Origin of the sequence: Streptomyces sp. BoleA5, from assembly GCF_000373665.1 — a bacterium.
GTDB lineage: Bacteria > Actinomycetota > Actinomycetes > Streptomycetales > Streptomycetaceae > Actinacidiphila.
In genome coordinates this window covers 1-57671 of record NZ_KB892122.1, presented here as the reverse complement: position 1 = coordinate 57671, position 57671 = coordinate 1, and the positions used below count along the sequence as shown (strand labels likewise).

At 72.6% G+C, this 57671-nt stretch carries 48 protein-coding genes, 1 tRNA gene and 2 pseudogenes (1 of these 51 running past the window's edge); 21 read left to right on the top strand and 30 right to left on the bottom strand.

What is annotated here, in order from left to right:
• A protein-coding gene (locus tag B085_RS0129475; protein ID WP_051102200.1) for an NAD(P)/FAD-dependent oxidoreductase crosses the window boundary here: on the bottom strand, window positions 1-914 show its 5' portion. Its footprint begins 466 nt before the window's first position; only the first 914 of its 1380 coding nucleotides appear in the window; its start codon is at window positions 912-914; its stop codon lies beyond the left edge, outside the window.
• A 294-nt stretch (window positions 915-1208) separates the two neighbouring features.
• Here B085_RS0129475 and B085_RS0129470 point away from each other — a divergent pair, with 294 nt between their 5' ends.
• Both B085_RS0129470 and B085_RS0129465 read left to right on the top strand, forming a co-directional pair.
• On the top strand, window positions 1209-1907 hold the full coding sequence (locus B085_RS0129470) for a TetR/AcrR family transcriptional regulator (protein ID WP_026251572.1): 699 nt from the start codon (window positions 1209-1211) through the stop codon (window positions 1905-1907).
• Between the two features lie 110 nt (window positions 1908-2017).
• Entirely contained in the window at window positions 2018-3835 is a 1818-nt protein-coding gene (locus tag B085_RS0129465) for a sigma-70 family RNA polymerase sigma factor (protein ID WP_106435061.1), read from the top strand.
• A gap of 24 nt (window positions 3836-3859) precedes the next feature.
• On the opposite strand, the gene B085_RS44180 is transcribed toward B085_RS0129465, so the two are convergent.
• The 6 genes from B085_RS44180 to B085_RS0129435 form a co-directional block, all read right to left on the bottom strand.
• A complete protein-coding gene (locus B085_RS44180; RefSeq protein WP_018562199.1) occupies window positions 3860-4558 on the bottom strand; it encodes a DsbA family oxidoreductase in 699 nt (232 codons plus the stop codon).
• A 118-nt stretch (window positions 4559-4676) separates the two neighbouring features.
• Window positions 4677-7925 (bottom strand): BTAD domain-containing putative transcriptional regulator, encoded by a 3249-nt coding sequence (locus tag B085_RS0129455; RefSeq protein WP_018562198.1) that lies wholly within the window; start codon window positions 7923-7925, stop codon window positions 4677-4679.
• A gap of 142 nt (window positions 7926-8067) precedes the next feature.
• Window positions 8068-8238, bottom strand: a complete 171-nt coding sequence (locus B085_RS48880) for a hypothetical protein (protein ID WP_018562197.1) — start codon at window positions 8236-8238, stop codon at window positions 8068-8070.
• A 187-nt stretch (window positions 8239-8425) separates the two neighbouring features.
• A complete protein-coding gene (gene tmk / locus B085_RS0129445; RefSeq protein WP_018562196.1) occupies window positions 8426-11476 on the bottom strand; it encodes a dTMP kinase in 3051 nt (1016 codons plus the stop codon).
• Window positions 11477-11555: 79 nt separating this feature from the next.
• Complete coding sequence (gene topA / locus B085_RS0129440; protein ID WP_018562195.1) at window positions 11556-14477, bottom strand: type I DNA topoisomerase; 2922 nt, start codon at window positions 14475-14477, stop codon at window positions 11556-11558.
• Between the two features lie 161 nt (window positions 14478-14638).
• Window positions 14639-14839: a hypothetical protein gene (locus B085_RS0129435; protein ID WP_018562194.1), complete on the bottom strand. Its 201-nt coding sequence runs from the start codon at window positions 14837-14839 to the stop codon at window positions 14639-14641.
• Window positions 14840-15200: 361 nt separating this feature from the next.
• Here B085_RS0129435 and B085_RS0129430 point away from each other — a divergent pair, with 361 nt between their 5' ends.
• The 3 genes from B085_RS0129430 to B085_RS0129420 all read left to right on the top strand — a co-directional run bounded on the left by B085_RS0129430 (window position 15201) and on the right by B085_RS0129420 (window position 16462).
• Window positions 15201-15611: a TM2 domain-containing protein gene (locus B085_RS0129430; protein WP_018562193.1), complete on the top strand. Its 411-nt coding sequence runs from the start codon at window positions 15201-15203 to the stop codon at window positions 15609-15611.
• A 5-nt stretch (window positions 15612-15616) separates the two neighbouring features.
• Entirely contained in the window at window positions 15617-16030 is a 414-nt protein-coding gene (locus B085_RS0129425) for a DUF2752 domain-containing protein (RefSeq protein ID WP_018562192.1), read from the top strand.
• Window positions 16031-16183: 153 nt separating this feature from the next.
• Entirely contained in the window at window positions 16184-16462 is a 279-nt protein-coding gene (locus B085_RS0129420) for an NINE protein (protein ID WP_018562191.1), read from the top strand.
• A 59-nt stretch (window positions 16463-16521) separates the two neighbouring features.
• Here the strand turns inward: B085_RS0129420 and B085_RS0129415 are convergent, their stop codons facing one another.
• The 5 genes from B085_RS0129415 to bldG form a co-directional block, all read right to left on the bottom strand.
• Window positions 16522-18039: a N5-glutamine methyltransferase family protein gene (locus tag B085_RS0129415; protein WP_018562190.1), complete on the bottom strand. Its 1518-nt coding sequence runs from the start codon at window positions 18037-18039 to the stop codon at window positions 16522-16524.
• 56 nt (window positions 18040-18095) lie between these two features.
• Window positions 18096-18659 carry a hypothetical protein gene (locus tag B085_RS0129410; RefSeq protein ID WP_018562189.1) on the bottom strand — a complete coding sequence of 188 codons (564 nt, stop codon included), beginning with the start codon at window positions 18657-18659 and terminating at the stop codon, window positions 18096-18098.
• Between the two features lie 173 nt (window positions 18660-18832).
• Window positions 18833-21256 (bottom strand): sodium-translocating pyrophosphatase, encoded by a 2424-nt coding sequence (locus B085_RS0129405; RefSeq protein ID WP_018562188.1) that lies wholly within the window; start codon window positions 21254-21256, stop codon window positions 18833-18835.
• A gap of 309 nt (window positions 21257-21565) precedes the next feature.
• Window positions 21566-22060 carry an ATP-binding protein gene (locus B085_RS0129400; RefSeq protein ID WP_018562187.1) on the bottom strand — a complete coding sequence of 165 codons (495 nt, stop codon included), beginning with the start codon at window positions 22058-22060 and terminating at the stop codon, window positions 21566-21568.
• Window positions 22061-22144: 84 nt separating this feature from the next.
• Window positions 22145-22486 (bottom strand): anti-sigma factor antagonist BldG, encoded by a 342-nt coding sequence (bldG, locus tag B085_RS0129395; RefSeq protein ID WP_018562186.1) that lies wholly within the window; start codon window positions 22484-22486, stop codon window positions 22145-22147.
• A 135-nt stretch (window positions 22487-22621) separates the two neighbouring features.
• Here bldG and B085_RS0129390 point away from each other — a divergent pair, with 135 nt between their 5' ends.
• Window positions 22622-25027 (top strand): DEAD/DEAH box helicase, encoded by a 2406-nt coding sequence (locus tag B085_RS0129390; protein ID WP_078620129.1) that lies wholly within the window; start codon window positions 22622-22624, stop codon window positions 25025-25027.
• A gap of 35 nt (window positions 25028-25062) precedes the next feature.
• Here B085_RS0129390 and B085_RS47500 read toward each other — a convergent pair.
• From B085_RS47500 to ssd, 7 genes and pseudogenes are all read right to left on the bottom strand, one after another.
• Window positions 25063-25344: pseudogene (locus B085_RS47500) on the bottom strand (Rv3654c family TadE-like protein); the annotation flags it as partial.
• Window positions 25341-25688: a TadE family type IV pilus minor pilin gene (locus tag B085_RS0129385; protein WP_078620128.1), complete on the bottom strand. Its 348-nt coding sequence runs from the start codon at window positions 25686-25688 to the stop codon at window positions 25341-25343. The gene B085_RS0129385 and the pseudogene B085_RS47500, both read right to left, overlap by 4 nt.
• Window positions 25675-25863, bottom strand: a complete 189-nt coding sequence (locus B085_RS44175) for a DUF4244 domain-containing protein (protein WP_234018684.1) — start codon at window positions 25861-25863, stop codon at window positions 25675-25677. Before B085_RS44175 ends, B085_RS0129385 begins: the two co-directional genes overlap by 14 nt.
• A 20-nt stretch (window positions 25864-25883) precedes the next feature.
• On the bottom strand, window positions 25884-26660 hold the full coding sequence (locus tag B085_RS0129375) for a type II secretion system F family protein (RefSeq protein ID WP_018562182.1): 777 nt from the start codon (window positions 26658-26660) through the stop codon (window positions 25884-25886).
• The gene (locus tag B085_RS0129370; protein WP_026251569.1) at window positions 26657-27565 is read right to left on the bottom strand and encodes a type II secretion system F family protein; all 909 of its coding nucleotides are present in this window, start codon (window positions 27563-27565) and stop codon (window positions 26657-26659) included. Before B085_RS0129370 ends, B085_RS0129375 begins: the two co-directional genes overlap by 4 nt.
• The gene (locus B085_RS0129365; protein WP_018562180.1) at window positions 27562-28716 is read right to left on the bottom strand and encodes a TadA family conjugal transfer-associated ATPase; all 1155 of its coding nucleotides are present in this window, start codon (window positions 28714-28716) and stop codon (window positions 27562-27564) included. The genes B085_RS0129370 and B085_RS0129365 overlap by 4 nt, the downstream gene beginning before the upstream one ends.
• Window positions 28713-29762 carry a septum site-determining protein Ssd gene (ssd, locus tag B085_RS0129360; protein WP_234018686.1) on the bottom strand — a complete coding sequence of 350 codons (1050 nt, stop codon included), beginning with the start codon at window positions 29760-29762 and terminating at the stop codon, window positions 28713-28715. Before ssd ends, B085_RS0129365 begins: the two co-directional genes overlap by 4 nt.
• 602 nt (window positions 29763-30364) lie before the next feature.
• Here ssd and B085_RS0129355 point away from each other — a divergent pair.
• Window positions 30365-31195 carry an HAD family hydrolase gene (locus B085_RS0129355; protein WP_018562178.1) on the top strand — a complete coding sequence of 277 codons (831 nt, stop codon included), beginning with the start codon at window positions 30365-30367 and terminating at the stop codon, window positions 31193-31195.
• 381 nt (window positions 31196-31576) lie between these two features.
• Here B085_RS0129355 and B085_RS0129350 read toward each other — a convergent pair whose 3' ends face one another.
• The gene (locus tag B085_RS0129350; protein WP_018562177.1) at window positions 31577-32407 is read right to left on the bottom strand and encodes a Fic family protein; all 831 of its coding nucleotides are present in this window, start codon (window positions 32405-32407) and stop codon (window positions 31577-31579) included.
• Window positions 32408-32674: 267 nt separating this feature from the next.
• On the opposite strand from B085_RS0129350, the gene B085_RS0129345 reads away from it, so the two are divergent.
• The 6 genes from B085_RS0129345 (at window position 32675) to B085_RS0129320 (ending at window position 41422) form a co-directional block, all read left to right on the top strand.
• Window positions 32675-33655: an ATP-binding protein gene (locus B085_RS0129345; RefSeq protein WP_018562176.1), complete on the top strand. Its 981-nt coding sequence runs from the start codon at window positions 32675-32677 to the stop codon at window positions 33653-33655.
• Between the two features lie 197 nt (window positions 33656-33852).
• Window positions 33853-36147 (top strand): SulP family inorganic anion transporter, encoded by a 2295-nt coding sequence (locus tag B085_RS0129340; RefSeq protein ID WP_018562175.1) that lies wholly within the window; start codon window positions 33853-33855, stop codon window positions 36145-36147.
• 192 nt (window positions 36148-36339) lie between these two features.
• Entirely contained in the window at window positions 36340-38301 is a 1962-nt protein-coding gene (acs, locus tag B085_RS0129335) for an acetate--CoA ligase (protein WP_018562174.1), read from the top strand.
• 240 nt (window positions 38302-38541) lie between these two features.
• Window positions 38542-39951 (top strand): Na+/H+ antiporter NhaA, encoded by a 1410-nt coding sequence (nhaA, locus tag B085_RS0129330; protein ID WP_018562173.1) that lies wholly within the window; start codon window positions 38542-38544, stop codon window positions 39949-39951.
• A gap of 52 nt (window positions 39952-40003) precedes the next feature.
• On the top strand, window positions 40004-40486 hold the full coding sequence (locus B085_RS0129325) for a phage holin family protein (RefSeq protein ID WP_018562172.1): 483 nt from the start codon (window positions 40004-40006) through the stop codon (window positions 40484-40486).
• Between the two features lie 12 nt (window positions 40487-40498).
• The gene (locus B085_RS0129320) at window positions 40499-41422 is read left to right on the top strand and encodes an alpha/beta fold hydrolase (protein WP_018562171.1); all 924 of its coding nucleotides are present in this window, start codon (window positions 40499-40501) and stop codon (window positions 41420-41422) included.
• Window positions 41423-41741: 319 nt separating this feature from the next.
• On the opposite strand, the gene B085_RS0129315 is transcribed toward B085_RS0129320, so the two are convergent.
• From B085_RS0129315 to nth, 3 genes are read right to left on the bottom strand one after another with little or no spacing between them, the layout of a single operon-like run.
• Window positions 41742-42944 (bottom strand): MarP family serine protease, encoded by a 1203-nt coding sequence (locus tag B085_RS0129315; RefSeq protein WP_018562170.1) that lies wholly within the window; start codon window positions 42942-42944, stop codon window positions 41742-41744.
• 22 nt (window positions 42945-42966) lie between these two features.
• Complete coding sequence (locus B085_RS0129310) at window positions 42967-43647, bottom strand: NUDIX hydrolase (protein ID WP_018562169.1); 681 nt, start codon at window positions 43645-43647, stop codon at window positions 42967-42969.
• Window positions 43644-44465 carry an endonuclease III gene (gene nth / locus B085_RS0129305; RefSeq protein ID WP_018562168.1) on the bottom strand — a complete coding sequence of 274 codons (822 nt, stop codon included), beginning with the start codon at window positions 44463-44465 and terminating at the stop codon, window positions 43644-43646. The genes B085_RS0129310 and nth overlap by 4 nt, the downstream gene beginning before the upstream one ends.
• A 255-nt stretch (window positions 44466-44720) precedes the next feature.
• Between nth and B085_RS0129300 the strand changes: the two genes are divergently transcribed.
• Window positions 44721-45395, top strand: coding sequence for a Crp/Fnr family transcriptional regulator (locus B085_RS0129300; RefSeq protein ID WP_018562167.1), 675 nt, complete (start codon window positions 44721-44723; stop codon window positions 45393-45395).
• 71 nt (window positions 45396-45466) lie between these two features.
• Here the strand turns inward: B085_RS0129300 and B085_RS0129295 are convergent, their stop codons facing one another.
• The 4 genes from B085_RS0129295 to B085_RS47490 all read right to left on the bottom strand — a co-directional run bounded on the left by B085_RS0129295 (window position 45467) and on the right by B085_RS47490 (window position 47892).
• Window positions 45467-46291 (bottom strand): MBL fold metallo-hydrolase, encoded by an 825-nt coding sequence (locus tag B085_RS0129295; protein WP_018562166.1) that lies wholly within the window; start codon window positions 46289-46291, stop codon window positions 45467-45469.
• Window positions 46288-47160, bottom strand: a complete 873-nt coding sequence (locus B085_RS0129290) for an NUDIX hydrolase (protein WP_018562165.1) — start codon at window positions 47158-47160, stop codon at window positions 46288-46290. Before B085_RS0129290 ends, B085_RS0129295 begins: the two co-directional genes overlap by 4 nt.
• Before the next feature lie 109 nt (window positions 47161-47269).
• Complete coding sequence (locus B085_RS0129285) at window positions 47270-47734, bottom strand: RidA family protein (protein WP_018562164.1); 465 nt, start codon at window positions 47732-47734, stop codon at window positions 47270-47272.
• Window positions 47731-47892 (bottom strand): DUF4177 domain-containing protein, encoded by a 162-nt coding sequence (locus B085_RS47490; RefSeq protein ID WP_018562163.1) that lies wholly within the window; start codon window positions 47890-47892, stop codon window positions 47731-47733. Before B085_RS47490 ends, B085_RS0129285 begins: the two co-directional genes overlap by 4 nt.
• Window positions 47893-47963: 71 nt before the next feature.
• Between B085_RS47490 and B085_RS0129275 the strand changes: the two genes are divergently transcribed.
• Together B085_RS0129275 and B085_RS0129270 are read left to right on the top strand one after the other, a co-directional pair.
• Window positions 47964-48944, top strand: a complete 981-nt coding sequence (locus B085_RS0129275) for an ArsA-related P-loop ATPase (protein ID WP_086020748.1) — start codon at window positions 47964-47966, stop codon at window positions 48942-48944.
• Window positions 48941-50443: an ArsA family ATPase gene (locus B085_RS0129270; protein WP_026251565.1), complete on the top strand. Its 1503-nt coding sequence runs from the start codon at window positions 48941-48943 to the stop codon at window positions 50441-50443. Before B085_RS0129275 ends, B085_RS0129270 begins: the two co-directional genes overlap by 4 nt.
• On the opposite strand, the gene B085_RS0129265 is transcribed toward B085_RS0129270, so the two are convergent.
• A complete protein-coding gene (locus tag B085_RS0129265) occupies window positions 50425-50775 on the bottom strand; it encodes a WhiB family transcriptional regulator (RefSeq protein WP_018562160.1) in 351 nt (116 codons plus the stop codon). The genes B085_RS0129270 and B085_RS0129265 overlap by 19 nt on opposite strands.
• 397 nt (window positions 50776-51172) lie before the next feature.
• Between B085_RS0129265 and B085_RS0129260 the strand changes: the two genes are divergently transcribed.
• Window positions 51173-53446, top strand: coding sequence for a transglycosylase domain-containing protein (locus B085_RS0129260; protein WP_018562159.1), 2274 nt, complete (start codon window positions 51173-51175; stop codon window positions 53444-53446).
• 123 nt (window positions 53447-53569) lie between these two features.
• Here B085_RS0129260 and B085_RS0129255 read toward each other — a convergent pair whose 3' ends face one another.
• On the bottom strand, window positions 53570-54031 hold the full coding sequence (locus B085_RS0129255; protein WP_018562158.1) for a GatB/YqeY domain-containing protein: 462 nt from the start codon (window positions 54029-54031) through the stop codon (window positions 53570-53572).
• Window positions 54032-54107: 76 nt separating this feature from the next.
• Here B085_RS0129255 and B085_RS0129250 point away from each other — a divergent pair, with 76 nt between their 5' ends.
• A complete protein-coding gene (locus B085_RS0129250; protein WP_026251563.1) occupies window positions 54108-55040 on the top strand; it encodes a metallophosphoesterase in 933 nt (310 codons plus the stop codon).
• An 88-nt stretch (window positions 55041-55128) separates the two neighbouring features.
• A tRNA-Pro gene (locus tag B085_RS0129245) sits at window positions 55129-55202 on the top strand.
• A gap of 79 nt (window positions 55203-55281) precedes the next feature.
• Here the strand turns inward: B085_RS0129245 and B085_RS44170 are convergent.
• Window positions 55282-55965, bottom strand: a pseudogene (locus B085_RS44170) (site-specific integrase); the annotation flags it as partial.
• A gap of 15 nt (window positions 55966-55980) precedes the next feature.
• Between B085_RS44170 and B085_RS0129235 the strand changes: the two are divergent.
• Entirely contained in the window at window positions 55981-57153 is a 1173-nt protein-coding gene (locus tag B085_RS0129235; RefSeq protein ID WP_037732732.1) for a helix-turn-helix domain-containing protein, read from the top strand.
• A gap of 38 nt (window positions 57154-57191) precedes the next feature.
• Window positions 57192-57605, top strand: coding sequence for an SCO4402 family protein (locus B085_RS0129230; RefSeq protein ID WP_018562154.1), 414 nt, complete (start codon window positions 57192-57194; stop codon window positions 57603-57605).
• Window positions 57606-57671 lie beyond the last annotated feature (66 nt).

The window sequence follows — 57671 nt, the reverse complement described above, 5'->3', positions numbered from 1 at the left end:
CACGCGATCCGGCCACGGCCGCCCAGCGGCAGATCGGTGCGGGAGAGCACGGGGTGCGGTTTGACGCCGGCCGTCCACACCAGGGTGCGGGTGGGCACGCGGGAGCCGTCGTCCAGGACGGCGACGCGGTTCTCGCAGGACTCCAGCCGGGTGTTCAGGCGGATGTCGACGTTGCGGCCGCGCAGCTCGCGGACGGCGTACCGGCCCATCTTCTCGCCGACCTCGGGGAGGATGCGGTCGGTGGCCTCGACCAGGATCCATCTCAGGTCGCCGGCCTCGACGTTGTGGTAGTACCGCACGGCGTAACGCGCCATGTCCTCCAGCTCGCCGAGTGCCTCCACGCCCGCGTAGCCGCCGCCGACGAAGACGAAGGTCAGGGCCGCGTCGCGGACCTCGACGTCCCGGGTGGAGGAGGCGATGTCGAGCTGCTCCAGGACATGGTTGCGCAGCCCGATGGCCTCCTCGACGGTCTTGAAGCCGATGCCGTGCTCGGCGAGGCCGGGGATGGGCAGGGTGCGGGAGACGGAGCCCGGTGCCAGCACCAGGTGGTCGTACCGGAGCTCCAGGGCGAGGGAGCCCTCCTCCTCGGTGGCGAGGGTGGTGAGCGTGGCGACCCGCTTGCCGTGGTCGATGCGCCGGGCCTCGCCGATGACCAGCGTGCAGCGGTCCAGGACGCGGCGCAGGGGCACCACGACGTGGCGGGGCGAGATGGAGCCCGCGGCCGCCTCGGGCAGGAAAGGCTGGTAGGTCATGTAGGGCTGCGGTTCGACCACGACGATTTCCGCTTCGCCGTGTTTCAGTCTGCGTTGCAGCCGCAAAGCGGTGTACATGCCCACATAACCGCCGCCGACGACGAGGATGCGCGGGATACCGGATTCTTCTGCCGCGCCGGACGGCCCCTTGAGTGCTGCCATCGTTCCATGAGGCAATGGGCCATCGGGGTTTGTCCACAGGGCGGACGGCAATGAATGGCCGAATCCTGTTCTCCGGCAGGTCACGGGCGGGTTGCTGACCGGTGTGAAGTGCCGGGAAGGGGAATCGGCGGCCGGGGTACTCCGATCGTGCGTGGGTTCCCCCTTCATTCTTGACCGGGGCTCAACTATGTTCGTATCCCACCGGGATGCCCGCGCGGCGCAGTCCGCCGCCTTCCGGCGATCATGGGGTGGGGAGTCTCCGGGGGGAGACGCGATTAACCGGGGGATACACATATGCATATTCAGGATCCGCAATGGGCGACGACCGCGACCGTCAGCGGCCATCCCGATCCGGACGTGCGCGGTGGCGGCGGGGGCCGTACGTCCCCGCTGCGTGTGGACGCGCAGCGCAACCTCGAGCACGTCCTGCGGGCCGCGCGCGAGGTCTTCGGTGAGCTGGGGTACGGCGCGCCGATGGAGGACGTGGCCCGGCGGGCCCGCGTGGGCGTCGGCACCGTCTACCGGCGCTTCCCCAGCAAGGACGTCCTGGTGCGGCGCATAGCCGAGGAGGAGACGGCACGGCTGACGGAGCAGGCGCGCTCGGCCCTGGGCCAGGAGGAGGAGGCCTGGTCGGCGCTGTCCCGCTTCCTGCGGACGTCGGTGGCCTCCGGCGCCGGGCGGCTGCTGCCGCCGCAGGTGCTGCAGGTGGAGCCGGCCGGTGCGGCCGACGGGACGCGGGTGCCGCAGCAGCGCGGCGGGGCCGACGACTTCACGTCGGGCGCCGGGATAGCCGCCCTCCTGGACGTCGTCGGGCAGCTGGTGGAGCGGGCGCGGGCGGCCGGTGAGCTGCGGGCGGACGTGTCGGTGGCCGACGTGCTGCTGGTGATCGCCACCGCGGCGCCGTCGCTTCCGGACCCGGCCCAGCAGGCCGCCGCCTCGGCCCGGTTGCTGGACATCCTGCTGGAGGGACTGCGGTCCCGTCCGGGGGCGTGAGGCTGACCCGTTCGGGTGATGAGCCGCTTCCGGGGGGTGAAACTCCCCGGACGGGTGGTTCTGATGCTTGACAGGTCGTCGGACGGTAAGGGTGTGCCACTCTTACGCCCGTGGATGAAGGAAACGGGGAGTCCGGTCCGCCCGCGGAGGCCGGGGCGGACTCCGGTGGGGGTCCGCCGTCCGGCCGGGTGCCCGAGCAGCGGGAGCCGCTCGCGGAGCGTCTCCCCGAGGCCGCGGACGCCCCCGGGGCGCAGCTGTCCGACGCCGACCTGGTCGCCCGGGTGCGCGGCGGCGACGACAGCGCGTACGAGGAGCTGTACCGGCGGCACGTGGCGGCCGTGCGGCGGTACGCGCGCGGCTGCTGCCGTGACCGGCACACCGCCGAGGACCTGACCGGCGAGGTCTTCGCCCGCACGCTGCAGGCGATCCGCGGCGGCAGCGGTCCGGACGCGGCCGTGCGTGCCTACCTGCTCACGACGGTGCGGCGGGTGGCCGCGTCCTGGGGCAGCACGGCCAAGCGGGAGCAACTGGTCGACGACTTCGCGGTGTTCGCGGTCACCTCGGCCGGGGCCGCGGCGGTCCAGGGCACCCAGGACCTGGGCGCGGACGTGCGCGCCATGCACGAGGCCGAACGCTCCCTGGCCATCCAGGCCTTCCGCACCCTGCCCGAGCGCTGGCAGGCGGTGCTGTGGCACACCGCGGTCGAGGAGGAGTCCCCCAGCAAGGTCGCGCCGTTGCTGGGGCTGACGGCCAACGCCACAGCCGTTCTGGCGCACCGGGCGCGCGAGGGACTGCGCCAGGCGTACCTGCAGGCGCATGTCTCGTCCACGCTGACCGCCGAGGGGTCCTGCGCCCGCTACGCGGACCGGCTCGGCGCGCACGCCCGCGGCGGTCTGCGGATGCGGGCCGACCGGGAGCTGCGCAAGCACCTGGAGGAGTGTGCCAACTGCCGCCTGGCGGCGGCGGAGCTGGCGGACGTGAACGCGGCGCTCAAGGGGCTGCTGCCGGTCGCGGTCGTCGGCTGGTTCGGCGCCGCGTACGCGGCGAAGGCGGCGGGCATCGCCGCGGGCGGCGCGGCGGCAGGTGCCGGTGCCGGCGCGGCGGCCGGCGCCGCTTCGGGCGGCTCGGGCGGTGGCGCGGCCGCCGCGCCGGTGAAGATCTCCGTCGCCGCGGGGCTCGCGCTCGCGGCGGCCGGTGCCGTGGTGGCGATCGCCCTGACCGGGGACGACAGCACGCCCCGGCCGCAGGCGCAGAGCAAGCCCTCGGCCGCGCCGGTCGTACCGGCGCCGGCGCCCACGCCCACCCGCTCGCCGTCGCGGCCCTCCCCCGCGCCGAGCCCGCCGCCGTCCGTCCGGGCCCCCGTCGCCGCCACGCCGACGCCGGCGCCTGCGGCGCGTCCTGTCGACGAGCCGGCGCCCACGCCCAGTGAGCCGCCGGCCGCGACCCCCAGCCGTACCCCGCAGCCCACGCCCACCCCCACGCCGACCCCGGTGCCCGATCCGGTGGTGCACCGGCTGAGCAACCTCGGCTACGGCGCCGCCGGCCGCTCGGACCGGCCCACGCTCCGGCTCGGCGACTGGGTCTGGCAGCGCTGGGGCCTTCGCATCGGCGGAACGCGCCACCCCGACGGCGTCACCGTCGGCGCGCCGTCCACCGTCACCATCGACCTCAACCGCTCCTGCACCGCCTTCGACGCGGTCGTCGGCATCGACGACATCGCGCTGGGCCTCGGCGCGGCGCGCTTCTCGGTCCACGGCGACCACGGGCAGCTCTGGCGCTCGGAGGTGCTGCGCGGCGGTGACCCGGGAGTGCCGGTGCACGTGCCGATCGCCGGCAACAGCACCATCCGGCTGAAGGTCGAACCGACGCGCAGGCTGCACCTGGCGAACGTCGCGGACTGGGCGGTGGCGCGGATCACCTGCGACTGAGCCGTGCCGCCGCGCCCCGCCGGTTCAGCCGGCGGGGACCTCGCACGCGCCGTCGTTGCAGGAGTCGGCCGCGGGGGCGGCCGGTACGGTGCCGGTCTCCTGGGCGACCTGCTCCAGCACGCGCAGGAAGGTCGAGGACTCCTGGCCGCCCTGGACGGCCCACTTGCCCTCGAAGACGAAGGTCGGGACGGCGTTCACACCGATGCCGCGGGCGTCGTCGATCTCGGCGAGCACCTCCGCGCGGCCCTCGTCGGAGGCGAGGAAGGCGGCGGCGCGGTCGCGGTCCAGTCCGGCCTCGGCGGCGAGCGCGGCCAGGGTGTCGCGGTCGCCTACGTCGGCGCCCTCGGCGAAGTGCGCCACGAGCAGCCGGTCCTTGAGCGCGGCCTGCTCCTTGGCGCCGTACGCGTTCAGGGCGTGCCAGAGCAGGCGGTGCGCGAGCAGGGTGTTGTTCTCGATGGCGCGGTCGAAGTCGAAGGCCAGACCCTCTGCGCGGCCGAGCTCCTCCAGGCGGGCGTCCATCGCCGCGGACTGCGGGCCGTAGCGCGCGTCGAGGTAGGCCCGATGGGACTCGGGGGTCTCCGACTTGTCGGGGGCGAGCTGGAAGGGGCGGTAGACCACCTCGACCTGGTCGGCCTGCGGGAAGGCGGCAAGAGCCCGCTCGAAGCGGCGCTTGCCGACGTAGCACCAGGGGCAGGCGATGTCGCTGTAGATCTCGACCTTCATGCTCTCTCCGTCACCCGAAATCAGCGGTTGAATCCTCAAAGATGCAACGAGGGGGCCGTCCCAGGCCATTCCCCTGCCATTCCCCGGCGCCGGTCTCCCGCGCCGGTCTCCCGTGCGGTCAGGCGGTGGCCTCGGCCAGCAGCGCGTGGGCGCCCTCGCCGCCCAGTTCGCGGCCGGCGGCGCGGGCCCGCTCGTAGGGGCCGTCCCCGAGCGCCGCGCGGGCCAGTGCCTCCGCGGCGCGCATCCCCTCCTCCTCCGGGACCGGGCGCGGCAGACCCGCCCGCAGCCCGTCGGCCGCGCCGTGCAGCCGGGCTGCCCGTACGGGATCGCCGAGGGCGACCAGCACCTCGGCGGCGTACTCGACCGCCGCCGCCAGACGCGGCTCGGCGCAGAAGCCGTCGAGCCCCGCGCGCAGTGCCACCGCGAACCCGGCCAGGGCGCCCGCCCTGTCGCCCTCGGCGGCGGCGACCCTGGCCGAGAGGCTCGCCACGAGCAGCTCGAAGTCCGGTGGCGGCGTGCCCATACGGCCCTCGCCGTGCGCGAGTTCGGCCAGCCTCCGGGCCTCCCGGAGCTCGCCGCGGCGCAGCAGGATCGTCGCCAGCAGCGCGCGGATGTAGGCGCGGGCGTCCCACACCCCGTACTGCTCGGTCTCCTCCGCGGCCTGGCGCAGCAGCTTCTCGGCGGCGTCGTCGTCGCCCTCCCGGTGGGCCAGTTCGCCGAGGCGGGCACGGACGAAGATGCCCTCCACGTGCGCGCCCAGCTCTCCGCCGAGCCGCAGCGCCTCCTCCAGATCCGCGCGGGCCGCCGCGTAGTCGCCGTACGCCAGCGCCATCTCGGCGCCGGCCTCGCAGACCTGGGCGCGCATCCAGCGGTCGCCGAGCCGCTCGCTGAGCCCCAGCAGCTCGGGCCAGTCGGCGGCGGCCCGCGGGAGCCCGCCGGGGAGGTCGATCGTGATGTGCGTACGGAACATCAGCGCGGCCGCGAGCTCCCACTCGCCGCCGTACGCACGGCACGCGGCCACCATGGCGTCCGCGTGGCCGCGGATCGCCTCGTGGCGGCCCACGACGAAGTCGGAGAACGGCCACAGGATGCCCGGGAAGCGGGTCGAGTGCGGGCTCGGCACGCTGTAGACCTCGATGACCCTCGACGCCAGCGCCAGCATCTGCGGGCTCTGCATCTCCTCGCGGGGCATGGTGTCGCTGATCACGAACAGATGCAGCAGCCGCAGGTTCATCCGCGGCCAGAAACCGGGGGCGCCCGGATCTCCCGGCAGGCCGGACAACGCGATGAGCCGGTCGAGCCACTCCCGCGCCTCGTCACGGAAGTTGCGCAGCCACCAGAACCAGCCCATGGCCAGGGCCAGGGCGATCGCCTCGTCCTCCTCCCCCGCGTCGATCGTCCGGCGCAGCACGGCCCGGACGTTGTCCAGGTCGGCCTCCACACGCGCCGCCCAGACCAGTTGGTCAGGGCCGCGCAGGCAGGAGTCGGCGGTGCTGGCGAAGTCCGCGAAGTACGCGGTGTGCCGGCGGCCCGCCTCCGCCAGGTCGGCGGGGTCGTCCGCGGCGCGCTCGGCGGCGTACTCGTGGATCGTCTCCAGCAGCCGGTAGCGCACCTCCTCCGCACCGTGGTCCACGACGACCAGGGACTTGTCGACGAGCTGGCCGACCAGCTCCAGCGCGTCCTCCCCGCACACGGCCTCCGCCGCCTGCAGCGTGCAGCCGCCGGCGAAGACGCTGAGCCGGCGCAGCGCCGTGCGCTCCGCGCCGCCGAGCAGGTCCCAGCTCCAGTCGACGACAGCGCGCAGCGTCTGCTGTCGGGGCAGCGCGGTGCGGCTGCCGCCGGTCAGCAGCCGGAAGCGGTCGTCGAGGCGGTCCGCGATCTGCCGCGGGGTGAGCACCCGCAGCCGGGCGGCGGCCAGTTCGATGGCGAGCGGCAGCCCGTCGAGGCGGCGGCAGATCTCGTCCACCGCCTCCGTGTGGTCGCGGTCGGCGTCGAAGCCGGGGCGCACGGCCGCCGCCCGCTCCACGAACAACCGGTGCGCGGTCGGCAGCGGCAGCGGCTCGACCGGGCGCACCGTCTCCCCGGGCAGGCCCAGCGGCTCCCGGCTCGTGGCGAGGACCGTCACCCCGGGGCAGACGGCGAGCAGTTGGTCGGTGAGCGTGGCCGCGGCGTCGATGACGTGCTCGCAGTTGTCGAGCACCAGCAGCATGCGGCGCTGCGCGCAGTGCTCCAGCAGCCGGGCGGCGGGGTCGGCCTCCTGGCCCGCGCTGCGCACCTCGCGGGCCGCGGCCAGCACGGCCGTGTCACGGCGCCCGATCGCGCTCAGCACGGCGTCCGGTACGGCGGCGGCACGGTCCAGCGGGGCGAACTCCGCCAGCCACACCCCGTCCGGGAAGGCGGAGGAACCGGTCACGGCGGCCGCGGCCTCCTGCGACAACCGGGTCTTGCCCGAGCCGCCGGGCCCAGTGAGCGTCACCAGGCGGTGCGTGCCGTCGGTCAGGCTCGCGCGCAGCGTGCCGAGTTCGGCCTCGCGGCCGACGAAACTGGTCAGGCGGGCCCGCAGGTTCCCCGTGCGGGGCGCGGTGGCGGAGGTGGGCGGCGCCGTTGCCGGTTCCGCGGCGAGCAGTTGCGCGTGCAGGGTGCGCAGTTCCGGCCCCGGGTCGGTGCCGAGGCGCTCGGCGAGGGCCAGGCGGGTGTCCTCGTATGCGGCCAGGGCGTCGGCGGGACGGCCCGTCGCGTGCAGCGCGCGTATCAACTGCGCCCGGAACGGCTCGTGCAGCGGATGCTCGGCGACCAGCCCGCGCAGTTGCGGCAGCAGTTCGGCGGCGCGGTCGAGTGCGAGGCACGCCTCGATGCGGCGGTACGTCGCGGACAGCCGCAGGTCCTCCGCCCGGGCGGCGGCCGAGCCCCGGTCCGGCAGGTCGGCCAGCGCGGGGCCGCGCCAGAGCGCGAGCGCGGTCTCCAGGGTCTCCGCGGCGCCGGCGGGGTCGCCGGAGTCGAGGGCGGCGCCGCCTTCGCGTACGAGGCGCTCGAAGAGGTGGAGGTCGACGTCGTCCGGGGTGTCCGTGAGCAGGCGGTAGCCGGCGGGGCCCGAGGCGATGGTGTCCGTGCCGCCGTCCGCGTCCCGGGGCCCGAGGGCGCGGCGCAGCCTCGACACGAGCGCCTGCAGCGCGCCGGGGGCGTCCTGGGGCGGCTCGTCGCCCTCGCCGCCCCACACCTCGGCGATCAGGGCGTCCGGGGACACCGCGTGCGGGGCGTGCAGCGCGAGGGCGGCCAGCAGGGCCCGCAGTCGCTTGCCGCTGCCCAGGGGCACGGGCGCGCCGCGGGGGCTGCGCGCCTCCGTGGCGCCGAGGATCAGGTACCGCACAGGGCCATTCTTACGGTGCGGGTCCCGCGGGGCGAAGCCGTTTCCTTGCGTGCGGCGCGGAGGCGGCAGTGGCCGACGCCCATGCACAGCCGCGAGGGGCCGGGAGAATCGCCTCCCGGCCCCTCGCATGTCAGGCGTCCGGTCAGAGCCAGCTGTTCCAGATGCCGTGCGCTGTCGTGTTCGCGAAGAACTGCCGATTGAAGACGGGAGAGGCACAGCTCACGGCCGCGGAGGCAGGCGCGGCGGCGGCCGTGAGCAGTCCGCCCGCCGCGGCCAGAACCAGGGCGGTGGCGGTGATACGTCTGGGCTTCATCGAGTCCTTCAGGCCTGTTCAACGACGGACGTCGATCAGACGTCGCCAAACGGTACCGACAAGAGCGTCGATTGGTTGTACGAACCTCGGCGGAGGTTCGTACAAGGCGCTTGGTGTCTTCCGGACCGAGGTGACGGCTCCCCCGGCCGAAGGCCAGGGGAGCACCCGTCCCTGCGCAGGGCACCGCCTAGCGGCGGGTACCGCCCTCGCGGTCCTCGTCCTCGTCGCGCGAACCGAGCAACTCGTCCGCGAGGGAGGGAAGGTCGTCCAGAGGGGTCTCCTCGGCCCAGGAGGGCCGCGGACGGGAGCGGCGCCCCTCCTCGGACACTGCGGGCATCTCCCGCGTGCGCTCGTTCTCCGGGTCCCGCGGCGCCGCCTTGGGCGCTTCCGGCCGGAAGATGCCGGGCGGCACACGGTCGGCGGAGGGGACGGCCGGCAGGACGGCAGTCTCGTCCGCCGCGCCGGGGGTGACCGGGGGCAGGACCGCCGTCTCCTCCACGTCGGCGGGGGCGGCGGGCGGGACCGTGCGCGGCGTCTGCTCGGGCTTCGTGAAGTCCGGGAAGCCCGGCGTGACCGACGGCAGGACCGCCGTCTCCTCGTCGACCGGAACCGCGCGCGGCACCGCGGTGTCCGCGTCGCCGGTCGACGCGGCCGACGGTGCCTGCGGGCGCGGAGTCTCGACGGTCTGCGTCGCGTCCTCCGCCTCGATGCGCGCCTGCTCGGCCCGCATCAGGGCCTCCTCGGCCTTGCGCTGGCGCTCCAGGCGGCGCTCCTCGGCCTCGGCGCGGAGACGGGCCTCCTCCTCGGCCTGGCGGCGCAGCCGTTCCTGCTCCTCGCGGCGGACGCGCTCCTCGGCCTCGCGACGGGCCCGCTCCTCCTCGGCCTGCCTGCGGGCCTCCTCGGCCTGACGGCGGGCCTCCTCCGCCGCGGCTTCCTCGGCCTGGCGGCGGGCCTCCTCCTCGGCGAGGCGGCGGCGTTCCTCCTCCTCCGCGCGGAGCTTCTCCAACTGCGCCTGGCGCTCGCGTTCGAGCCGCTCCTCCTCGGCCCGGCGGGCGGCCTCGGCCTCGGCGCGCAGGCGGGCCTCCTCCTCTGCCTGGCGGCGGGCCTCCTCGCGGGCCTCGATCTCCTTCTCCGACAGGGGGAGGATCTCGTCGAGACGGTGCCGTATCACCGTCGTGACGGCCTCCGGCTCCTGGGCCGCGTCGACGACCAGGTACCGGGCGGGGTCGGCCGCGGCGAGGGTGAGGAACCCGGTGCGCACGCGGTCGTGGAACTCCGCGGGCTCGGACTCCAGACGGTCGGGCGCCTCGGTGAAGCGCTCGCGCGCCGCCTCGGGGGTGACGTCGAGCAGGACGGTCAGGTGCGGGACGAGTCCGTCCGTCGCCCAGCGGGAGATGCGGGCGATCTCGGTCGGCGCGAGGTCGCGCCCGGCGCCCTGGTAGGCGACGGAGGAGTCGATGTAGCGGTCGGAGATGACGACCGCGCCGCGCTCCAGCGCGGGGCGTACGACGGTGTCGACGTGCTCGGCGCGGTCCGCGGCGTACAGCAGGGCCTCCGCGCGGTGGGACAGCCCGCCGCTGGAGACGTCGAGCAGGATCGAGCGGAGGCGCTTGCCGACCGCCGTGGCGCCCGGCTCGCGGGTGACGACGACCTCGTGCCCCTTGCCGCGGATCCATTCGGCGACGGCCTCGACCTGGGTGGACTTGCCGGCCCCGTCGCCGCCCTCGACGGCGATGAAGAAGCCGGTGGGCGTGGGCGCCTGCTCGGGGTCGCCTCCGCGCAGCGACTCGCGCAGGTCACGGCGCAGGGGGACACCCTGGCGGTCGTCGGTCTTGCCGAGGACGAGCGCGGCCACGGGCAGCAGCAGGGCGCCGACGAGCATGAGGGCGTACGCGGCGCCGCCGTGGTCGAAGGTGAAGTGACCGTTGACGACACGGTGAGGGCCGATGCCGCCGGCCAGCAGGGGGGCGCCCACGGCGCCGACCGCCATGAACAGGTGCGCGACCGCGTGCAGGTGGTCGGTGGCGCGGCCCCGGCGGGATTCCTCGGTCTCCTGGTCCACCAGGACGTGCCCGGTGTTGGCGGTGATTCCGGCCGCGACGCCGGCGAGCAGCGCCAGCAGCAGCACGGTCGTCGGGTCGGGCACGATGCCGGCCAGCAGCAGGGCCAGACCGGTGACGGCGATGGCGATGGCGAGCAGGCGCCGCCGGGACAGGCCCGGGAGGGTGCGCGGGGCGATCCGGATGCCGAGCACGGGTCCGCCGGTCAGGACCAGCACGAGCAGGCCGTAGCCGACCGGACCCCCGCCGAGGTCGGCGGCGTGCAGCACGGCGAGCGCCACGGCGGCGGCGATGGCACCGGCGACGGTGGCGGTGCCGAGCACGAGCAGCGGTACGGCGCCGGTGCGCCCTCGGTCGTTGCTGCGCAGGCCCTGCAGCGGGGAGTGCGGCGGGGTGGCCTGGTCGCCCGGCAACTGCAGCAGGTAGAGGACGGCGCCGGAGGCGGCGAACAGCCCGGCGGCGACGTAGGAGGCGAGCGCTGCCTGGTGCAGGCCGAACCAGTCGACGCCGAGGCCGATCAGGTTGCCGACGAGCGTGACGACGACGAGGCTCGCGGCGGCGATCGGGAAGGCGACGAACCCGGTGCGCCGGTCGAGGCGGCGCAGCGCGTCGAGGCGGTCGGGCAGCGGACGTACCGTTCCTGCGCCCGGCGCGGGCGCGGGCAGCAGACCGGGGGCGGCGCCGTCCTTGGCCACGCTCCACAGCCGCTCGGCCACTCCGGTGACGAAGACGGTGACCAGCAGCCAGACGACGGCATCGGCCGGCACCCAGTCGATCCACAGCGGGGCGACGATCAGCAGCCCGAGGCGCACGACGTCGGAGCCGATCATCGTCCACCGGCGGTCGAGCGCGCCCCCGGGCCCGGTGAGGGAGCCCAGCGGGCCGAGCAGTACGGCGCCGATGAGCAGTGCGGCGAGCAGGCGCGCCCCGAAGACGGCGGCGACGGCGAAGGCCGCCCCGCGGTACCCGCCGCCGAAGGACTGGGCGCCGACGGCGGCCTGCGCCGTCAGGACGACCAGGACCAGCAGGGCGAGGCGGTCGCCGACGGTGCCGGTCAGCTGGGCGCCCCACAGCTTGCGCAGGGGTGGGATCTTCAGGAGCGCCCCCACGGCTCGCTGCCGTGAGTCGGCCTCGAGTTCGTCGGCGAACGTGTCCGTTGGCTGCTCGGATCGCGTCATTCCGCCAGCCTATCGGGACACGGTGCCGTCCCGGAGGGCGCCTACCGGGACCGCACCTGCCGTGCGGTCCCCGCGGGGACTACTCGGCGGGCTTCGCGGCCGAGGAGGCGGCCTTCTTCGCCGTGGTCGTGGCCCTTGCGGCGGTCTTCTTGGCGGTCGTCCCGGCCGCCGCGGTCTTCTTCGCCGCGGTGGTCTTGGCGGCCGTCTTCTTCGCCGCGGTGGTCTTGGCGGCCGTCTTCTTCGCCGCGGTGGTCTTGGCGGCCGTCTTCTTCGCCGCGGTCTTGGTCGCGGCCGCCTTCTTCGCCGGGGCCTTCTTCGCCGTCTTCTTGGCGGGGCCCTTGGCCCGCTTCTCGGCGAGCAGTTCATAGCCGCGCTCGGGCGTGATCGTCTCGACGTCGTCGTCGCGGCGCAGTGTGGCGTTGGTCTCGCCGTCGGTGACGTACGGGCCGAAGCGGCCGTCCTTGACGACGACGGGGCGCTCGCTGACCGGGTCGGTGCCCAACTCCTTCAGCGGGGGCTTGGCCGCGGCGCGGCCGCGCACCTTCGGCTGGGCGTAGATCGCCAGCGCCTGGTCGAGGGTGATCGTGAAGAGCTGGTCCTCGGTCTCCAGGGAGCGCGAGTCGGTGCCCTTCTTCAGGTACGGGCCGTAGCGGCCGTTCTGCGCGGTGATCTCGACGCCCTCGGCGTCGGCGCCGACGACGCGCGGCAGCGACATCAGCTTGAGCGCGTCCTGCAGGGTCACGGTGTCGAGCGACATCGACTTGAAGAGGGAGGCGGTACGCGGCTTGACCGCGTTCTTGCCGGTCTTCGGGGTGCCCTCGGGGAGGATCTCGGTGACGTACGGGCCGTAGCGGCCGTCCTTGGCCACGATCTGGCGACCGGTCTCCGGGTCGGCACCCAGCTCGAAGTCGCCGCTCGGCTTGTTGAGCAGTTCCTCGGCGAGCTCGACGGTCAGCTCGTCCGGCGGCATGTCGTCGGGGACGTCGGCGCGCTGCCCGGTCTCGCCCTCGGACTCGCCGGCCTTCTCCACGTACGGGCCGTAACGGCCGACCCGCAGCACGATGCCGTTACCGACGGGGAAGGAGGAGACCTCACGGGCGTCGATGGCGCCGAGGTCCTCGACCAGCTCCTTCAGGCCGCCGAGGTGGTCGCCGTCGCCGTTGCCCGCGTCGGCGGCGCCGCCGACCGGGGTCTCGCCCTCACCGAAGTAGAAGCGGCGCAGCCACGGCACGGACTGGGCCTCGCCGCGGGCGATGCGGTCGAGGTCGTCCTCCATCCTGGCGGTGAAGTCGTAGTCGACCAGCCGGCCGAAGTGCTTCTCCAGCAGTCCGACGACGGCGAAGGAGAGAAAGGACGGCACGAGGGCCGTGCCCTTCTTGAAGACGTAGCCGCGGTCGAGGATGGTGCCGATGATCGACGCGTACGTCGACGGACGTCCGATCTCGCGCTCTTCCAGCTCCTTGACCAGCGAGGCCTCGGTGTAGCGGGCGGGCGGCTTGGTGGCGTGGCCGTCGGCGGTGATGTCGCGCGCGGAGAGCGCGTCACCCTCGGTGACGGCGGGCAGCCGGCGCTCGCTGCTGTCGAGCTCGGCGTTGGGGTCGTCGGCACCCTCGACGTAGGCCTTCATGAAGCCGTGGAAGGTGATGATCTTGCCGGAGGCGGAGAACTCGACGTCCCGGCCGTCGCCGGCGCGGCCGCCGACCTTGACGGTGACGGACTGCCCGACCGCGTCCTTCATCTGGGAGGCGACGGTGCGCATCCAGATCAGCTCGTACAGGCGGAACTGGTCGCCGGTCAGGCCCGTCTCGGCCGGGGTGCGGAAACGATCACCCGAGGGGCGGATCGCCTCGTGCGCCTCCTGGGCGTTCTTGACCTTGCCCGCGTAGACACGGGGCTTGTCCGGCAGGTAGTCCGCGCCGTAGAGCTGCGTGACCTGGGCCCGGGCGGCGCTGATCGCGGTCTCCGACAGGGTCGTGGAGTCCGTACGCATGTAGGTGATGAAGCCGTTCTCGTACAGCTTCTGGGCGACCTGCATGGTGGCCTTGGCGCCGAAGCCGAGCTTGCGGCTGGCCTCCTGCTGCAGGGTCGTGGTGCGGAAGGGCGCGTACGGCGAGCGGCGGTACGGCTTGGACTCGACCGAGCGGACGGAGAAGGCGGCGCCCTCCAGGGCGGCGGCGAGCGCGCGGGCGGCGGCCTCGTCCAGGTGCAGGACGCCCGCACCCTCCCTGAGCTGCCCGGTCGACCCGAAGTCGCGGCCCTGGGCGACGCGCTTGCCGTCGACGGCGTTGAGCTTGGCGCCGAAGGTGCCCGGGTCGGTGGCGTCGCCGGAGCGGCCGGTGGCGAAGGTCGCGGACAGGTCCCAGTACTCGGCGGAGCGGAAGGCGATGCGCTCACGCTCGCGCTGGACGACGAGCCGGGTGGCGACGGACTGGACACGGCCCGCCGACAGGCGCGGCATGACCTTCTTCCACAGGACCGGCGAGACCTCGTAGCCGTAGAGGCGGTCGAGGATCCGGCGGGTCTCCTGGGCGTCGACGAGGGTCTGGTTCAGCTCGCGCGGGTTGCGGACGGCTTCCTGGATGGCGTCCTTGGTGATCTCGTGGAAGACCATCCGGCGGACCGGGACCTTGGGCTTGAGGACTTCCTGCAGGTGCCAGGCGATGGCCTCGCCCTCGCGGTCCTCATCGGTGGCGAGCAGGAGCTCGTCGGACTCCTTGAGCAGGTCCTTCAGCTTCTTGACCTGGGCCTTCTTGTCCGCGTTGACGACGTAGATCGGCTGGAACTCGCTGTCGACGTTGACGCCGAGCCGCGCCCACGGCTGGCCCTTGTACTCCGCCGGCACTTCGGCGGCCCCGTTCGGGAGGTCGCGGATGTGCCCGACGCTGGCCTCGACGACATAGCCGGGGCCGAGGTAGCCCTTGATCGTCTTCGCCTTGGCAGGCGACTCGACGATCACGAGTCGGCGGCCGCTGCCCTGTGCGGTCTCGCGGGTCGGGGACAACTTCGCTCTTCTCTCCGGGTCGAAGGTGGTCTCGCTGCGGAGTGTGACCGTACATCCCGGTCCCGTGTCAAACGGGAAAAGTCCGCAACGCCACTCGAACGGTAACCCGACAAGCGTCCTGTCTGCCGCACGGACTGCCGCCCATGTCCGATTTGCCCAGCTCAGAGGATCAGGAACAGCCAGACCCCGACAAGAAGCGAAACCACCCCGAACAAACCTGCCACGGCGGTAGACGCCGGGCCCCGTCCCTGGACCACCGGCAGATGCCTCAGCGACCGGGTGACGGTCCAGGCCAGAAGGGCCGCCCCGAAAACCGCGAAGACCGTCCCGGCGAAGATCCCAGGCGTGGTTTCCATGTACATGCCCCCGGATCCCTCTGTGCTCCACGACCGACCCGCAGCCACGGAGAGTGGCACGCCGGGGCGACAGTGGGAAGAACCCACGGTGAACGCCGCCCGAAGAGGCCTGGCCGATTCCTTTCGCTATCCCCTCACCCTCCCCCCCTCTCCCTCCTCCCCTCACCTCACCCCTCTCTCACTCCCACCGGCCCCTCGCCCGGCAGCGGGGCTCTCCCTCGGTCACTTCCCGCGGTCCGTCTCCGTGTTCCCGCCGCTCTCCGTGTTCCCGCCGCTGCCCCCGCACCGGCTTCCTCGCCCTGCCCGCCTTGACTGGCCTGACAAGATGTCCGGACACACCGAACGTTCACTCAGGGGGAGTCCCACCATGTCCGACCCGAACAACCCGTACGGCCAGCCCAAGCAGGACGGTTACGGCTACCCGCAGCAGCCCCCGGCCGGCCCCGGGAGCTACGGACAGCAGCCCGGCTACGGCTATCCGCAGCAGGGTCACCCGCAGGGCTACCCCCAGGGCATGTACACCGGCGACCCCAACGCCCCGTACGGCTACGACATGTACGGCCGCCCGCTGTCGGACAAGTCCAAGGTCGTGGCGGGCGTGCTGCAGTTGCTGGCGGGCGGCCTGGGCATCGGCCGCTTCTACGTGGGCGACATCGGCATCGGTGTCGCCCAGCTCCTCACCTGCGGCGGCCTCGGCATCTGGGCGCTGATCGACGGCATCCTCTTCCTGACGAGCAACGACCGCACCGACGCGCAGGGCCGCATCCTGCGCAGCTGAGGACGATGACCTCCCCGACCGTCTGGAACCGCCTGAGGGCCGTGGCCGCACGACCGGCCACGGCCCCCGTGGCGTCACTCGTCGCGGGCGCGGCGGGCGCCGCCTACCTGTGGGGCACGGACCCGCACGAGGAAGGGCACTGGCTGCCCCGATGCCCCTTCAACTTCCTTACCGGGCTGCTCTGTCCGGCCTGCGGTGCGACCCGCATGGTCTACGACCTGATGCACGGCGACCTTCCGGCCGCCTTCCACGACAACGCGCTGCTGCTCCTGGCGAGCCCCTTTCCCCTCTATCTGTACGGGCGGTGGGTGACGGAGGGGCTGCGCGGCCGGATGTACCGGACGACGATCGGCAAACGCGCGCAAATGGCGGTCCTCGCAGCGGCCGTGGTGTGGGCCGTCGTACGCAACGCGGTTTGACAACGCGGCGATCACGGTTCCGTGACGTCTGTTAATCAGAGGGACAGATGTCCTTTTCTAATGCCAAGATTCAGCCATTCCGAGGCGGGGGGCCGGATCGACCGATGCGCGCGCTCCCGCTGATTCGTCCCCGTTGCACGAGGAGCATGTTCCATGGCCACGCCCACCCCCACCACTGACGCTCCGTTCGGCCTCGACCCGTCGGGCCGCCCGCTGTCCGACAAGTCCAAGGTCGCCGCCGGCCTGCTCGGCATCTTCCTCGGTGGTCTGGGCATCGGCCGCTTCTACACCGGCCACACCAAGATCGGCGTCCTGCAGCTCGTCGTCTCCGTCGTCACCCTGGGCCTCGGCGGCCTGTGGGGCTTCATCGACGGCATCGTCCGCCTCGCGGGCAGCGCGCCCACCGACGCGCAGGGCCGCGTCCTGCGCTGACCGTCCGCGCCCCCGGCCCGCCTCCGCTCCGCTGCGGAGGCGGGCCGTCGCGTTTGCGCTCACACCGGCTCGATGAAGCCCTGCTCCACCAGCAGCCGGATCGCCTCCGGCGTACGGTCCCGCAGCGCCACCGGGTCCTCGCCCAGCAACTGGGCGATGGCGTCGAGGATCCGACCCGCCGTCAGCGTCCCGTCGCACACGCCCGCGAAGCCCGCGCCGACCGTGTCCACCCTCGTCGCGCGCCGCATGCCGCGGTTGGCCCGCAGGACGACGTGCTCCGGGTCCTCGGCGCCGGGCAGGCCCACCTGCTCCTGCACCACCTCGTCCGACAGCCGGAAGCGCTCGTCGAGCAGCGCCGCGTCGTCGTGGGTGCGCAGGAAGTCCTGGCGGCCGAACCAGGCCGCGATGTGGGGGCCGAGCGGCTGCTCGACCGGGTGCGGCCACTCCTCGGCGGTGACCACGGGACGGTCGGAGCCGGTCCTGCGCACGGTGATCCAGCCGAAGCCGACGGCCTTGGTCTTGCGCTGCTCGAAGGCGTCCAGCCACGCGCCGTAGCGGGCGGCGTACGCCTCGGGCCCGGCCAGGTGGTCGCCGCCGTCGCGCAGCCACAGCTCCGCGTACTGCGTGGCGTCCTGCACCTCGCGCTGCACGATCCAGGCGTCGCAGCCGTCGGGCACCCAGGCGGCGACGCGGTCGCGCCAGTCCTCGCCCTCGGTGTGCTCCCAGTTGGCCAGTAGCTGGAGGTACCCCCCCTCGGTGAGGTGGTCGGCGGCCTGCCGGACGACGGTGCGGCACAGGTCGTCGCCGGCCATGCCGCCGTCGCGGTAGGTGAAGCGGCTGCCGGGGGAGATGACGAAGGGCGGGTTGGACACGATCAGGTCGTAGCGCTCGCCGCCGACGGGCTCGAAGAGGCTGCCCTGCCGGACGTCGGGCTCCGGGGCGCCGGACAGGGCGAGGGTCAGCCGCGTGAAGTGCAGGGCGCGAGGGTTGAGGTCGGTGGCGGTGACCCGGGTGGCGTGCCGGGAGGCGTGCAGCGCCTGGATGCCGGAGCCGGTGCCGAGGTCCAGTGCCCGGGCCACGGGCGTGCGGATGGTGATCCCCGCGAGGGTGGTCGACGCGCCGCCGACACCGAGCACCAGGTCCGCACGGTCCACGCCGGGCGTCGTACGGATGCCGTTGGCGCCGCCCACGGCGCAGCCGAGGTCGGAGACGATGTACCAGTCCTCGCCGCCGTCACCGCCGTAGGGGCGGACGTCCACCGTGGCGCACACCTCGTCGCCGTCCCGGACGAGCCAGCCGTCCTCGAGGGCCGCGTCGAGGGGCAGCACCTCCCGCAGCCGCGCGTACGGGACCGGCTGCTGCAGCAGGAAGAGCCGCACCAGGCTCTCCAGCGGGCTGCCGCCGCGGGTGGCGCGCAGGGCGGGCACGGTCTCCGCCCGCGAGAGCGCGGCGTAGGCGGTCGCCCCGAGCAGGTCGAGGCAGCCGTCGGCCGTGAAGGCCGCGGCGCGCAGCGCGTCGCGGAGGGCGGCGGTGCGGTCGGGGGCGGGCAGGGGCTGCGGGGGCGGCTGCGTACTCACGCTGCCATTGTCACCCCCGAAGGGGCGCCCGGCGGGCCCCACCCGCCCTCGGACGGTCAGGACTTCGAGGGCTTGGCGCCGGAGTCCTGGCAGCCGGGCTGCTTCGCCATGGCCTGGCCGACCTCGCCCTGGCGCAGCGTGTCGAGCGCCTGCTCGCCGCTCTTGCTCACCTTGGCCAGGTTGTCGGAGACGCTCTTCAGCCCGTCGGCGAACTTCGCCTGGTCGGTGACGGGCAGCGCGTCGACCTGCTTGCGCAGGTTCGCGTAGGCCGTGGAGAGCGAGTTGAGGTCGCCGACCGCGTCCTGCTTGAGCTTGGCGCCGTTGTCGACCGGCGGGTCACCGGCCTTGCCGACGATCCCGGCGAGCGCCTTGTAGGCGTCCGAGATCTGCCCGAACGCCGTGGAGTCCGCGCTGCGGACGTCCTTCGGCTTGGCGTTGCTCGGGGTGTTGCTGATGTGGGTGTTCGCGTCGTTGATCTTCTTGACCTGGGCGGCGGCCTGGTCGCAGACAGTCTTCGCCCAGGCGTCGAGCTCCTTGTTGCCGTCGCCGCATCCCGACAGCGACCCCGTCGCGAGGATCACAGCCGTGACGGACAGCGCAGCCGCGAGTTTGTTCTTCACGGCCCCGGAACCTACACGGCTCCTGCCCGCGGGCCACATCACTTCCACTCGATGTGACCACTATTGCCCCTTATGAACCAAGAACAGGGTGATGCATCTGACGTGCGTGCAGGCGGCGGGCGCCATCCCGGAGGATGACGCCCGCCGCCGTATCACGATGAGCTCACGCTACGTCAGACCGCGGCCGTCGCATTCGGGTCGGCCGACCGCTTCGTGCCCTGGCTGTCGTCGTGGCCGGTGTCGACACCCTCGTCGTCTCCGACCGCGATGCCGCGGCGCTTGGAGATGTAGACGGCGACGACGATGACCAGGAGCGCCACGGCCGCGGCGCCGATCCGCACGGCCAGGTTGGCGTCGTCACCGTAGGAGAACTGGACCACCGCGGGGGCGACCAGCAGCGCCACCAGGTTCATGACCTTGAGCAGCGGGTTGATGGCCGGACCCGCGGTGTCCTTGAACGGGTCGCCGACGGTGTCGCCGATGACGGTCGCGGCGTGGGCCTCGCTGCCCTTGCCGCCGTAGTGGCCGTCCTCGACGAGCTTCTTGGCGTTGTCCCAGGCACCGCCGGAGTTGGCGAGGAAGACCGCCATGAGCGTGCCCGCGCCGATGGCTCCGGCGAGGTAGGACCCCAGCGCTCCGATGCCGAGGGAGAAGCCGACGGCGATGGGGGCGAGCACGGCGAGCAGACCGGGGGTGGCAAGCTCGCGCAGCGCGTCCTTGGTGCAGATGTCCACGACGCGCCCGTACTCGGGCTTCTCGGTGTAGTCCATGATCCCGGGGTGCTCGCGGAACTGCCGGCGCACCTCGAAGACCACCGCACCCGCCGACCGGGACACGGCGTTGATGGCCAGTCCGGAGAAGAGGAAGACGACGGCCGCGCCGAGCAGCAGACCGAACAGGTTGTTCGGCTGGGAGATGTCCAGGTCCAGCCACCTGAGGTCGGCGGCGGAGATGTTCGCCTCCCGCACCGCTGTGTCGACGGCCTCCTTGAAGGAACCGAACAGCGCGGTCGCCGCGAGCACGGCGGTGGCGATGGCGATGCCCTTGGTGATCGCCTTGGTGGTGTTGCCGACCGCGTCGAGGTCGGTGAGCACCTTGGCGCCCTCGCCGTGGACGTCGCCGGACATCTCGGCGATGCCCTGGGCGTTGTCGGACACCGGGCCGAAGGTGTCCATGGCCACGATCACACCGACAGTGGTCAGCAGACCGGTGCCGGCAAGCGCCACCGCGAACAGGGCGAGCCAGATCGAGGCGCCGCCCAGCAGGAAGGCGCCGTACACCGAGAGGCCGATGAGGACGGCCGAGTACACCGCGGACTCCAGGCCGACGGAGATGCCGGACAGCACGACGGTGGCGGGCCCGGTCAGCGACGTCTTGCCGATGTCCCGTACCGGGCGCCGGTTGGTCTCGGTGAAGTAGCCGGTCAGCTGCTGGATGAGCGCCGCCAGCACGATGCCGATGGCGACGGCGACCAGCGCGAGGATGCGCGGGTCACCGCCGTGCGAGGCGATGTCGCCGGGCACGTTGGCCAGCTCCGCGTACGTCGAGGGCAGGTACGCGAACGCCGCGACGGCCACCATCGCCAGCGAGATCACCGCGGAGATGAAGAATCCGCGGTTGATGGCGGTCATACCGCTGCGGTCCTTGCGGCGGGGGGCCACCGCGAAGATGCCGATCATGGCGGTGAGCACACCGATCGCCGGGATCAGCAGCGGGAAGGCCAGGCCGGAGTCACCGAAGGCGACCTTGCCGAGGATGAGCGCGGCCACCAGGGTGACGGCGTACGACTCGAACAGGTCGGCCGCCATGCCGGCGCAGTCGCCGACGTTGTCGCCCACGTTGTCGGCGATGGTGGCGGCGTTGCGCGGGTCGTCCTCGGGGATGCCCTTCTCGACCTTGCCGACCAGGTCGGCGCCGACGTCCGCGGCCTTGGTGAAGATGCCGCCGCCGACACGCATGAACATGGCGAGCAGCGCGGCGCCGAAGCCGAAGCCCTCCAGCACCTTGGGCGCGTCGGCCTTGTAGATCAGCACCACGGCTGAGGCGCCCAGCAGGCCCAGGCCCACGGTGAACATGCCGACCACGCCGCCGGTGCGGAAGGCGATCTTCATCGCGCGGTGCGAGACCGTCGTGAGATCCGCCGAGGGCTCACCCGGCGCCGGGGTCGCGGCTCGTGCGGCCGCGGCCACGCGGACGTTGCTGCGCACCGCCAGCCACATGCCGATGTAGCCGGTGACCGCCGAGAATCCGGCGCCCACCAGGAAGAACACGCTTCGGCCGATGCGCTGTGACGTGGTGTCCGCAGGCAGCAGCATGAGCAGGAAGAACGCGACGACCGCGAAAATCCCCAGAGTGCGGAACTGCCGTGCGAGGTAGGCGTTCGCGCCTTCCTGCACGGCAGCCGCGATCTTCTTCATGCTGTCGGTGCCCTCGTCGGCACTGAGCACTTGACGTACCAGCACCACGGCGAGCACCAGTGCGGCCAGTGCCACCACCGCGATGACCAGCACGAGATTGCGGTTGCCGTCGGTCAGTACGGGTGTTGCGGCCAGAGGTTGAGCGATGTCCTGCAGGTGAGGGGTGAGTGGCCCCGCCATTCGTCCTCCTTGACGTTTGGCACGTGGGCGCGCGGCTCCGGCGACTCAGCAGCCGCGACGCTCAGGCGTGTGCGCTGAGCAAAGATGGACGGATTGTAGGGAGCCGAACTAGATCAAAACAGGGCGCAGGAAACGAAATTCGCCGAGGCCGGGGATATAGCAAAGGAGATCGCCCACAGATATCACCGGAAAAGGTGAACAGTCACCGTGTAAGTGGATCAACCACCGGGTGAATCCGCGCACGCCGAGCTGACCTGCGGCGGAAGCTCGCGGGCAGCTCGGCAGGAGCGCGTGAGGGGGGCGGGGCGGCTAGGAGAGCGCGGCCGGGTTCAGCGGCCAGCTCATCCGGATGACATCGCCGTACTCTCCCGAGAAGACCTCGACGTCGTCGACGAGGCCGCTGATGACCGCCAGACCCATCTGGCCCTCGTCCTCCGCCTCGGAGGAGTCGGACGAGGCAGGCGAGCCGTCGGGAAGCGGCTCGGGGTGTTCTGCGGGGCTGTCGCCACGCGCCGAGGGCACACTGGCGGCGTCGGCGGGGCGGTCCTCCGCCTCGGGGGACTTGTCGCCGACCTCGATGGAGAACTTCTTCTCCTCCTCGGTCAGCACCACCCGGACCGGACGATCCGCACCGCTGCTGCGGTAAAGGCCGACGGCCCGGCTGCACGCCTCACCGACGGCGAGCCGGACCTCGTCGAGGACGGCCTCGTCCACCCCTGCCCTGCGGGCTACCGCAGCCGCCACCAGTCGTGCGGTGCGGACGTGCTCCGGCAGTGCGCTGAAGAGCAGTTCTACGGTGGGCATGGCCTCCCCCTCGTGCCTGTGGGCGGGCAAGACAGGGGCCCGGGCGTCGGCGTCGCCCGGAGCCCCATGGTCCGGCGCCGAACGTCAGTCGGTCGCCGCGACGGCCTCGTCGACCGAGGTGTGGATGGGAAACACCTTGGTCAGGCCGGTGATACGGAAAATCTTGAGAATGCGCTCCTGGTTGCACACCAGGCGCAGCGAGCCTTCATGCGCGCGAACCCGCTTGAGCCCGCCGACCAGCACGCCCAGCCCGGTCGAGTCCAGGAAGTCCACGCCTTCCATGTCCACGACCAAGTGGTAGCTACCGTCGTTCACGAGTTCCACCAGCTGCTCGCGCAGCTTGGGAGCGGTGTACACATCAATCTCGCCGCCGACCTCGACGACCGTACGGTCGCCGACGGTTCGAGTCGACAGGGACAGGTCCACGGATCCTCCAGCACCTTGCATCGAGCGGTCGCCCCCCATGGATCGGCAGCCGCGATGGCATTCAATCACTTACCAGCGGGCATGCACGACGCCTTACGGCGATTGTCCGTCATGCCAGTGACACACTGAGTGCCGATGGCTCAGGATCATCTTCCGCAGTCGGCGCACGGCCGCACCTCCCCCGTCGCCCTCCTGGAGCGGCTTGCCACGGGGGCTGGCAGGGCCGCGCGCATCACCCATACGGAGCACTTGCCCCCGCGGGCGGGTCGCCATGCCGATTGGCCTGATCAGATCCGCCCGGAGGTGATCGACGCCGTCCGCGCGTGCGGCATCGAGCGGCCGTGGGAGCACCAGGCGCAGGTGGCCGCCCACGCCGTCGCCGGCACCTCCGCGGTGGTCGCCACGGGAACCGCCTCCGGCAAGTCCCTGGCGTACCTCGTGCCGGTCCTCAGCGCTCTCCTGGAAGGCTCCGAGGCACCGAACGGCCGAGGAGCCACCGCGCTCTACCTCGCGCCCACGAAGGCCCTGGCGGCCGACCAGCGGCGGGCCGTGGCAGAGATCGCCGCCCCGCTGGGCAGGGCGGTGCGCGCGGCCGTCTACGACGGCGACACGCCGTTCGAGGAGCGCGAGTGGGTGCGCCAGTACGCGACCTACGTACTCACCAACCCCGACATGCTCCATCTGGGTGTCCTGCCGGGCCATTCCCGGTGGTCCTCCTTCCTCCGGCGGCTCCGCTACGTCGTGATCGACGAGTGCCACACCTACCGGGGCGTCTTCGGCTCGCACGTCGCCCAGGTCATACGCAGGCTGCGGCGTGTCTGCGCCCGCTACGGCGCCGATCCCGTCTTCCTGCTCGCCTCCGCGACCGCCGCCGACCCCGGCGCCACCGCGACCCGGCTGACGGGCGTGCCCGTCGCCGAGGTCACCGAGGACGCCTCACCGCGCGGCGAGGTCGCCTTCGCCCTGTGGGAGCCCCCACTCACCGAGCTCAGCGGGGAGCACGGCGCCCCGGTGCGCCGCACGGCGACCGCCGAGGCCGCCGACCTGCTGACGGACCTCGTGCTCGACGGCACCCGCACGGTGGCCTTCGTGCGCTCCCGGCGGGCGGCCGAGCTGATCTCCGTCATCGCCCAGGAACGCCTCGCCGAGATCGACCGCCGGCTGACCCGCCGGGTCGCCGCGTACCGGGGCGGCTACCTGCCCCAGGAGCGCCGGGCCATCGAACGCGACCTGCACACCGGGCGGCTCCTCGGACTGGCCTCCACCACGGCCCTGGAGCTGGGTGTGGACGTCTCCGGGCTCGACGCCGTGCTCCTGGCCGGGTATCCGGGCACGAGGGCCTCCCTGTGGCAGCAGGCGGGCCGCGCGGGGCGTTCGGGTCAGGGGGCGCTGGCGGTGCTGATCGCCCGGGACGACCCGCTGGACACCTACCTCGTGCACCATCCGGACGCCCTGTTCCGCCGCCCGGTCGAGTCGACCGTGCTGGACCCCGACAACCCGTACGTCCTCGCCCCCCACCTGTGCGCCGCCGCGGCCGAGCTGCCGCTGGGCGATGAGGACATGGAGCTCTTCGGGCCGGAGACCGCCGGGCTGCTGCCCCAGCTGGAACGCCGCGGCCTGCTGCGGCGCCGCTCCGGCGGCTGGTACTGGACGCGGCGGGAGCGGGCCGCCGACCTCACCGACATCCGCGGCGAGGGCGGCAAGCCCGTCCAGGTCGTCGAGGCCGGTACCGGGCGCCTGCTCGGCACCGTGGACGCGGGCGCCGCGCACACCACCGTCCACGAGGGCGCCGTCCACCTGCACCAGGGCCGCACCTATCTCGTCCGGCACCTGGACCTGGAGGACTCGGTCGCGCTGGTGGAGCAGGCCGATCCGCCGTATTCGACGATGGCCCGCGACACCACGGCGATCTCGGTGCTCGACGAGGACCTGGTGGAGGAGTGGGGCGAGACCCGCCTCCACTTCGGCTCCGTCGAGGTCACGCACCAGGTCGTCTCCTTCCTCCGCCGCCGGCTGATCACCAACGAGGTGATGGGCGAGACCAAGCTGGACCTGCCGCCCCGCACCCTGCGTACGCGCGCCGTGTGGTGGACGGTCACCGACGATCAGCTCGACGCCGCGCACATCCATCCCGAGGAGCTGCCGGGCGCCCTCCACGCCGCCGAGCACGCCTCCATCGGCCTCCTCCCGCTCTTCGCCACCTGCGACCGCTGGGACATCGGCGGGGTCTCCGTGCCGCTCCACCAGGACACCGGCCTGCCGACCGTCTTCGTGTACGACGGCCATCCCGGTGGCGCGGGCTTCGCGGAGCGGGCCTTCCGCACCGCCCGCAGCTGGCTCACCGCCACCCGCGAGGCGATCGCCTCCTGCGAGTGCGAGTTCGGCTGCCCCTCCTGCGTGCAGTCGCCCAAGTGCGGCAACGGCAACGATCCGCTGGACAAGCAGGCCGCGGTACGTCTGCTCGACGTGCTCCTCGCGACGGAGGGCCCGTCGGAGCCCGGCGCCGCGGTACCCGAACCCGCCCCGGACGCGGAGTCCTGAGGCCCGGCCCGGGAGCGGACCCGGGCGGGCCCCACCGCGGCCGTGACGTCGGCGATCTCACCGCTGATCACGCAGCGCACCAGCCGGGCGTGCTGGGCGGCGGCCACGCGTCCGGCCACGGCGCAGGCCTCGGCACGGCCCCGCAGGGCGTGGTCGGCGGCGGCGAGCGCCGCGAGGTCCGCGGCGGCCCCCGCACGGTGCCGTGCCGCGACGGCGGCGCCGAACGTCAGCACGGCGCAGGCGGCCAGTGCCAGCAGCGCTCCCAGGAGGGCCGTCCAGACGGTCGTGGAACCCCGGTCGCGTCCCCGCCGGCTCACGGCCCCTCCTCCGTCGCCTCCACGGCGGCGACCGCCTCGCCGTGGAGCGTGAGGGACAGGGACCGGGCCTCGACCGTGACCCGCACCAGGTCGCCGCCCCTATGGACCGAGACGGCGGCCCCGGCGGGAGCCGCCGAGCGGGCCGCCCGCAGCACCGCGCCGTCGGGCTCCTCGCGGGCCGCCGCGCGGGCTCCGGCCCGCGCGGCGTCGACGCAGCGGATCTGCGCGGCCGCCGCGGCCAGCCCCCACAGCAGCAGTGCCGTGAGGAACACCAGCGACGGGACGACCACCGCGGCCTCAGCCGTGACGTAGCCGGCATCGCGGCGGCGCTCAGAACGCCACATCGAGGGCCCGCTTGATGAGCCCGCTGAGCGCGGAGCTGACCGCGCCCGAGGTGACCACCTTGTAGAGCACGGCCGCGAAACCGCAGGCCGCCAGGGTGCCCACGGCGTACTCGGCCGTGGTCATCCCGCGCTCGCCGGTACGGCACCGGCGGCGCAGCTTCCTCAGACAACGCATGACTCGCATGGGATCCCCCTTCAGATCGTCGTGCCGGCGAGGATCGCCCCCGCCAGCCCCATCACCACCGGCGCGACCCCCACGAGGAGGAACGCCGGCAGGAAGCACAGCCCCAGCGGGGCGGTGATCAGCACTCCGGCGCGGCGTGCGCGCGCCGCCCCGAAACGGGCGTGCTCGGCGCGGCACCCGGCGGCGAGGCGCGCGATCTCCTCGACCGGCGGCACTCCCGTCGTGGTGGCGCGCTCCATGCACCGGGCGAGTTCGCGGCAGCCCAGCCGGTCCAGCCGGCCCCAGCACTGCGCGGGGTCGCCGCCCAGGCGGAGTTCGGCGGCGGCACGGGTGAGCGCCTCCCCGAGCGGCCCTCCGAGGGACGGCCCGACCGCCTCCGCGGCCTCGCGGGGCCCCGCCCCTGCAGCGACGCAGGCGGCCATCAGATCGGCCGCCAGCGGCAGCTGGCGCGCGGCCCGGGCCTGATCCGCGTGTCCCACGGGCCGCGGCCGCCGCTGCCGGCGGCGTATCGCCCACGCGGCGCCCAGCCCCGCCGCCGCGCCGGGAACTCCGCCGATCAGCGCGAACGTACCCAGGCCGACCCCGGCGACCGGCGCCCACTCCCGGGCAAAGACCGCACCGGGCCACCTGCGGCGCTGCCGGGCCAGGGAAATGGTCCCCATCAGCAGCCGGAGCCTGCGGCGCGCTGCGCGTTCCCTCCTCGCGGCGGTCAGGGCGCCCGCAACGCACAGGGTGGCGGCCACGGACGCCACAACGATCCCCAGCCTGTGGACGACGTCGCCGCTCATGACCCGCCCTCCGCAGCCTGGACGATGCGCGCGGTCCAGGCCAGCCCCGCCCACTCCAGGAGCCCTCCGGCGGCCAGAGCGCCGAGCCCGGCGGGTGTGCGCAGCAGGGTGCCCAGTGGATCGGCGCCCAGCCCGGTGCCCAGGACCAGCCCGAAGACGGGCAGCAGGGCCAGCAGCGCCACAGTGGAGCGGGGTGCCGCCAGCTGGGCCCTCAGGTCCTCCCGCTGGTCGCGTTCGGCACGCAGGGCGCCCGCGATCCGGTCCAGGCCGTCCGCGAGCCCCGCGCCGCCGTCCACGGCGACCTGCCAGCACGCCGCGACACCGCTGAGCCCCTCGGCGCCCTCCAGCAGGGCGGCCGTCCGCAGCGCCGCCGGTACGTCACCGCCGAAACGGGCGGCGGCCAGCAGGGGCAGAGCGGCTTCCGACAGGCCGGGGTGCTCCGGCCAGCCCTCGCGGCCCAGCGCACCGGCCAGCGCCGCGGGCGGGGCCAGCCCGGCCCGCAGATCTCCGGCGACCGCCGCGCACAGCGCGCCCACCGCCGCAGCCCGCCGTTCCGCCTCGGCGCGCCGCTCCCGCCCGCGCAGCCACCGCCCGGCGAGCGGCACCGCGGCCGCCCCGAGCAGGACCGGCAGCACCGATCCGGCGACCAGCCCCACGACCGACCCACCCGGCAGGAGCAGCACCTCACGGCCGAGGTGCCAGCCGAACCGCACCCGGAACGGCTCCAGGAGCCCGTTCAGGCGGTTCTCGAGGCCACCGGGCACCCGGAGCCCCCAGGACGCCCCACGGGCCTCAGAGGCCCCTGCGAGCAACGCCCTTGCCCTGCGCAGGACTTCGCCCCGTGCGCACATCGCCCACGCGGCGGCGCCCGCGCACAGGGCGGTGAGGAACACCACGGCGCTCATGGCCGCCCCCTCTCGCAGAGCGCGGTCAACCGGCCCCATCCCGGGCCGCGTTCGCCGCCGCACAGAGCCGGGACGGTGCCGACGATCCCGTCCGGACCGCGCTCCAGAACGTGGATCTCGGCGACCCGGCGCCTGCCCGAGCGGTCCCGCACCAGATGCACCACCACCGACAGGGCGGCCGCCAACTGGCTGTGCAACGCGGCCCGGTCCAGGCCCGCCACGGCGCCCAGCGCCTCCAGCCGGGCGGGCACATCACCCGCGGCGTTGGCGTGGACCGTCCCGCAGCCGCCTTCGTGGCCGGTGTTGAGGGCGCCCAGCAGATCCAGGACCTCAGGGCCGCGCACCTCGCCGACCACCAGCCGGTCCGGCCGCATGCGCAGCGCCTGCCGTACGAGGTCCCGCAGGGTGACCAGTCCGGCGCCCTCCTGGTTGGCGGGCCGGGTCTCCAGCCGTACGACGTGCGGATGCCGGGGCCGGAGCTCGGCGGAGTCCTCGGCGAGGACGATGCGCTCGCCCGGCGGGACGAGTCCGAGCAGACAACTGAGCAGCGTGGTCTTGCCCGAGCCGGTGCCGCCGGAGACCAGGTACGACAGGCGGGCGTCCAGCACCGCGCGCAGGAGGGCGGCCGTACCGCCGTCCATGCTGCCGGCGGCCACCAGTTCCTCCAGGGTGAAGGCCCGGGTGCGGACGACCCGCAGGGACAGGCACGGGGCGCCGACCACCACCGGTGGCAGCACCGCGTGCAGCCGGGTGCCGTCCGGCAGCCGGGCGTCCACCCAGGGCCGGGCGTCGTCCAGCCGCCGCCCGGCGGCGGAGGCGAGCCGCTGGGCGAGCCGGCGCACGGCCGCCGCGTCCGCGAACCGCACCTGAGTGCGCTCCAGCCCGGCGCCCCGGTCGGCCCACACCTCGTCCGGCCCGTTCACCAGCACATCGGTGACGTCCGGTTCGGCGAGCAGCCCCTCCAGGGGTCCGGCACCGACCATCTCCGAGCGCAGGGCGGCCACCACGTCGAGCACTTCGGTGTCGCCCAGCAGCCGGCCCTGCGCCCGCAGCGCGGCGGCCACACCGGCCGGGGTGGGCTCGTCACCGGAGGCGGCCAGTCGCAGCCTCACCGCGTCGAGCAGGGCGGGCGTCATCACGTCGGCGCTCATGCGGCCACGCTCCCGTCGCCGGGCAGTGCCGCCGTCAGGAAGGCCGAGCAGAACCCGGACAGCGGGCCCCGGCCGCTGCCGCCCGGTGCCTCCCCGCCGTCCAGGGCGGCGGGCAGGCCGGGCTCCGGCGGCAGCTCGCCGGCGAGCGGGAGCCCGACCAGCTCGGCGAGCGTCTCGTCGGTGAGCCCCGAGCCGAAGGGGCCGCGGGCGACGACCCGCAGGTCCCGCAGCACCATGGCCATCCGGGAGGCGACCCGGCCGGCGGCCGCCACCGCGCGCAGCTCCGCCGGGACGACCAGCAGGCCGACGTCGATCTGGGCGAGCGCCTCGGCCACGGCCTCGTCCATCCGGCGCGGCAGGTCGACGACGACCACACCGCCGCGCCGCCGGGCGGCGCCCATCACCGACCGCATGGCCTGCGGGGGGATGACGACGGTGTCCCCGCGGTCCCAGCTGAGCACGCTCAGGGCGTGCGTGCGGGGCAGCGACTCCTCCAGCGCCCCGCTGTTGACCCGGCCCCGGGACTCGGCGAGGTCCGGCCAGCGCAGGCCGCCCACCCGTTCGGCCCCGAGCAGAACGTCCAGCCCGCCGCCGAGCGGATCGGCGTCGACGAGCAGCGTGCGGCGCCCGGAGCGGGCCGCCGTGACCGCCATGGCGCAGGCCAGAGTGCTGGCCCCAGCGCCACCGCGGCCGCCGACGACCCCGATCGTCAGGGCCGGGTCGCCGGCGCCCTCCGCCACGTCGGCGATCCGGTCGACCAGCCAGGTCTCGGCGTCGGGCAGGAAGGCGACGTGCTCGGCTCCGACGTCCACGGCACGTCGCCACACGTCCGGATCGTCCAGGTCCCGGCCGACGAGGAGCACGCCCCGGCGGCGGCGCGCCGTACCCGGCACGCGCCGGGTGTCCGCGGCGCCGACCAGCACCAGCGGCGCGCCCTCCCAGCTGCCCGGCGCCGGCGGGACCCCGAAGGCGACCTCCGGTTCCGCGCCCGCCGCGGCGCACAGTCGCAGCAGGTCGTCCAGGAGGGCGCCGTCCTCGGTGACGATGAGCGGGCCGCAGCCGGGGTCGTCCTTTCCGCGCGGCCGTGCCGACGCTCGCCCGGACGCCCGCCCGTCACAGGTTCCTTTTGTTTCACCGTTGAATGATTCGGCCACCACGACATCCCCCTCGCTCGTTCCGGCGGGTCCCGCCGGTATCCGGCCCGTGCACCGGACACATCTCCGGCGCGGCATTTGCCGCCAGAGTCGCGCGAGTCGCCGAAAGTTGATGATCTTGGTGGTAATCCGTGGATAACCTGGCCGTTGTGGATATCTCCACCACCCGCGCGAGTGGCTTCCGGCGGGCAGCGCAACGAATGCGATCCGTCACTCACCGTAGCGACGCAGGGAAAAGGATCGGCCCCCCGCGGAGACCGCGGGGGGCCGATCACACGCCGGGCGCGTTCCGACACATGGCCTGAATATGCCCCCGGACATGCGACGACCCCCGCCGGGGGGGAGAGCGGGGGTCGTCCCCACGGTCCGACTCGGGGGGGGAGGAGCCAGACCGGGTTAGCACGGTCGCGAACGATCCGTGACTTCCATGGTGTACCCGAAGGCCTTCTCTGGCAAACCCACGCGCAGGAGCTTACGCCGAATGGTGGGTCCCTATGCTCGTCCTCGTGGAAAACCACCTGCCGCCGCGCACCGCCGCGTTCTTCGATCTCGACAAGACGGTGATCGCCAAGTCGAGCACCTTGGCGTTCAGCAGGCCGTTCTACCAAGGCGGCCTCATCAACCGCCGCGCCGTGCTGCGAACCGCGTACGCCCAGTTCGTCTATCTGCTCGGCGGCGCGGACCACGACCAGATGGAGGGGATGCGAAAGTACCTCTCCGACATGTGCCGTGGCTGGAACGTGCAGCAGGTGCGGGAGATCGTGGCCGAGACCCTCCACGACCTCATCGACCCCATCATCTACGACGAGGCCGCCTCCCTCATCGAGGAGCACCACCTGGCCGGCCGCGACGTCGTCATCGTCAGCGCCTCGGGCGCGGAGGTCGTCGAGCCCATCGGCGAGATGCTCGGCGCGGACCACGTCATCGCCACCCGGATGGCGGTGGAGGACGGCTGCTACACCGGCCGGATCGAGCACTACGTCTACGGACCGGCCAAGGCACGCGCCATCACCGAACTCGCCGCGATCGAGGGCTACGACCTCAAGCGCTCCTTCGCCTACAGCGACTCGGTGACCGACGTCCCGATGCTCGAGTCGGTCGGCCACCCGTACGCGGTCAATCCCGACCGCGGGCTGCGCCGGGAGGCGGCGTCACGCGAATGGCCGATGCTCACCTTCAGCCGCCCCGTCAGGCTGCACCAGCGGGTGCCCGCGCTGACGATGCCCTCGGGGCCGGTGCTGGCGCTGGCCGCGGTCGGCGCGGCCGCCGCCACGGCGGGACTCGTCTGGTACGCGGCCAGGCGGCGCAGGCCCGCACTGTCCTGATGGGGGCAGAATCGCCCCCTTCGAACAGATCGTGCTGATCAGACCCCGTATGCAAAGAACTGCGGCGAGGGGTTCCGGTTATCCCGAAGGCGCGGTACAAAGGTTCTACGGCCCGCGAGACCACGGACTTCCGCGAGGAACCCCGTCGAATCAGGCCCCACGGACCGAGCATGACAGCTGGGCACCCACGCGACGCGGACCCGCTGACCGGGCCGGCCGCACCAGGTGACGGGCAAAGCTCCCGACCTGATGGGCAGATATCGTGCACGCTTGGTAACCCGACCGTCGTGCCAGCGGCGGCACCCTCGCGGTGCCGCCGCAGCCCTGTGCGGGGATGGCCGAACGCGGCAGGGCCCGCGACGCGGCTCCCCGAGGCCCCGCCTACGCGGCGCCGCGCTGCAGGGCCTCGCAGACCGCCACGCTCTCCCGTACGCCCAGGCCCACGGCCTGCCCGCAGTGCGAGATCCAGGCCGCCATTCCCTCGGGCGTGCCGGAGGCGTAGCCCCGGAGCGCCTTCAGATGGTCCGCGCGGCCGAGTTCGGCGTGCCCGACCTCCGCCGGGCAGATGGACTTGGGATCCAGACCGCTCCCGACGAGGACGACGCGCTGCGCGGCCCGCGCCACGAGGCCGTTGTACGAGCCGAACGGCCGCAGGCACAGCAACTCGCCGTGCACGACCGCGGCAACGACCAGCGCCGGCGCCTCACTGCCCGCCAGCAGCAGGTCGGCGAGCCCGTCGAGGCGCGCGACGACCTCCGCGGCTTCGGGCAGCGGGAATTCGGCGACGTCCAGGAGCGGCTCCTCGACCTTCTCGCCCGCCTGCCGGGGGCGGCCGACCGTCTCGTCCGGCGAGGTGCCGCCGGCCGCGACAAGGTGCAGCCGGGCCAGCGCCTGCAGCGGCGACTGCCGCCAGACGGAGAGCAACTGCCCGGCCTCGGCGGTGAGCCGCAGCGCGGCGCCCACCGCGCGCGACTCGTCGTCGGAGGAGAAGTCGCTGCGCCTGCGCACCTCTTCCAGCGCCCAGTCGGCGCCGGAGAGCGCCGCGGAACCGCGGGCGCCGCGCAGCGCCGCCTCCGAGGACACCTCGTTGGAGCGGCGCCGCATCACCCGGTGCCCGTAGACCTGGTCCACGGCCTTCCGTACGGAGTCCACCGACTCGGCGACACCGGGGAGCGAACCGAGGACGGCGAGCGGATCAGCTGTCGTACCCATACGCACGACCCTACGCACCCCCGGCGCCGCCCCGGTGGGCGAGTGGGCATCGTCACGCGGACCGCGGGCGCCCGTGCCGCGCCGGGCGGATCACGGAAAGGCGCCCGGGGGCGGCCCGGAAGACGCGCGAAAGAGGCACGGAGGGAGCACGGAAGGAGCACCGAAGCAGCACGGAAGCGGCAGGTAAGGACGCCGGATGCCCACCGACGGGTGAACTCCCGCGGCGCGGGCCCCGGCAGGAGGACCCTGTCACTACGCTTAACGAACATGAAGATCGCTTTCGTCGGAAAGGGTGGCAGCGGCAAGACCACGCTGTCCTCCCTCTTCATCCGCCACCTGGCAGCCGCCCACGTCCCCGTCGTCGCCGTCGACGCCGACATCAACCAGCACCTCGGCCCGGCGCTCGGCCTCGACGAGGAGGCCGCCGCCGCCCTTCCGGCGATGGGCGCCCACCTCCCGGAGATCAAGGAGTACCTGCGCGGCGCCAACCCGCGGATCGCGTCCGCGGAGACGATGATCAAGACCACCCCGCCCGGTGAGGGCTCCCGCCTGCTGCGGGTCACCGAGGACAACCCGGTCTACGCCGCCTGCGCCCGGCCCCTCGCACTCGACGACGGCGAGGCGCGGCTGATGGTCACCGGCCCCTTCAGCGAGTCGGACCTGGGGGTGGCCTGCTACCACTCGAAGGTCGGGGCGGTGGAGCTGTTCCTCAACCATCTGGTCGACGGCCGCGAGGAGTACGTCGTCGTCGACATGACGGCCGGCAGCGACTCCTTCGCCTCCGGCATGTTCACCCGCTTCGACATGACCTTCCTGGTCGCCGAGCCGACCCGCAAGGGAGTCGCGGTGTACCGCCAGTACAAGGAGTACGCCCGGGACTTCGGGGTCGCCCTGCACGTCGTCGGCAACAAGGTGCAGGGTCCGGACGACGTGGACTTCCTGCGCTCGCACGTGGGCGACGACCTGCTGGTCACCGTCGGGCACTCGGACTGGGTCCGCGCCATGGAGAAGGGCCGCCCGCCGCGCTTCGGGGAACTGGAGGAGCCCAACCGCGCCGCGCTGCGCGCCATGCGCGACGCCGCGGACTCCTCGTACGAGCGGCGGGACTGGGGGCGCTACACCCGCCAGATGGTCCACTTCCACCTCAAGAACGCGGAGAGCTGGGGCAACGCACGGACCGGCGCGGACCTCGCCTCGCAGGTCGATCCCGGCTTCGTCCTGGGCGAACGGTTCACCCTCACCGGGTAATCGTTCGCCCGTTCGGGCGAATCCCCATCCATGGGCCCTTTATCTGCATTACTCTCCATTTACTGACTCTTGAGAGTAATCAAACAATCACAGTCCGTTACTTTCAAGGCCGAGAGCACCCGCCGCAACAGCCGTGACCACGACCGCGTACGCGCACCAGCCGAACGCAGCCGCGCCGCCCCGGAGGAGACGGGAACATGCACGCCACGCCAGAACCTCAGACGCAGCAGTCGCAGACGCCACCGCAGGATCTGCCACCACCGCCCCGCCCCGACGAAGGGTCCGCCGCCGTCTGGCGGCACGACCTGTCGGCCTCGATCACCGTCTTCCTGATCGCCGTCCCACTCTCGCTGGGCATCGCCCTGGCCACCGGCGCACCGCTGCAGTCGGGGCTGATCGCCGCCGCCGTCGGCGGCATCGTCGTGGGGCTGATGGGCGGTGCGCCGCTCCAGGTCAGCGGCGCCGCCACCAGCCTGGTGGTGGTCACCGCCGAGCTCGTCCACCGCTACGGCTGGCGCACCACGTGCGCCATCACCGTGCTGGCCGGTCTCGCCCAACTCGCCCTGGGCACCCTGAGGGTGGCCAGGGCCGCGCTCGCCGTCAGCCCGGCGATCGTGCACGGCATGCTCGCGGGCATCGGGGCCGCCATCGCGCTCGCCCAGCTCCATGTCGTCCTCGGCGCGAACCCCGACAGCTCGGCGCTCACCAATCTGGCCGCCCTGCCGCAGCAGTTGTCGTCCCCGCACCCGGGCGCACTGCTGCTCGCGGCCGTGACGGTGACCGTGCTGGTCGGCTGGCCACGCCTTCCGGGGCGGGCCGGCAGGGCCCTGCGCGCGGTCCCGGCGCCGCTCGCCGCCATCGCGGCGGCGACCGCCGTCGGCGTTCCCATCGTGGTGCCGCGGGTCGACCTGCCCGCCTGGCACGCGGTGGCACTCCCCGGGCTGCCGCACGGGCCGGTGCTCGGCATCGCCGCCGCCGTCCTGACCGTCACCCTCGTCGCGAGCATGGAGTCGCTGCTGTCCGCGGTGGCGATCGACAAGCTGCGCTCCGAACGCGGCGCGCCCGGGGACGCCGTGCCCGCCCGCCTGAACCGCGAGCTGCTCGGGCAGGGCACGTCCAACGTGCTCTCGGGCCTGCTCGGCGGGCTGCCGGTGGCCGGCGGCGCGATCCGCGGCTCGGCGAACGTGGCGGCGGGCGCGCGGACGCGCCGGGCCACCACGCTGCACGGGGTGTGGGTGCTGCTGTGCGCCGGGCTGCTGGCGGGGCTGCTGGAGCACATCCCGCTCGCCGCCCTCGCCGCCCTGGTCATGGTGGTCGGGATGAAGATGGTGAGCTTCGCGCACATCAAGCACGTGCAGCGGCACCGGGAGTTCCCGGTCTACGCGGCGACGCTCGGCGCGGTGCTGCTGCTCGGCGTGCTGGAGGGGGTGATGACCGGCATCGCGGTGGCCGTCTTCCTGTCGCTGCGCAGGCTCACCCACACCCGGATCACGGTGACGGAGGAGGACGGCGTCCACCAGGTTCACGTACGCGGGCAGTTGACCTTCCTCGCGGTGCCCCGGCTGACCCGCGCGCTGGCGGAGGTGCCGGACGAGGCCAGCGCCGTGATCACCCTGGACGGCTCCTTCATGGACCACGCGGCGTACGAGTCGCTGCAGCACTGGTGCAACGGCCACCGGGCGCGCGGCGGGTGGGCGACGCTCACGGGACGGTCGGGCACACCGATCACCGTCCCGTCCAGCACGCACGCCTGCCGCCCCTGGACGCCGTGGCGCAACCACCACTGCACCAAGCCGGGCAGCCAGGCGGGGGCGGCCGGGCAACTGGTGGGCGGGCTCAGCGCCTTCCAGCGCAACACGGCGCCCCTGGTCAGGGACGAGCTGGCGCGGCTCGCCCGCGAGGGGCAGCGGCCCACCCAGCTCTTCCTCACCTGCGCCGACTCCCGCCTGGTCACCAGCATGATCACCTCCAGCGGGCCGGGTGACCTGTTCACGGTGCGGAACGTGGGCAATCTGATGCCGCCGCCCGGTGCCGACGCCTCCTGCGATTCGGTGGGCGCCGCCATCGAGTACGCGGTGGAGGTACTGAAGGTCGGCAGCATCACGGTGTGCGGGCACTCCGGGTGCGGTGCCATGCAGGCGCTGCTGAGCGGGGCGGGCCACGAGCCTGGGGCGCAGACCCCGCTGGCCCGCTGGCTGCGCCACGGCCGCCCGAGCCTCGCCCGGCTGGAGCGGATCGGCCGACCTGGACCCGGCGAGGTCGCCCTCGCCGACCGCCCGGTGGCCGACGACCTCGAGCGGCTCTGCCTCGTCAACGTGGTGCAGCAGCTGGAACACCTGATGGCCCACGCCTGCGTCGCCCGCAGGGTGGCCGAGGGGTCGCTGCAGCTGCACGGCATGTACTTCCACGTCGCCGAGGCCCAGGCCTACGTCCTCGACGCCCAGAGCGGCACATTCGCCGCGGTGCGGCCGGAAGTCCTCGACACGGTCTGACCCGGGCCGCCCGCACCGGGTGGCCCACCCGTCCCGGCCCGCCGCGCACCCGCCGGCGGGCCGGAGCCGTGTGCGGGCGCTTCGCCATGACAGGTCTAAACCAATTTTCGTCGCGAACCCTTGTCATTCCGCCCCTCGTGCTGGTGAGCTATGGCATGGGACACAAGAGGACACCCTGCGAAGGAGCACGGCGTGAGCAACGAGAGCCTGGCCAACCTTTTGAAGGAGGAGCGCCGGTTCGCTCCGCCCGCCGAGCTGGCGGCCGGTGCCAATGTGACCGCGGAGGCCTACCAGCAGGCCGGTGACGACCGACTGGGCTTCTGGGCGGCACAGGCCCGCCGGCTGACCTGGGCGAAGGAGCCGACCGAGACCCTGGACTGGTCCAACCCGCCGTTCGCGAAGTGGTTCGCCGACGGCGCCCTGAACGTCGCCTACAACTGCGTCGACCGCCACGTCGAGGCCGGCAACGGCGACCGCGTGGCGATCCACTTCGAGGGCGAGCCCGGTGACGGCCGGGCCATCACCTACGCCGAACTCAAGGACGAGGTGAGCCGTGCCGCGAACGCCCTGACCGCGCTGGGCGTGACGGCCGGCGACCGGGTCGCGATCTACATGCCCATGATCCCCGAGACCGCCGTGGCGATGCTGGCCTGCGCCCGCGTCGGCGCCGCGCACTCGGTGGTCTTCGGCGGCTTCTCCGCCGACGCGCTGGCCGCCCGTATCGACGATGCCGACGCCAAGCTCGTCATCACCGCCGACGGCGGCTACCGCCGCGGCAAGCCCTCCGCCCTGAAGCCCGCCGTGGACGACGCGGTCGCCCGCTCCGCCGGCGTGGAGAAGGTGCTGGTCGTCCGGCGCACCGGCCAGGAGGTCGCGTGGACCGAGGGCCGCGACGTGTGGTGGCACGAACTCGTCGATGGCCAGTCCGCCGAGCACACCCCGGAGGCCTTCGAGGCCGAGCACCCGCTCTTCATCCTCTACACCTCCGGCACCACCGGTAAGCCCAAGGGCATCCTGCACACCTCGGGCGGCTACCTGACGCAGGCCGCCTACACCCACAACGCCGTCTTCGACCTGAAGCCGGAGACCGACGTCTACTGGTGCACCGCCGACGTCGGCTGGGTCACGGGCCACTCGTACATCGTCTACGGCCCGCTCGCCAACGGCGCCACCCAGGTGATGTACGAGGGCACCCCGGACACCCCGCACCAGGGCCGCTTCTGGGAGATCGTCCAGAAGTACGGGGTCACGATCCTCTACACCGCCCCCACGGCGATCCGCACCTTCATGAAGTGGGGCGACGACATCCCCGCCAAGTTCGACCTGTCCTCGCTGCGCGTCCTGGGCAGCGTCGGCGAGCCGATCAACCCCGAGGCGTGGATCTGGTACCGCGAGCACATCGGCGGCGGCCGCTGCCCGATCGTGGACACCTGGTGGCAGACCGAGACCGGCGCCATGATGATCTCCCCGCTTCCCGGCGTGACCGAGACCAAGCCCGGCTCCGCGCAGCGTCCGCTGCCCGGCATCAGCGCCACCGTCGTGGACGACGACGCCAACGAGGTGCCCAACGGCTCCGGCGGCTACCTCGTCCTCACCGAGCCGTGGCCGTCGATGCTCCGCACCATCTGGGGCGACGACCAGCGATACCTGGACACCTACTGGTCCCGCTTCGAGGGGCGCTACTTCGCGGGCGACGGCGCCAAGAAGGACGAGGACGGCGACATCTGGCTGCTGGGCCGGGTGGACGACGTCATGCTCGTCTCGGGCCACAACATCTCCACCACCGAGGTCGAGTCGGCCCTCGTCTCGCACCCGAAGGTCGCCGAGGCGGCCGTGGTCGGCGCCGCCGACGCCACCACCGGACAGGCCATCGTCGCCTTCGTCATCCTGCGCGGCACCGCCGCGTCCGAGGACGGCGAGGAACTGATCGCCGCGCTGCGCGACCACGTCGCCAAGACGCTCGGCCCGATCGCCAAGCCGAAGCGGATCCTCACGGTGGCGGAGCTGCCGAAGACCCGCTCCGGCAAGATCATGCGGCGTCTGCTGCGCGACGTCGCGGAGAACCGGGAGCTGGGGGACGTCACCACCCTGACGGACTCCTCGGTCATGGACCTCATCCAGTCGAAGCTGCCGAGCGCCGGCGGCGAGGACTGACCCGTCCCCGTCACCGCACCGAAGAGGCCCCTCCGGGGGCCTCTTCGCCTTTTCCGGCGGTGTCGGGGCGCTCCTGCGACGCCCGGCGATCGTCCGTAATGTGAGGAACGCCGGAGGCTCCGGCGCCGACCCGGTAGGCTGCTGAACGCGTAAGGAACGCGACAGTGATTCGGGGCGTGCCGGGAAGTCTGGTCGGCAAGGTGACCAGCCATGCCGAGCCCGACCGGAGGTCCACCCCCCGTGACCGCGACCAACCGCCGCCGTTCCGTCTTCCTGGGCCGGATGTCCCTCCCCGAGCGGAACTACGTCGCCGACGCGCTGCGGACGGAGACCGTGGGCGGCGTGATCCTGCTGGTGGCCGCCGTCGTCGCGCTGATCTGGGCGAACAGCCCGCTCAGCGCCTCGTACCGGTCCACCGTCGCCTTCACCTTCGGTCCCGGTTCGCTCCATCTGGACCTGTCGGTGGGCCACTGGGCCGCCGACGGGCTGCTGACGGTCTTCTTCTTCGTGGCCGGCATCGAGCTCAAGCGGGAACTGGTCGCGGGCGAACTGCGCCGCCCCTCGGCGGCGGCGCTGCCCGTCATCGCCGCCGTGTGCGGCATGGCGGTGCCCGCGCTCGTGTACGCGGTGGTCAACGCCGCCGGCGGCGGTTCCCTGCAGGGCTGGGCGGTGCCGACGGCGACCGACATCGCGTTCGCCCTGGCGGTGCTGGCCGTGCTCGGCACCTCGCTGCCGTCCGCGCTGCGCGCGTTCCTGCTGACCCTGGCGGTCGTGGACGACCTCTTCGCGATCCTGATCATCGCGGTCTTCTTCACCTCGGGCATCGACCTCGTGGCGCTGGCCCTGGCCCTCGCCGGGCTCGTGCTGTTCTGGCTGCTGCTCCGCAGGGAGGTGCACGGGTGGTACGTGTACGTACCACTCGCGCTGGTCAACTGGGCGCTGATGCACGCCAGCGGGGTGCACGCCACGATCGCGGGCGTCGCCATGGGCCTGATGCTGCGCTGCCACCGGCGCGAGGGCGAGGAGCGGTCCCCCGGAGAGCGGATCGAGCACCTCGTACGGCCGCTGTCGGCCGGACTGGCCGTACCGCTCTTCGCCCTGTTCTCCGCGGGGGTGCCGATCGCCGGCGGCGCGCTCGCCGAGGTGTTCGGCCGTCCCGAGACGCTGGGCGTGGTGCTGGGGCTGGTCGTCGGCAAGGCGGTCGGGGTGTTCGGCGGCACCTGGCTGGCGGCGCGCTTCACCCGCGCGGAGCTCAACCCCGACCTGGCCTGGGCCGACGTCCTTGCCGTCGCCACGCTCGCGGGGATCGGCTTCACGGTCTCCCTGCTCATCGGCGAGTTGGCCTTCGAGGGCGACCAGATGCTGACCGAGGAGGTCAAGGCGGCCGTCCTGATCGGCTCGTTGATCTCCGCGGTGCTCGCCGCGGTACTGCTCAAGCTCCGCAACGACAAGTACCGCCGCTTGTGCGAGGACGAGGAGCGCGACGAGGACCGCGACGGCGTCCCCGACGTCTATACGTGGGCGGACCCCGAGTTCCACCTGCGCATGGCGGCGATCCACGAGGCCAAGGCGGCCGAGCACCGCAGGCTGGCGGAAGTGGCGCGCTCCGGGGACACCGGCGAGGATGAGTCGGGCATGATCGGGGGGTAACCCGTTTGCCCCGGATGACGACTGACGCACCATGACGACGACGGAGGACCCGATGAGCCGTGCGGACGAGCCCGTGAACGCGGGGGTGACCGTGAGCCCCGACGGAAGCCGCAGCCTCGGTCAGCTCTTCGCCTCGGCGACGGCGGACCTGTCCGAGCTGGTCCACGAGGAGATCGCCCTCGCCAAGGCGGAGCTGAGGCAGGACGTCAAGCGCGCCGGCATGGGCGGTGGCGCGGTGGGCGCGGCCGGCATCCTGGCGCTCTTCTCGCTGCCGGTGCTGAGCTTCGCGGCGGCGTACGGCATCCACAACCTGGGGCTCGGCCTCGCCTGGTCGTTCCTCATCGTCGGCGGGGCCTACCTGGTGCTGGCCGGTCTGCTCGGCCTGATGGCCCGCTCGAAGTTCAAGAAGATCAAGAAGCCGGAGCGCAGCATCGCCTCGGCGAAGGAGACCGCGGCGGTGCTGCAGGGGGTCAAGCCGCACCCGCGGAGCGCCCCCTCCGGCGGGACGGAGACCACGGTGGCGGTCAAGGTGTGACAGGCTCGGGGCATGACGTTCGCTGACGGTTCTCCGGTGGTACACATCGACGGGCCCTGGACCCACCGGGACGTCGCCGCGAACGGCGCCCGCTTCCACATCGCCGAACTCGGTGACGGCCCCCTGGTGCTGCTGCTCCACGGCTTCCCGCAGTTCTGGTGGACCTGGCGGCACCAGCTGACCGCGCTGGCCGACGCGGGCTTCCGCGCCGTCGCGATGGACCTGCGCGGGGTGGGCGGCAGCGACCGCACACCCCGCGGCTACGACCCCGCCAATCTGGCCCTCGACGTCACCGGTGTGATCCGCTCGCTCGGCGAGCCGGACGCCGCCCTGGTCGGGCACGACCTCGGCGGTTACCTGGCCTGGACGGCGGCGGCGATGCGGCCCAAGCTCGTCCGGCGCCTCGCGGTGTGCTCGATGCCGCACCCTCGGCGCTGGCGCGCGGCGATGCTGACGGATCTGCGGCACAGCGCGGCCGGCGGCCACGTGTGGGGTTTCCAGCGCCCGTTCGTCCCTGAGCGGCAGCTGGTCGCGGACGACGCGGCGCTGGTGGGGCGGCTGCTGCGGGACTGGTCGGGGCCCCGGCTGCCGGATGACGAGACGGTGGACGCCTACCGCAGGGCGATGCTCATCCCGTCGACGGCGCACTGCTCGATCGAGCCCTACCGCTGGATGGTGCGGTCGCTGGCCCGGGTGGACGGCTTCCAGTTCAACCGGCGCATGAAGCGTCCGGTGCGGGTGCCCACCCTGCACCTGCACGGTTCGCTCGACCCGGCGATGCGGTCCCGGCACGCCGCGGGCAGCGGGGAGTACGTGGAGGCGCCGTACCGCTGGCGGCTCTTCGACGGGCTGGGGCACTTCCCCCACGAGGAGGATCCGGCCGCGTTCTCGACCGAGCTCGTCAACTGGCTCAAGGACCCGGAGCCGGATCGTTAATCCCGTATGACGATCGGCCAAATGCCGGGCGCATAGGCCAACTGATGGACCGCCAGGCGGTTACCGACCATGGACCCCGGGCAGACAGCTCGGTATGGGCTGGACGCACGACTACCGTGACGTGTCACGCGACCGCCGCGCCAACGGAGCGCGGATCACCACCGGGACGCGGGCCCCGGACCATCGGTCCGGAGGCTCCCGACTCGGCATTCCTCACATCCTCAGGCGCCGCGCCCGCTGGGTGGGCGCCCGGCTGAGGCATACCCGCAGCGACTGACCGCGCGCGGTCCCTCACCGTCCGACCGGCTCCCGGAACGGCCTACAGGGCGCAGCTCTGGGTGTCGACCTGCCGGTTCGCCGTACGCCCGGCCCGGACGTCCTGCTGGACCTCGTCCGCCGTCAGGGCGTAGCCGGTGTCCGCGTCGTCGAGGGACTTGGCGAACACCACGCCGTACACCTTCCCGTCGGGGGTGAGCAGCGGTCCGCCGGAGTTGCCCTGGCGGACCAGCGTGTACAGCGAGTAGACGTCGCGCTCGACGGTGCCCCGGTGGTAGATGTCCGGGCCCGAGGCGGGGATGCGGCCGCGCACCCGCGCGGCACGCACGTCGAAGCCGCCGTTCTCCGGGAAGCCGGCGACGATGGCGTCGTCCCGTGACCGGGCGTCGGTGGTGCTGAACGACAACGCGGGCGCCTCCAGGGACGGTACGTCGATGACCGCGATGTCGCGCCGCCAGTCGTAGAGCACGACCTTGCCGTCGTACACCCGGCCCTCGCCGCCGATCTGCACGGTCGGGTTGTCGACGCCGCCGACGACGTGGGCGTTGGTCATCACCCGGTGCGGCGCGAAGACGAAGCCGGTGCCCTCCAGCACCTTGCCGCAGCTCGGTGCCGTGCCGACGACCTTGACGATGCTGCGTCGCGCGCGGCCGACGACCGCGCTGTCGGCGAGCGCCGGGTCGGGGGCGGGGACGGCGGTGATGGGCTCGTTGCCGAACGGCGAGAAGACCTGGGGCAGTCCGTTCTGCGCGAGCACCGAACTGAAGTCGGCGAACCAGTTGTCGGCCTCGCGCGGCACGATCTGCGCCACCCCCAGCAGCACGCGGGAGGAGCGGACCTCGCGGCCGAGGCTGGGCAGCGTGGTCGTGGTGGCGAGCGCGGAGCCGATGAGCCAGGCGACCAGCAGCATCGCCAGAACGTTCACCAGGGCGCCGCCGACCGCGTCGATCGCCCGCGCGGGAGACCAGCTGATGTGTGTGCGGACCTTGTTGCCGAGGTGCGTGGTGAAGGCCTGGCCCACCGACGCGCACACGATGATCAGGACCACCGCGGCGACGACCGCCACCGTGCCGGGCTGGGAGCTGTCGGTGACCGCGTTCCAGATCGCGGGCAGTACGTAGACCGCGACCAGACCACCGCCGAGGAACCCGACCACCGACATCACGCCGACGACGAATCCCTGGCGGTAGCCCACGATCGCGAACCACACGGCGGCCAACAGCAGCACGATGTCCAGCACATTCACCGGGACACCGTCTCATGGAGGATCAACCCAGCGGGACCGTCTTCGCACGATCCCAGGGTCGTTCCCAGCCCGCGTGGTGCAGGATCCGGTCGATGAGCCCCGCGGTGAAGCCCCACACCAGGGCGCCCTGCACCTGGAACGCGGGCCCCTGGAGGCCGCTGGGATGGGTCACCGTGGCGCGGTTGGCGGGATCGGTGAGTTCCGCCACGGGGACGGTGAACACCCGTGCGGTCTCGGCCGGATCGACCGCCCCCACCGGGGACGGCGTACGCCACCAGCCGAGGACCGGCGTCACGACGAAGTCGCTCACCGGGATGTAGAGCCGCGGGAGCACCCCGAAGACCTGCACCCCCGAGGGGTCGAGGCCGGTCTCCTCCCAGGCCTCGCGCAGCGCGGCCCGCAGCGGGCCCTCGCCCTCCGGGTCGCCGTCCTCGGGGTCGAGGGCACCGCCCGGGAAGGAGGGCTGGCCCGCGTGGGAGCGCAGCGAGGCCGCCCGTTCCATCAGGAGCAGTTCGGGCCCCTCGGCGCCGGCGCCGAGGAGGATGAGGACGGCGGAGGGCCGGCCGCCGCTCGGCGGCGGCAGGAAGCGGCTGAGCTGCTCGGGCCGCACGGCGTCGACCGCGCGGACCACCGGGTCCAGCCAGGACGGCAGCCCCTCGCGGTCGAGCGTGACGTCCTCGATGTCGGGTCGTGCCTGCGTCACTCCGCCTCCAGCGGCGGCGCCGCCTCGCCCGGGAACCCCGGCGGCGGCTTGAGCCGCTGCCCGGGGCCGCCGGCCATCTCGTACTTGAGCAGCTTCTTCGCCTTCTCCGGATCCGTCTCGCCCTCGCCGTACGACGGGCACAGCGGTGCGATCGGGCAGACGCCGCAGGCGGGGCGGCGGGCGTGGCACATCCGGCGGCCGTGGAAGATCAGCCGGTGCGAGACCATCGTCCACTCGCTCTTCGGGAAGATCGCCATGACGTCCTGCTCGATCTTCTCCGGCTCCTTCGCCGTGGTCCAGCCGAAGCGGTGGACCAGCCGCTGGAAGTGGGTGTCCACGGTGAGGCCGGGGACGCCGAAGGCGTTGCCGAGCACCACGTTGGCCGTCTTGCGTCCCACGCCCGGCAGGGTGACCAGATCCTCCAGCCGGCCGGGCACCTCGCCGCCGAAGGTGTCCCGGAGCGCCGCCGACAGGCCGAGCAGCGCCCGCGCCTTGGCGCGGAAGAAGCCGGTGGGGCGGAGGATCTGCTCCAGCTCCTCCGGGTCTGCGGCCGCCAGATCCTCGGGCGTCGGGTACTTGGCGAACAGGGCGGGGGTGGTCTGGTTGACCCTCAGGTCGGTCGTCTGGGCCGAGAGTACCGTGGCGACGAGCAGCTCGAAGGGGTTCTCGAAGTCCAGCTCCGGGTGGGCGTACGGGTACAGCTCGGCGAGCTCGCGGTTGATCCGGCGGGCCCTGCGCACCATCGCGAGCCGCGACTCGGGCTTGCGGGACGCCCGCGCGCGGGCCGTGGAGGTCGCGCTTGGAGCCTGTTCGCTCACAGCGGAATCCGCGGCGGCGGTCACCCTCCTGGCCCCGCCACCCTGCCGTTTCTTCTGCGCACTTGGCGTATCGGACACCCGGCCAGCCTAAGCCTCGCCACCGACAATCGCCCTGGAGAGCCGCGATCCGGCCCCCAAACGGACCCCCGGAACACAATCACACGAGCACATAAGACAGACTTGTGATTGATCGCACTGTTTTTGCTGTCGGGCATGATGGGGACCGACCCAGCGATGTCGACAAGGAGAGAGCTCGTGGACGACGTTCTGCGGCGCGCACCGCTATTCGCGGGGCTCGACGATGAGCAGGCCGCTGAACTGCGCGCCTCCATGACGGAGGCCACGCTCGCGCGTGGCGACTCGCTGTTCCACGAGGGGGAACCCGGGGACCGGCTGTACGTCGTCACCGAGGGCAAGGTGAAGCTGCACCGCACCTCCCCCGACGGGCGCGAGAACATGCTCGCCGTCGTGGGCCCCGGCGAGCTGATCGGCGAGCTGTCGCTCTTCGACCCCGGCCCGCGCACCGCCACCGCCACCGCGCTGACCGAGGTGAAGCTCCTCGGCCTCGGCCACGGCGACCTGCAGCCGTGGCTCAACGTCCGGCCCGAGGTCTCCACCGCCCTGCTGCGCGCCGTCGCCCGGCGCCTGCGGCGCACCAACGACGTCATGTCGGACCTCGTCTTCTCCGACGTCCCGGGCCGCGTCGCCAAGGCGCTGCTGGACCTGTCGCGCCGCTTCGGCGTGCAGTCCGAGGAGGGCATCCACGTCGTCCACGACCTGACGCAGGAGGAACTCGCCCAGCTGGTCGGCGCCTCCCGCGAGACGGTCAACAAGGCCCTCGCCGACTTCGCGGGCCGCGGCTGGCTGCGCCTGGAGGCGCGGGCGGTCATCCTGCTGGACGTCGAACGGCTGGCCAAGCGCTCGCGCTGACGCCCGCACGCGTACGAAGGGGCGCCCACCCGCAGGTGGGCGCCCCTTCGCCGTGCCCGGTGCGCGCGCCGTCAGATCAGCCCGTGCTCCAGCAGGTAGTCCAGCTGGGCCCGCACCGACAGCTCGGCGGCCGGCCACAGGGCGCGATCGACGTCCGCGTACACATGGGCGACGACCTCGGAGGGCGTCGTCAGGCCCTGTTCCACGGCCGTCTCGACCTGGGCGAGGCGGTGGGCGCGGTGCGCGAGGTAGAACTCGACCGCTCCCCGCGCGTCGGCGAGGACCGGACCGTGGCCCGGCAGGACGGTGGTCACGCCGTCGTGCATCGTGAGGGCCTGCAGCCGCCGCAGGGAGTCCAGGTAGTCGCCCAGCCGCCCGTCGGGGTGGGCGACGACGGTGGTGCCGCGGCCGAGGACGGTGTCGCCGGTGAGCACGGCCCGGTCGGCGGGCAGGTGGAACGACAGCGAGTCCGCGGTGTGCCCGGGGGTGGGCACGACGCGCAGCTCCAGGCCGCCCGTGGTGACGACGTCGCCCACGGCCAGGCCCTCGTCGCCCAGCCGCAGCGCCGGGTCCAGGGCGCGCACCGGCGTGCCGGTCAGCTCGGCGAAGCGGCCCGCGCCCTCGGCGTGGTCGGGGTGGCCGTGGGTGAGCAGGGTGAGGGCGATCCTCTTGCCGAGGGAGTGCGCCGTGGAGACCACGGTGTTCAGATGGCCGTCGTCGAGCGGCCCGGGATCGATGACGACGGCGAACTCGGAGTCCGGCTCGGAGACGATCCAGGTGTTCGTGCCGTCCAGCGTCATCGGCGAGGGGTTCGGCGCGAGCACGCACACCGCGCGGGCCGTCGCCCGCCCGCCGACCTCCGCGCGGGGGTTGCCGGGCTGCGGTACCGAGGTCATTCGGCGGCTCCCATCCGCTTGGTGAACTCCTCGTGGCCCGGCCAGGTCAGCACGATCTCGTCGCCCACGAGGTCGGCCCTCGCCAGCACCGGGGTGAGGTCGCGCCCCTTCGCGGCGCCCTCCAGGGCCGCGCCGGCCGAGTCGTACGGCAGCAGCTTCCGCAGCGTCGCGATCGTCGGCGGCAGCATGGTCATCTCGCCGCGGTCGTAGCCGGCCACGGCCTCGGCGGGACGCAGCCACACGGTGCGGTCGGCCTCCCCCGACACGTCGCGGGTGCGCTGGCCGGGCGGGAGCGCGGTCACGAAGAACCACGTGTCGTAGCGGCGCTCCTCGAACTCCGGGGTGATCCAGCGGGCCCACGGGCCGAGCAGGTCGGAGCGGAGCACCAGGGAGCGGCGCGCGAGGAAGTCGGCGAAGGACAACTCCCGCGAGACCAGGGCGCGCCGGTCGGCCTCCCAGTCCTCGCCGGTGGTGTCCGCGACGACGGACTCCTCGTCGGGCCCGGCCAGCAGGACGCCGGACTCCTCGAAGGTCTCGCGCACGGCCGCGCACACGATCGCCTGCGCGGAGGCGGGGTCCAGGCCCTCGCCCAGCCGGGCCGCCCAGGTCCGCGGTGCGGGTCCCGCCCAGGCCACCGGCCGCTCGTCGCGCGGGTCCACCCCGCCGCCGGGATACGCGTACGCGCCCGCGGCGAAGGCCATGGAGGCCCGGCGCCGCAGCATGTGCACCGCGGGGCCGCCGTCGGCGTCCCGCAGCAGCAGGACGGTGGCCGCACGGCGCGGCACGACGGGCTCCAGGGTGCCCGCGGTGAGGGCGCGGATCCGCTCGGGCCAGGTCGGCGGGAACCACTGGCCGTTCGTGGTGGTCATGGGGCGGATGCTATGCGCTTGCGCGGGGATGTTCGATAGGGCCCGGGCCGGGCGGGCCCGGGCACCCCTCCGGTGGCCCGGCGGGGCCGCGCCGGAGGGGTACGGGACGTCAGTCCTCGACCTCGACCTGGATCTCGACCTCGACCGGCGCGTCGAGCGGCAGGACGGCCACGCCGACGGCGCTGCGGGCGTGCACGCCCTTCTCGCCGAGGACCTCGCCGAGCAGCTCGCTCGCGCCGTTGACGACGGCCGGCTGCCCGGTGAAGTCGGGGGCGGAGGCGACGAAGCCGACGACCTTCACGACGCGCTTGACGCGGTCGAGGTCACCCACCGCGGAGCGGACCGCGGCCAGGGCGTTGAGCGCGCAGGTACGGGCCAGCTGCTTGGCCTCGTCCGCGGTGACCTCGGCGCCGACCTTGCCGGTGCAGGTCAGCTTGCCGTCGACGAGCGGCAGCTGACCCGCCGTGTAGACGTACGCGCCGGACCGGACGGCCGGGACGTACGCGGCGAGCGGCGCGGCCACGGCGGGGAGCTCCAGCCCCAGTTCCGCGAGCCGCTGCTCGACGGCGCTCACGCGCTCTTCTCGCGCTTGAAGTACGCCACCAGCTGCTCGGGGTTGTTCGGGCCCGGCACGACCTGGACGAGCTCCCAGCCGTCCTCGCCCCAGGTGTCCAGGATCTGCTTCGTCGCGTGCACCAGCAGCGGCACCGTCGCGTATTCCCACTTCTTCATGAGGGGACTGTAATGCCTGGCACAGCCCCGCCCCTGCGTAGCCCCGCCCTCGACTGGTTAGGCTCGCAGGTGTGAGGCTCCACATCGTGACGGGCAAGGGCGGCACGGGCAAGACGACCGTCGCCGCGGCACTGGCACTCGCCCTCGCCGCCGAGGGACGGCGGACGCTGCTGGCGGAGGTGGAGGGGCGCCAGGGCATCGCCCAGCTCTTCGAGACCGAGGCGCTCCCCTACGAGGAGCGCAAGATCGCGGTGGCTCCGGGCGGGGGCGAGGTCCACGCCCTGGCCATCGACGCCGAACAGGCGCTGCTCGACTACCTCGACATGTTCTACAAGCTCGGCCGCGCAGGCCGGGCCCTGAAGAAGCTGGGCGCGATCGACTTCGCCACCACCGTCGCACCGGGCCTGCGCGACGTCCTGCTGACCGGCAAGGTCTGCGAGGCCGTGCGCCGCAAGGACCGGGCGGGCTGGCGGTCGTACGACGCCGTGGTGCTGGACGCGCCGCCGACCGGGCGGATCACCCGCTTCCTCAACGTCAACGACGAGGTCGCCGGGCTGGCCCGGTTCGGCCCGATACACAATCAGGCGCAGGCCGTGATGGGGGTCATCAAGTCCCCGGAGACGGCAGTGCACCTGGTCACCCTCCTGGAGGAGATGCCGGTCCAGGAGACCATGGACGGCGTGGCGGAGCTGCGCGCGGCGGGGCTGCCGACCGGGGCCGTGATCATCAACATGGTGCGCCCGGTGGTGATGGACGGCGCGGCCGTGGCCTCGGCGCGCGACGGGCAGCGCACGGCGATCGCGAAGGCGCTCTCCCAGGCGGGGCTGGGCGGCGCGCGGCGCGGCGGCCTCGCGGAGCGGCTCGTCGACCCGCTGCTGGCCCAGGCACACGAGCACGCGGAGCGCGTGGCCCTGGAACGCGCCCAGCGCGAGGAACTGGCCTCACTGGGGCTGCCGGCGTACGAACTGGAACTGATGGGCGACGGGGTCGATCTCGGCGGGTTGTACAGATTGGCTGAAAATCTGCGGAAGCAGGGGCTGGGGGTCGCATGAGCCTGGAGAGTCCGGTATTGGACATCGACCCGCTGATCGACGATCCGAGGACCCGGATCGTCGTCTGCTGCGGCTCCGGAGGGGTCGGCAAGACCACCACGGCCGCGGCCCTGGGCGTCCGCGCCGCCGAGCGCGGGCGGAAGGCCGTCGTGCTGACCATCGACCCGGCGCGCCGGCTGGCCCAGTCCATGGGGCTGTCGGAACTCGACAACACCCCCCGCAAGGTCGCCGGGATCGACGAGTCCGCGGGCGGTGAGCTGCACGCGATGATGCTCGACATGAAGCGGACCTTCGACGAGGTCGTGCTGCAGCACACGGACCAGGAGCGGGCCCGGGCGATCCTGGACAACCCCTTCTACCAGTCGCTCTCCGCGGGCTTCGCCGGCACGCAGGAGTACATGGCCATGGAGAAGCTGGGCCAGTTGCGGGCGCTCGACGAGTGGGACCTGATCATCGTCGACACCCCGCCGAGCCGGTCGGCGCTGGACTTCCTGGACGCCCCGAAGCGGCTGGGGTCCTTCCTGGACGGACGCTTCATCCGGCTGCTGACGGCTCCCGCGAAGGTCGGCGGGCGGGCCGGCGTGAAGTTCCTCAACGTCGGGATGTCGATGATGACCGGCACGCTCAGCAAGGTCATGGGCGCGCATCTGCTGCGCGACGTGCAGACCTTCGTGGCGGCTATGGACTCGATGTTCGGCGGCTTCCGCTCCCGCGCGGACGCCACGTACAAGCTGCTCCAGGCGAACGGCACGGCGTTCCTGGTGGTGGCCGCGCCGGAGCGGGACGCGCTGCGGGAGGCCTCGTACTTCGTGGAACGGCTCGCGGCGGAGGACATGCCGCTCGCCGGGCTGGTGCTCAACCGCGTGCACGGCAGCGGGGCGGCACAGCTCACGGCGGAACGGGCGCTGGCGGCGGCGGAGGCCCTGGACGACCTGAGCGAGCCCGACGACCCGGGCGCCCCGAACGACTTGGACGACCCGGACGACCCGGACGACCCGGAAACCGCTGACGCCGCCGACACCGTCGACGCCGGCCCCGCGGCCGGGAATCCGACAACTCCCCGGCTGACCGGGGAGTTTGACGAATCCGCAGAAAATCTTCAAAGCGTCGGCATTGTGGATCAGCCCGGCGGGAAAGCTGGACTCCGTACGGCCGACGGCGGCGAAGGGACCCCCAGTACGGACAGTGCGGACACCAGCTCTCCCGAATCACCCACCGGCTCCCCGGCCGCCCCCGTACCCGCACAGGACCCCGAAGCGGGCCGGTCCACGAACCCGGACCCGCTGGACGCCGACCGCCTCGCCGCCGGCATGCTGCGCCTGCACGCCGAGCGGATGCAGCTGGTCGCGCGCGAGCGGCGCACCCGTGAGCGCTTCGTCTCCGTGCACCCGGACGTGCCCATGGTGGACGTCGCGGCCCTGCCCGGTGACGTGCACGACCTCGAGGGCCTGCGCGCGATCGGCGAACGCCTCGCGCAGGGTCAGCCCACGGCCGCGTAGTCGTCGTAGCCCTCGTTGTAGCCCTCGTCGTCGAGCGGGAGCACGCCTGTGCTGCGCTCGTACTCCGTGCGCGCCGTCTCCAGCAGCCTGCGCCACGAGGTGACCGTGGGACGCCGGCGCAGCAGCGCCCTGCGTTCCCGCTCGGTCATCCCGCCCCAGACGCCGAACTCCACCCGGTTGTCCAGGGCGTCCGCCAGGCACTCGGTGCGTACCGGGCAGCCGGTGCACACCGCCTTGGCCCTGTTCTGGGCCGCTCCCTGGACGAAAAGTTCATCCGGATCCGTCGTGCGGCACGCGGCCTGCGTACTCCAGTCCGTAACCCAGCTGCTCATGCTGGCGCCGTCCTCTCCCGAATCGAGGCTCCCCCACGGCGGCAAGCGGCATATTCACCGTTGCCAGTTGAGGACGTTACGGAAGGTGGGCACGACGCAACAGCCCTTTCAGGCCCAATCTTGAATGGCCCGAACGGACTATGGGTACGCGACAGATCACCCGACGGAGTGAGCCGGCGGCAGAACGGGCGAATTGCCGCAAAACGGTCAGCTCGCCACTTCTGGGGCCCGAGATCCAGGTCATATGGCTGGCATATGACAGGAATTCGGGCAGTTCTCATCACCCACAAGAGTGATTAGGGAGGACAGACGTGTGCGCAGTGTTCGCGCCTGTCTGTTACAGAGTAGGCGAACAAGCATGCCCACGTCTTAAGAATGGCAACGTAAGCTGCACCCCATGGGTCACAAGCGATCGCGCCCCACCAGCAGCGGCGGCACCAGCTCAGCCCAGCAGGCAGCCAAGTTCCTGGGCGTCAGCGTCCTGGCAGGCGTCGTGCTGGCCGGTATCGCCCTCCCCGCGGCGGGGGCGCTCGGACTGAGCGCCAAGGGCACCGCGGCGGGCTTCGACTCCCTGCCGGGCGAGCTCAAGCGACCGCCGCTGTCCCAGAGCACCCAGATCCTGGACACCAAGGGCGACCTGATCGCGACCGTCTACTCGCGCGACCGCACGGTCGTGGGGCTCGACAAGATCAGCAAGCCGATGCAGCAGGCCATCGTCGCCATCGAGGACGCCCGCTTCTACGAGCACGGCGCCATCGACGTCAAGGGCATCCTGCGCGCGCTCAACAAGAACGCCCAGGAGGGCGGTGTCTCCGAGGGCGCGTCCACCCTGACGCAGCAGTACGTGAAGAACGTCTTCGTCGAGGAGGCCGGCGACGACCCCACCAAGGTCCAGCAGGCCACGCAGCAGACCCTCGGTCGCAAGATCAAGGAGATGAAGTACGCCATCCAGCTCGAGCAGGAGCTGGGGAAGCAGAAGATCCTCGAGAACTACCTCAACATCACGTTCTTCGGCGAGCAGGCCTACGGGGTCGAGTCCGCCTCCCGGCGCTACTTCAGCAAGTCCGCGAAGAACCTGTCGCTGACCGAGTCCGCGCTGCTGGCCGGTCTCGTCCAGTCGCCGAGCCGCTACGACCCCGTGAACGACCCGGAAGAGGCCAAGAAGCGCCGCGACGTGGTGCTGCAGCGCATGGCCGACGTGAAGGACATCACGCAGGCCGCGGCCGACGAGGCGAAGAAGAAGCCGCTCGGTCTCAAGATCACCCAGCCCAAGAACGGCTGCATCACCGCCGTGAACGGCGCCGGCTTCTTCTGCGACTACGTGCGCCAGGTCTTCCTCAGCGACAAGACCTTCGGCAAGACCAAGGGCGAGCGCTCCAAGCGCTGGGACCAGGGCGGCCTCACCATCCGCACCACCCTCGACCCGAAGGCGCAGCGGTCCGTCCAGGACTCGATCAGCCGGCACGTGTACAAGAGCGACGACGTCGCCACCGCCGTGACCCTGGTCCAGCCCGGCACGGGCAAGATCGTCGGGATGGGCCAGTCCCGCCCGTACGGCTTCAAGAAGAACCAGACCCAGATCAACCTCTCGGTCAACCAGTCCATGGGCGGCGGCGTCGGCTATCAGCCCGGTTCGACCTTCAAGCCGATCACCGCGGCGGCGGCCATCGAACAGGGCACCGACGCGGCGACCACCTACCCCTCGCCGTACAAGATGACCTACCCGAGCCCCGTCACCACCTGCGGCGGCAACTGGGTCAACACCGAGGGCAGCACGGTCGAGAACGAGAACGAGTCCGAGAAGGGCCCGTACTCCCTGAAGGAGGCGACCGCCAAGTCGGTCAACACCTTCTACGTCCAGCTGATCAGCGACATCGGCGTCTGCCCGGTGGTCGAGATGGCCAACTCGATGGGCGTCCAGCGGGCCAACGGCAAGAAGCTCAGCCAGGTGCCGTCCCTCACTCTGGGTTCGCAGGAGGTCTCGCCGCTGACCATGGCGAACGCCTACGCGACCTTCGCCAACAAGGGCGTCTACTGCAGCCCCGTCGCCATCGAGTCGATCACCGACGCGAACGGCAAGAAGCTGAAGGTCCCGCAGAGCAAGTGCAAGCGGGCCATGACGGAGCAGACCGCGGCCACCCTGAACACGCTGCTCAAGGGCGTGGTCGAGGACGGCACCGGCCAGCAGGCGGGCCTGTCCGACCGTGACAGCGCGGGCAAGACCGGTACGACCGACGAGCGCTTCGCCGCCTGGTTCGTGGGTTACACCTCCGACATGGCCGGCGCGGTCTGGGTCGGCGACCCGGCCCACAAGCGCCACATGACCAACATCACCATCGGTGGCGTGTACCACGCCAAGGTCTTCGGCGCCGACACCCCGGGCCCGATCTGGCGCGACGCGATGTCCGGTGCCCTGACCGGTACGAGTTCCTCGAACCTCCCGACGGTGGCCATCCGCGAGCCCGAGAAGCCGCGCAACGACGATGACGACCACCACGGCCCCGGTGACAACGGCGGCCCCGGCGGCGGCAACGGAAACGGCAACGGCGGCGACGAGGGCCTCTTCGGCGGCATCTTCGGTGGTGGCGGCGGCGGCAACGGCCGCGGCGGCGCGACCAACGGGGGCCCCGGGGCCGGCACCCCCGAGACGGGTGGCACCGGGGCGGGCTGACCTTCCCGGTACGTGACATGACGCCGAAGGGGCGCCGGGACCGATCGGTCCCGGCGCCCCTTCCGTTGCCGGCTGCCCTCGGGCGCCGCGGGCTGTCGTGGGCGCCGGTCGGGCGCCGTGCCGTCAGCCGCCCGCGAGCTGCCTGCGCACCTCGGCGGCGACCCGGCCGCCCTCGGCCAGCCCCGCGACCTTCGGGTTCACGAGCTTCATGACAGCGCCCATCGCCTTGGGCCCCTCGGCCCCCGACTCGGTGATCGCCGCGGCGACGATCCCGGCCAGCTCGGCGTCGTCGAGCTGCTTCGGCAGGTAGGCGCCCAGCACCTCGCCCTCCGCCAGCTCACGCTCCGCGGACTCCTTGCGGCCGCCCTTCTCGAAGGCGTCGGCGGCCTCCCGGCGCTTCTTCGCCTCCCGGGCGATCACCGTCAGCACCTCGTCGTCGGAGAGCTCGCGCGCCTCCGTGCCCGCGACCTCCTCCTTGGTGATCGCGGTGAGGGTGAGACGGAGGGTGGACGAGGTCAGCTCGTCCCGTCCCTTGATGGCAGCCGTGAGGTCGTCGTGCAGACGCTGCTTGAGCGTGGTGGTCATGGCACCGAGTCTGCCAGGTCGCCACCGGGAGGGCCGGAGATTTATCCCTGACGAGCCGTCTGCCACCATGGAGGGCATGCGCGCGCGATACGGAGTACCCCTGGGCATCACAGCTGCCGGTGCGGCCTGCGTGGCCTACGCCGCCGGAATCGAGGCGCGGTCCTTCCGCCTGCGCAGGGTGCGGGTGCCCGTGCTGCCGGCGGGGATGCGGCCGATCCGCGTCCTGCAGCTCTCCGACATCCACATGGTGAGCGGCCAGAACAAGAAGCGCCGCTGGCTGCAGTCGCTGGCCGGGCTTCGTCCGGACTTCGTGGTGAACACCGGCGACAACCTCTCCGACCCGCACGGCGTGCCCGAGCTGCTGGACGCCCTCGGCCCGCTGCTCGACCTCCCCGGGGCGTATGTCTTCGGTTCCAACGACTACTACGCCCCCAAGCTGCGCAACCCCGCCCGCTATCTCCTCGAGCGCGTACGGGGCGAGCACGGCCTCAACGGCAAGAACGACCCCGCCATCGGCGTCGCCCGCAACCCCTGGGAGGAGGTCCGCGACGCCTTCGACGTGGCCGGGTGGGTCGGGGTCAACAACACCCGCGGCCGCCTCAAGCTCGACGACGGCATCGAGATCGCCTTCACGGGCCTCGACGACCCCCACATCCGCCGCGACCGCTACGCCGCCGTCTCCGGCGGCCCCGACTCGGACGCCGACCTCTCCCTCGCCGTCGTCCACGCCCCCTACCTGCGCGTGCTCGACGCATTCGCCGCCGACCGCTACCCGCTGATCCTCGCCGGTCACACCCACGGCGGACAGCTCTGCATCCCCTTCTACGGCGCCCTGGTCACCAACTGCGACATCGACACGGACCGGGTCAAGGGCCTGTCCACCCACGAGGCCGCCGGCCACCGCTCCTACCTGCACGTCTCCGCGGGCTGCGGCACCAACCGCTACACCCCGGTCCGCTTCGCCTGCCCGCCGGAGGCCACCCTGCTCACCCTGACGCCGGGCGCCTGAGCCGCCCGCGAAAACCGGATTTCGTCTCCAGCGGGAGGTCCGCTAGAGTAATCCTCGTCGCGCCGGGCCGGAGGCCACGGTACGACACCGGGGTGTGGCGCAGCTTGGTAGCGCGCTTCGTTCGGGACGAAGAGGCCGTGGGTTCAAATCCCGCCACCCCGACTTCGGAAAATGCAGGTCAGGGCCGGTTTCCCCAGTGGGGAGACCGGCCCTGCTTGCTGTTGAGTGTCTAAGTGAGTGTCTACGGCTTCGGATCGCGCTTGAAGATCCCGTCCATCACGACCGCCCCCGTCTGAATCACGGGGCGGATCTGCTTCCGGTAGACCTCTTCGGTGACGGCCGTACCGGAGTGGCCGACCAGGCGCGAGATCTCCTCCAGCGGGACACCGCGGTCCGACAGCAGCGAGACGAAGCTGTGCCGCAACTCCCGGGGCGTCCACTCAGCCGCGTTCACGCCTTCCGCGTTCTTGAGAGCCGCCCGGAAGGCCCGCCGGACGTGCGAGGCGTCTGCCTCCTTCCCCACGGCCGAGCAGAACACGAGCCCGTGCTCCTCCCACGAGTCGCCGGCCGCCAAGCGGTCCCAGCCCTGGTCTTCCCAGTGCTGCCACAGCACGTCCACGCACCGGGCGGGGAGCGCGAGCGTGCGGCGTGACTTCCTGGTCTTCGTGTCTCCCCCGGAGCGGACCGAGCGCCACACCGCCATGTAGGGCGGGGTCGGCGGGTCGGTCTTGGGGTCGCCACGCAGGCAGACGTGGTCCCAGGTGAGCGCCCGCATCTCCTCGGTACGCGCTCCGGTGAGGAGCGCCACCACGATGTAGGCGTGCATCGAGGTACGTTCGGCAGCAGTCAGCACCGCCTCGGCCTGGGCGAGGGTGAGCGCCTTGGACGGCCGGCCAGGCTGTCCCTTCGGCACCGAGCACAGCTGCGCCGCAAGAGAGGCTTGTCCCAGCGCGACCTGGCCGCCGAGATGGGCCGCTCCGAAAGCTGGGTCTCCCAAGTCGAGCGAGGCGTCCAGCCGATCGAGCGCCTATCTGTGCTTCAAGCCCTGGCCGACGCCCTCGGCGTGCCGGTGCGCGAATTACGCCCGGAAGCCGAGATCGCGCCCGAACCCGAGCCCGAGCAGCAGCCGCAGAGCAACGACCTCGACGGGCTGCGCGTCGCCCTGACCGGCCACCCCACGCTGGGAAGCCTCTTCGGGCAGATCACCGCCTGCCCGGAGCCCTCGCTCGAAGACTTCCACCGGCACGTCGACGAACTGTGGGACCTTGCACACGCAGCGAGCTACGCGGCACTGAGCGACCGGCTCTCCAAAGTGCTGCCCCAACTCGAAGCCGCCGTACGCCACGGCCCCGAAGCCGAACGCGCAGAGCTCCACGCCCTCCTGGCCCGGACCTACCAGGTAGCCGCCGCGAGCTTCGTGCGCCAGGACGAGCCGGATGCCGCATGGGTCGCCGCCGACCGAGCACTCCAGGCAGCCGAACGTGCCGGCCAACCGCTGGAAGTCGTCGCAGGCCTCTTCCGCCTGGCCCACGCCTTCATAAGGCAACAGCGCACCGACCAGGCCGAACAAGCTGCCATGTCGGCGATCAACGCCCTGACACCTCGCAGCCAGGCAGACGCCAGCCCCCCGGAGGAAAGGTCGCTCCTGGGTGCCATGCACTTGGTCATGGCCGTGATCAGCGCCCGTGAGGGAGCCCGCTCCGCCACCCACGCCCACATCGAAGAGGCCCGGCGCATCGCCGCCACCAACGGAGCCGACCGCAACGACTTCGACACCGAGTTCGGCCCCACCAACGTCGAGATCCACGCCGTCAGCACCGCAGTCGACCTCGGCGACGCCGGAATGGCCCTGGACGTAGCCGAACGCATCGACCCCACAGGACTATCCCCGGAGCGCCAGGCACGTTTCCTGGTTGACGTGGCGCGAGCACACGCGCAGCGGCGACACGTCGGCGAGGCCACCGCCGCACTCCTCGAAGCCGAAGCCCTAGCCCCGCAACAGGTCCACTCCCACCACCTGGCCCGCGAAGCAGTCCGCGACCTCGTCCAGTTCTCCGGTCACCGAGTCCCCGACCCCCTGGCAGAGCTTGCCGACCGCATGGTGATCGCGTAAGACTTCCTGGTCGTGCAGCACATAAGTAGGCTCGCGGCGTGACAGACCACGGTATTGAGTTCCCGGTCTTCCGACTCCACGTCGTGCCAGCGGTCCTGGCGCTCGCGAGCCCGTCATGGCAGCGCGATGTCTGGCTGCGGCCGGAGGAGTTCGAGGATCTGGACTACGTGGTCACCGTTCTCTTCGACGACTTCTGCGACGCAGACGATCCCGCCCCGTGGTTGGGCAAGAGCCTACGCACGCAGGAGGAGGTCACGTTGATGAAAGAGCTTGGCGAGGCGTACTCCGTCGTGCAGGAACAGGTAGGCCGAGGAGCCCAAGATCAGGACTACCTGAACAGTCCAGGGTGGGGTTCGGTCATCAAAATTGCAGCCAAGCTGGCGCAAGTGATGGTGACCAACGACCTCCAGGCGGCGGCCCTCCTGCACTACGAGCAGTCCCAGCACGGCTAATCCGACTGCTCATGCCGACCGGGAAATCTTAGGCGGTGCTTGTTACGGGTTTCTCTACCTCATCAA

Coding starts and splice junctions, on each gene's coding strand:
- B085_RS0129375 (WP_018562182.1), bottom strand. CDS start 26,660: ATGAGCGGCGACGTCGTCCACAGGCTGGGGATCGTTGTGGCGTCCGTG.
- B085_RS0129255 (WP_018562158.1), bottom strand. CDS start 54,031: ATGACCACCACGCTCAAGCAGCGTCTGCACGACGACCTCACGGCTGCC.
- B085_RS0129290 (WP_018562165.1), bottom strand. CDS start 47,160: ATGACCACCACGAACGGCCAGTGGTTCCCGCCGACCTGGCCCGAGCGG.
- B085_RS0129350 (WP_018562177.1), bottom strand. CDS start 32,407: ATGGGTACGACAGCTGATCCGCTCGCCGTCCTCGGTTCGCTCCCCGGT.
- B085_RS0129470 (WP_026251572.1), top strand. CDS start 1,209: ATGCATATTCAGGATCCGCAATGGGCGACGACCGCGACCGTCAGCGGC.
- B085_RS0129265 (WP_018562160.1), bottom strand. CDS start 50,775: ATGAGCAGCTGGGTTACGGACTGGAGTACGCAGGCCGCGTGCCGCACG.
- B085_RS0129320 (WP_018562171.1), top strand. CDS start 40,499: ATGACGTTCGCTGACGGTTCTCCGGTGGTACACATCGACGGGCCCTGG.
- B085_RS0129345 (WP_018562176.1), top strand. CDS start 32,675: ATGAAGATCGCTTTCGTCGGAAAGGGTGGCAGCGGCAAGACCACGCTG.
- tmk (WP_018562196.1), bottom strand. CDS start 11,476: ATGACGCGATCCGAGCAGCCAACGGACACGTTCGCCGACGAACTCGAG.
- B085_RS0129425 (WP_018562192.1), top strand. CDS start 15,617: ATGACCTCCCCGACCGTCTGGAACCGCCTGAGGGCCGTGGCCGCACGA.
- B085_RS0129365 (WP_018562180.1), bottom strand. CDS start 28,716: ATGAGCGCCGACGTGATGACGCCCGCCCTGCTCGACGCGGTGAGGCTG.
- B085_RS0129385 (WP_078620128.1), bottom strand. CDS start 25,688: ATGTGGCGTTCTGAGCGCCGCCGCGATGCCGGCTACGTCACGGCTGAG.
- B085_RS0129295 (WP_018562166.1), bottom strand. CDS start 46,291: ATGACCTCGGTACCGCAGCCCGGCAACCCCCGCGCGGAGGTCGGCGGG.
- B085_RS0129325 (WP_018562172.1), top strand. CDS start 40,004: ATGAGCCGTGCGGACGAGCCCGTGAACGCGGGGGTGACCGTGAGCCCC.
- B085_RS48880 (WP_018562197.1), bottom strand. CDS start 8,238: ATGAAGCCCAGACGTATCACCGCCACCGCCCTGGTTCTGGCCGCGGCG.
- B085_RS0129355 (WP_018562178.1), top strand. CDS start 30,365: ATGCTCGTCCTCGTGGAAAACCACCTGCCGCCGCGCACCGCCGCGTTC.
- B085_RS0129340 (WP_018562175.1), top strand. CDS start 33,853: ATGCACGCCACGCCAGAACCTCAGACGCAGCAGTCGCAGACGCCACCG.
- B085_RS44180 (WP_018562199.1), bottom strand. CDS start 4,558: ATGAAGGTCGAGATCTACAGCGACATCGCCTGCCCCTGGTGCTACGTC.
- B085_RS0129390 (WP_078620129.1), top strand. CDS start 22,622: ATGGCTCAGGATCATCTTCCGCAGTCGGCGCACGGCCGCACCTCCCCC.
- B085_RS0129435 (WP_018562194.1), bottom strand. CDS start 14,839: ATGTACATGGAAACCACGCCTGGGATCTTCGCCGGGACGGTCTTCGCG.
- B085_RS44175 (WP_234018684.1), bottom strand. CDS start 25,863: ATGCGTTGTCTGAGGAAGCTGCGCCGCCGGTGCCGTACCGGCGAGCGC.
- B085_RS47490 (WP_018562163.1), bottom strand. CDS start 47,892: ATGAAGAAGTGGGAATACGCGACGGTGCCGCTGCTGGTGCACGCGACG.
- B085_RS0129370 (WP_026251569.1), bottom strand. CDS start 27,565: ATGAGCGCCGTGGTGTTCCTCACCGCCCTGTGCGCGGGCGCCGCCGCG.
- B085_RS0129260 (WP_018562159.1), top strand. CDS start 51,173: ATGGGTCACAAGCGATCGCGCCCCACCAGCAGCGGCGGCACCAGCTCA.
- B085_RS0129400 (WP_018562187.1), bottom strand. CDS start 22,060: ATGCCCACCGTAGAACTGCTCTTCAGCGCACTGCCGGAGCACGTCCGC.
- B085_RS0129430 (WP_018562193.1), top strand. CDS start 15,201: ATGTCCGACCCGAACAACCCGTACGGCCAGCCCAAGCAGGACGGTTAC.
- B085_RS0129420 (WP_018562191.1), top strand. CDS start 16,184: ATGGCCACGCCCACCCCCACCACTGACGCTCCGTTCGGCCTCGACCCG.
- B085_RS0129405 (WP_018562188.1), bottom strand. CDS start 21,256: ATGGCGGGGCCACTCACCCCTCACCTGCAGGACATCGCTCAACCTCTG.
- B085_RS0129250 (WP_026251563.1), top strand. CDS start 54,108: ATGCGCGCGCGATACGGAGTACCCCTGGGCATCACAGCTGCCGGTGCG.
- B085_RS0129270 (WP_026251565.1), top strand. CDS start 48,941: ATGAGCCTGGAGAGTCCGGTATTGGACATCGACCCGCTGATCGACGAT.